General features: G+C 54.9%; 56 protein-coding genes and 2 pseudogenes (1 of these 58 only partly in view). 41 read left to right on the forward strand and 17 right to left on the reverse strand.

Translation table 11 applies throughout. The annotated features are described in order from the left end of the window. Positions 1 to 157: transposase (locus ACG0Z5_RS11750; RefSeq protein ID WP_394447734.1), on the reverse strand; the 157-nt coding region annotated here is incomplete at its 3' end. Between the two features lie 68 nt (positions 158 to 225). Here ACG0Z5_RS11750 and ACG0Z5_RS11755 point away from each other — a divergent pair. Further along, positions 226 to 2,412: pseudogene (locus ACG0Z5_RS11755) on the forward strand (autotransporter outer membrane beta-barrel domain-containing protein); the annotation flags it as partial. A gap of 74 nt (positions 2,413 to 2,486) precedes the next feature. Next, positions 2,487 to 3,104 carry a helix-turn-helix domain-containing protein gene (locus tag ACG0Z5_RS11760; protein WP_394447554.1) on the forward strand — a complete coding sequence of 206 codons (618 nt, stop codon included), beginning with the start codon at positions 2,487 to 2,489 and terminating at the stop codon, positions 3,102 to 3,104. Positions 3,105 to 3,107: 3 nt separating this feature from the next. Here the strand turns inward: ACG0Z5_RS11760 and ampH are convergent, their stop codons facing one another. After that, the gene (gene ampH / locus ACG0Z5_RS11765) at positions 3,108 to 4,265 is read right to left on the reverse strand and encodes a D-alanyl-D-alanine-carboxypeptidase/endopeptidase AmpH (RefSeq protein WP_394447556.1); all 1,158 of its coding nucleotides are present in this window, start codon (positions 4,263 to 4,265) and stop codon (positions 3,108 to 3,110) included. A 204-nt stretch (positions 4,266 to 4,469) separates the two neighbouring features. Here ampH and ACG0Z5_RS11770 point away from each other — a divergent pair, with 204 nt between their 5' ends. The 3 genes from ACG0Z5_RS11770 (at position 4,470) to ACG0Z5_RS11780 (ending at position 7,471) form a co-directional block, all read left to right on the forward strand. Beyond that, entirely contained in the window at positions 4,470 to 5,003 is a 534-nt protein-coding gene (locus tag ACG0Z5_RS11770) for an isochorismatase family protein (RefSeq protein ID WP_394447558.1), read from the forward strand. Between the two features lie 123 nt (positions 5,004 to 5,126). Continuing rightward, positions 5,127 to 6,347, forward strand: a complete 1,221-nt coding sequence (gene sbmA, locus ACG0Z5_RS11775; RefSeq protein WP_394447561.1) for a peptide antibiotic transporter SbmA — start codon at positions 5,127 to 5,129, stop codon at positions 6,345 to 6,347. A gap of 14 nt (positions 6,348 to 6,361) precedes the next feature. After that, complete coding sequence (locus tag ACG0Z5_RS11780) at positions 6,362 to 7,471, forward strand: DUF1615 domain-containing protein (RefSeq protein WP_394447562.1); 1,110 nt, start codon at positions 6,362 to 6,364, stop codon at positions 7,469 to 7,471. Here the strand turns inward: ACG0Z5_RS11780 and ACG0Z5_RS11785 are convergent. After that, complete coding sequence (locus ACG0Z5_RS11785; RefSeq protein WP_394447563.1) at positions 7,462 to 7,758, reverse strand: DUF2755 family protein; 297 nt, start codon at positions 7,756 to 7,758, stop codon at positions 7,462 to 7,464. The genes ACG0Z5_RS11780 and ACG0Z5_RS11785 overlap by 10 nt on opposite strands. Positions 7,759 to 8,036: 278 nt before the next feature. Between ACG0Z5_RS11785 and ACG0Z5_RS11790 the strand changes: the two genes are divergently transcribed. After that, positions 8,037 to 8,255, forward strand: coding sequence for a DUF2754 domain-containing protein (locus tag ACG0Z5_RS11790; protein WP_319626648.1), 219 nt, complete (start codon positions 8,037 to 8,039; stop codon positions 8,253 to 8,255). Between the two features lie 36 nt (positions 8,256 to 8,291). On the opposite strand, the gene ddlA is transcribed toward ACG0Z5_RS11790, so the two are convergent. After that, entirely contained in the window at positions 8,292 to 9,392 is a 1,101-nt protein-coding gene (ddlA, locus tag ACG0Z5_RS11795) for a D-alanine--D-alanine ligase (protein WP_394447565.1), read from the reverse strand. 96 nt (positions 9,393 to 9,488) lie between these two features. On the opposite strand from ddlA, the gene ACG0Z5_RS11800 reads away from it, so the two are divergent. From ACG0Z5_RS11800 to psiF, 4 genes are all read left to right on the forward strand, one after another. Continuing rightward, a complete protein-coding gene (locus tag ACG0Z5_RS11800; protein WP_394447566.1) occupies positions 9,489 to 10,175 on the forward strand; it encodes an extensin family protein in 687 nt (228 codons plus the stop codon). A 167-nt stretch (positions 10,176 to 10,342) separates the two neighbouring features. Further along, entirely contained in the window at positions 10,343 to 11,545 is a 1,203-nt protein-coding gene (locus ACG0Z5_RS11805; protein WP_394447568.1) for a multidrug efflux MFS transporter, read from the forward strand. A gap of 195 nt (positions 11,546 to 11,740) precedes the next feature. Then, the gene (iraP, locus tag ACG0Z5_RS11810) at positions 11,741 to 12,001 is read left to right on the forward strand and encodes an anti-adapter protein IraP (protein ID WP_319626652.1); all 261 of its coding nucleotides are present in this window, start codon (positions 11,741 to 11,743) and stop codon (positions 11,999 to 12,001) included. Positions 12,002 to 12,167: 166 nt separating this feature from the next. Next, positions 12,168 to 12,488, forward strand: coding sequence for a phosphate starvation-inducible protein PsiF (gene psiF / locus ACG0Z5_RS11815; protein ID WP_394447570.1), 321 nt, complete (start codon positions 12,168 to 12,170; stop codon positions 12,486 to 12,488). Between the two features lie 60 nt (positions 12,489 to 12,548). On the opposite strand, the gene proC is transcribed toward psiF, so the two are convergent. Further along, positions 12,549 to 13,358: a pyrroline-5-carboxylate reductase gene (gene proC, locus ACG0Z5_RS11820; protein WP_394447572.1), complete on the reverse strand. Its 810-nt coding sequence runs from the start codon at positions 13,356 to 13,358 to the stop codon at positions 12,549 to 12,551. 113 nt (positions 13,359 to 13,471) lie between these two features. Between proC and ACG0Z5_RS11825 the strand changes: the two genes are divergently transcribed. From ACG0Z5_RS11825 to ppnP, 5 genes are all read left to right on the forward strand, one after another. Beyond that, the gene (locus tag ACG0Z5_RS11825) at positions 13,472 to 13,930 is read left to right on the forward strand and encodes a YaiI/YqxD family protein (RefSeq protein WP_319626655.1); all 459 of its coding nucleotides are present in this window, start codon (positions 13,472 to 13,474) and stop codon (positions 13,928 to 13,930) included. 290 nt (positions 13,931 to 14,220) lie between these two features. Then, positions 14,221 to 14,775, forward strand: a complete 555-nt coding sequence (gene aroL, locus ACG0Z5_RS11830; protein WP_394447736.1) for a shikimate kinase AroL — start codon at positions 14,221 to 14,223, stop codon at positions 14,773 to 14,775. A gap of 42 nt (positions 14,776 to 14,817) precedes the next feature. After that, positions 14,818 to 15,009, forward strand: coding sequence for a protein YaiA (gene yaiA, locus ACG0Z5_RS11835; protein WP_394447575.1), 192 nt, complete (start codon positions 14,818 to 14,820; stop codon positions 15,007 to 15,009). Between the two features lie 251 nt (positions 15,010 to 15,260). Further along, a complete protein-coding gene (locus ACG0Z5_RS11840) occupies positions 15,261 to 15,938 on the forward strand; it encodes an AroM family protein (RefSeq protein ID WP_394447577.1) in 678 nt (225 codons plus the stop codon). An 82-nt stretch (positions 15,939 to 16,020) separates the two neighbouring features. After that, complete coding sequence (gene ppnP, locus ACG0Z5_RS11845; RefSeq protein ID WP_319626659.1) at positions 16,021 to 16,305, forward strand: pyrimidine/purine nucleoside phosphorylase; 285 nt, start codon at positions 16,021 to 16,023, stop codon at positions 16,303 to 16,305. Between the two features lie 36 nt (positions 16,306 to 16,341). Here the strand turns inward: ppnP and rdgC are convergent, their stop codons facing one another. Beyond that, a complete protein-coding gene (gene rdgC / locus ACG0Z5_RS11850; protein ID WP_319626660.1) occupies positions 16,342 to 17,253 on the reverse strand; it encodes a recombination-associated protein RdgC in 912 nt (303 codons plus the stop codon). 93 nt (positions 17,254 to 17,346) lie between these two features. On the opposite strand from rdgC, the gene mak reads away from it, so the two are divergent. Continuing rightward, on the forward strand, positions 17,347 to 18,252 hold the full coding sequence (gene mak, locus ACG0Z5_RS11855; protein WP_394447580.1) for a fructokinase: 906 nt from the start codon (positions 17,347 to 17,349) through the stop codon (positions 18,250 to 18,252). A 7-nt stretch (positions 18,253 to 18,259) separates the two neighbouring features. On the opposite strand, the gene araJ is transcribed toward mak, so the two are convergent. From araJ to sbcD, 3 genes are read right to left on the reverse strand one after another with little or no spacing between them, the layout of a single operon-like run. Continuing rightward, on the reverse strand, positions 18,260 to 19,429 hold the full coding sequence (araJ, locus tag ACG0Z5_RS11860) for an MFS transporter AraJ (protein WP_394447582.1): 1,170 nt from the start codon (positions 19,427 to 19,429) through the stop codon (positions 18,260 to 18,262). Further along, positions 19,426 to 22,575: an exonuclease subunit SbcC gene (gene sbcC / locus ACG0Z5_RS11865; RefSeq protein WP_394447584.1), complete on the reverse strand. Its 3,150-nt coding sequence runs from the start codon at positions 22,573 to 22,575 to the stop codon at positions 19,426 to 19,428. Before sbcC ends, araJ begins: the two co-directional genes overlap by 4 nt. Then, complete coding sequence (sbcD, locus tag ACG0Z5_RS11870; RefSeq protein ID WP_394447586.1) at positions 22,572 to 23,774, reverse strand: exonuclease subunit SbcD; 1,203 nt, start codon at positions 23,772 to 23,774, stop codon at positions 22,572 to 22,574. Before sbcD ends, sbcC begins: the two co-directional genes overlap by 4 nt. Positions 23,775 to 23,939: 165 nt before the next feature. On the opposite strand from sbcD, the gene phoB reads away from it, so the two are divergent. The 6 genes from phoB to ACG0Z5_RS11900 all read left to right on the forward strand — a co-directional run bounded on the left by phoB (position 23,940) and on the right by ACG0Z5_RS11900 (position 31,519). Next, positions 23,940 to 24,629, forward strand: a complete 690-nt coding sequence (gene phoB, locus ACG0Z5_RS11875) for a phosphate response regulator transcription factor PhoB (protein ID WP_319626665.1) — start codon at positions 23,940 to 23,942, stop codon at positions 24,627 to 24,629. A 21-nt stretch (positions 24,630 to 24,650) separates the two neighbouring features. Beyond that, complete coding sequence (phoR, locus tag ACG0Z5_RS11880) at positions 24,651 to 25,946, forward strand: phosphate regulon sensor histidine kinase PhoR (protein WP_394447589.1); 1,296 nt, start codon at positions 24,651 to 24,653, stop codon at positions 25,944 to 25,946. 418 nt (positions 25,947 to 26,364) lie between these two features. After that, complete coding sequence (brnQ, locus tag ACG0Z5_RS11885; protein ID WP_394447592.1) at positions 26,365 to 27,684, forward strand: branched-chain amino acid transporter carrier protein BrnQ; 1,320 nt, start codon at positions 26,365 to 26,367, stop codon at positions 27,682 to 27,684. 76 nt (positions 27,685 to 27,760) lie between these two features. Continuing rightward, positions 27,761 to 29,131, forward strand: a complete 1,371-nt coding sequence (gene proY / locus ACG0Z5_RS11890) for a proline-specific permease ProY (RefSeq protein ID WP_394447594.1) — start codon at positions 27,761 to 27,763, stop codon at positions 29,129 to 29,131. Positions 29,132 to 29,411: 280 nt separating this feature from the next. After that, positions 29,412 to 30,719: an MFS transporter gene (locus ACG0Z5_RS11895; protein WP_394447596.1), complete on the forward strand. Its 1,308-nt coding sequence runs from the start codon at positions 29,412 to 29,414 to the stop codon at positions 30,717 to 30,719. A gap of 11 nt (positions 30,720 to 30,730) precedes the next feature. After that, positions 30,731 to 31,519 (forward strand): substrate-binding domain-containing protein, encoded by a 789-nt coding sequence (locus tag ACG0Z5_RS11900; RefSeq protein ID WP_394447598.1) that lies wholly within the window; start codon positions 30,731 to 30,733, stop codon positions 31,517 to 31,519. Here ACG0Z5_RS11900 and ACG0Z5_RS11905 read toward each other — a convergent pair. Next, positions 31,497 to 32,390: a LysR family transcriptional regulator gene (locus ACG0Z5_RS11905; protein ID WP_394447600.1), complete on the reverse strand. Its 894-nt coding sequence runs from the start codon at positions 32,388 to 32,390 to the stop codon at positions 31,497 to 31,499. The two genes, ACG0Z5_RS11900 and ACG0Z5_RS11905, sit on opposite strands and share 23 nt — an antisense overlap. Positions 32,391 to 32,567: 177 nt before the next feature. Between ACG0Z5_RS11905 and malZ the strand changes: the two genes are divergently transcribed. The 4 genes from malZ (at position 32,568) to ACG0Z5_RS11925 (ending at position 37,714) form a co-directional block, all read left to right on the forward strand. Then, the gene (gene malZ / locus ACG0Z5_RS11910; RefSeq protein ID WP_394447602.1) at positions 32,568 to 34,385 is read left to right on the forward strand and encodes a maltodextrin glucosidase; all 1,818 of its coding nucleotides are present in this window, start codon (positions 32,568 to 32,570) and stop codon (positions 34,383 to 34,385) included. Positions 34,386 to 34,585: 200 nt separating this feature from the next. Continuing rightward, positions 34,586 to 35,227, forward strand: coding sequence for a hydrolase (locus ACG0Z5_RS11915; protein WP_394447604.1), 642 nt, complete (start codon positions 34,586 to 34,588; stop codon positions 35,225 to 35,227). A 52-nt stretch (positions 35,228 to 35,279) separates the two neighbouring features. Further along, positions 35,280 to 35,825 carry an antibiotic biosynthesis monooxygenase gene (locus ACG0Z5_RS11920; protein WP_394447605.1) on the forward strand — a complete coding sequence of 182 codons (546 nt, stop codon included), beginning with the start codon at positions 35,280 to 35,282 and terminating at the stop codon, positions 35,823 to 35,825. Between the two features lie 20 nt (positions 35,826 to 35,845). Then, the gene (locus ACG0Z5_RS11925; RefSeq protein WP_394447607.1) at positions 35,846 to 37,714 is read left to right on the forward strand and encodes an amidohydrolase; all 1,869 of its coding nucleotides are present in this window, start codon (positions 35,846 to 35,848) and stop codon (positions 37,712 to 37,714) included. Positions 37,715 to 37,776: 62 nt separating this feature from the next. On the opposite strand, the gene ACG0Z5_RS11930 is transcribed toward ACG0Z5_RS11925, so the two are convergent. Then, positions 37,777 to 38,379, reverse strand: a complete 603-nt coding sequence (locus ACG0Z5_RS11930; protein ID WP_319626676.1) for a peroxiredoxin C — start codon at positions 38,377 to 38,379, stop codon at positions 37,777 to 37,779. 168 nt (positions 38,380 to 38,547) lie between these two features. Further along, entirely contained in the window at positions 38,548 to 39,129 is a 582-nt protein-coding gene (gene acpH / locus ACG0Z5_RS11935; protein ID WP_394447608.1) for an ACP phosphodiesterase, read from the reverse strand. 94 nt (positions 39,130 to 39,223) lie between these two features. Between acpH and queA the strand changes: the two genes are divergently transcribed. The 9 genes and pseudogenes from queA (at position 39,224) to ACG0Z5_RS11980 (ending at position 46,975) form a co-directional block, all read left to right on the forward strand. Then, entirely contained in the window at positions 39,224 to 40,294 is a 1,071-nt protein-coding gene (gene queA / locus ACG0Z5_RS11940; RefSeq protein WP_319626971.1) for a tRNA preQ1(34) S-adenosylmethionine ribosyltransferase-isomerase QueA, read from the forward strand. A gap of 54 nt (positions 40,295 to 40,348) precedes the next feature. Then, the gene (tgt, locus tag ACG0Z5_RS11945; protein WP_319626678.1) at positions 40,349 to 41,476 is read left to right on the forward strand and encodes a tRNA guanosine(34) transglycosylase Tgt; all 1,128 of its coding nucleotides are present in this window, start codon (positions 40,349 to 40,351) and stop codon (positions 41,474 to 41,476) included. 22 nt (positions 41,477 to 41,498) lie between these two features. Next, the gene (yajC, locus tag ACG0Z5_RS11950; protein WP_097161468.1) at positions 41,499 to 41,831 is read left to right on the forward strand and encodes a preprotein translocase subunit YajC; all 333 of its coding nucleotides are present in this window, start codon (positions 41,499 to 41,501) and stop codon (positions 41,829 to 41,831) included. Positions 41,832 to 41,858: 27 nt separating this feature from the next. Continuing rightward, on the forward strand, positions 41,859 to 43,706 hold the full coding sequence (secD, locus tag ACG0Z5_RS11955) for a protein translocase subunit SecD (RefSeq protein ID WP_394447610.1): 1,848 nt from the start codon (positions 41,859 to 41,861) through the stop codon (positions 43,704 to 43,706). Between the two features lie 10 nt (positions 43,707 to 43,716). Beyond that, positions 43,717 to 44,688, forward strand: a complete 972-nt coding sequence (gene secF / locus ACG0Z5_RS11960) for a protein translocase subunit SecF (RefSeq protein WP_394447612.1) — start codon at positions 43,717 to 43,719, stop codon at positions 44,686 to 44,688. Positions 44,689 to 44,816: 128 nt separating this feature from the next. Further along, positions 44,817 to 45,182 (forward strand): VOC family protein, encoded by a 366-nt coding sequence (locus ACG0Z5_RS11965; RefSeq protein WP_394447614.1) that lies wholly within the window; start codon positions 44,817 to 44,819, stop codon positions 45,180 to 45,182. 15 nt (positions 45,183 to 45,197) lie between these two features. After that, positions 45,198 to 45,365: pseudogene (locus ACG0Z5_RS11970) on the forward strand (helix-turn-helix transcriptional regulator); the annotation flags it as partial. Next, the gene (locus ACG0Z5_RS11975) at positions 45,355 to 45,498 is read left to right on the forward strand and encodes a hypothetical protein (protein WP_394447742.1); all 144 of its coding nucleotides are present in this window, start codon (positions 45,355 to 45,357) and stop codon (positions 45,496 to 45,498) included. The pseudogene ACG0Z5_RS11970 and the gene ACG0Z5_RS11975, both read left to right, overlap by 11 nt. A gap of 85 nt (positions 45,499 to 45,583) precedes the next feature. Beyond that, positions 45,584 to 46,975, forward strand: coding sequence for a M24 family metallopeptidase (locus tag ACG0Z5_RS11980; protein WP_394447615.1), 1,392 nt, complete (start codon positions 45,584 to 45,586; stop codon positions 46,973 to 46,975). Positions 46,976 to 47,077: 102 nt separating this feature from the next. Here the strand turns inward: ACG0Z5_RS11980 and ACG0Z5_RS11985 are convergent, their stop codons facing one another. Both ACG0Z5_RS11985 and ACG0Z5_RS11990 read right to left on the reverse strand, forming a co-directional pair. Beyond that, entirely contained in the window at positions 47,078 to 47,974 is an 897-nt protein-coding gene (locus tag ACG0Z5_RS11985) for a nucleoside-specific channel-forming protein Tsx (protein WP_394447617.1), read from the reverse strand. A gap of 307 nt (positions 47,975 to 48,281) precedes the next feature. Further along, positions 48,282 to 48,824 (reverse strand): DUF3251 domain-containing protein, encoded by a 543-nt coding sequence (locus ACG0Z5_RS11990; RefSeq protein WP_394447618.1) that lies wholly within the window; start codon positions 48,822 to 48,824, stop codon positions 48,282 to 48,284. A 143-nt stretch (positions 48,825 to 48,967) separates the two neighbouring features. Between ACG0Z5_RS11990 and nrdR the strand changes: the two genes are divergently transcribed. From nrdR to pgpA, 6 genes are all read left to right on the forward strand, one after another. After that, a complete protein-coding gene (gene nrdR / locus ACG0Z5_RS11995) occupies positions 48,968 to 49,417 on the forward strand; it encodes a transcriptional regulator NrdR (protein WP_110511511.1) in 450 nt (149 codons plus the stop codon). A 3-nt stretch (positions 49,418 to 49,420) separates the two neighbouring features. After that, complete coding sequence (gene ribD, locus ACG0Z5_RS12000; protein ID WP_394447620.1) at positions 49,421 to 50,524, forward strand: bifunctional diaminohydroxyphosphoribosylaminopyrimidine deaminase/5-amino-6-(5-phosphoribosylamino)uracil reductase RibD; 1,104 nt, start codon at positions 49,421 to 49,423, stop codon at positions 50,522 to 50,524. Between the two features lie 86 nt (positions 50,525 to 50,610). Continuing rightward, the gene (gene ribE / locus ACG0Z5_RS12005) at positions 50,611 to 51,081 is read left to right on the forward strand and encodes a 6,7-dimethyl-8-ribityllumazine synthase (protein WP_110511509.1); all 471 of its coding nucleotides are present in this window, start codon (positions 50,611 to 50,613) and stop codon (positions 51,079 to 51,081) included. A gap of 20 nt (positions 51,082 to 51,101) precedes the next feature. After that, a complete protein-coding gene (gene nusB, locus ACG0Z5_RS12010; protein WP_110511508.1) occupies positions 51,102 to 51,521 on the forward strand; it encodes a transcription antitermination factor NusB in 420 nt (139 codons plus the stop codon). A gap of 69 nt (positions 51,522 to 51,590) precedes the next feature. After that, positions 51,591 to 52,565 (forward strand): thiamine-phosphate kinase, encoded by a 975-nt coding sequence (thiL, locus tag ACG0Z5_RS12015; RefSeq protein WP_394447622.1) that lies wholly within the window; start codon positions 51,591 to 51,593, stop codon positions 52,563 to 52,565. Further along, positions 52,555 to 53,058: a phosphatidylglycerophosphatase A gene (pgpA, locus tag ACG0Z5_RS12020; protein WP_394447624.1), complete on the forward strand. Its 504-nt coding sequence runs from the start codon at positions 52,555 to 52,557 to the stop codon at positions 53,056 to 53,058. The genes thiL and pgpA overlap by 11 nt, the downstream gene beginning before the upstream one ends. Positions 53,059 to 53,117: 59 nt before the next feature. On the opposite strand, the gene ACG0Z5_RS12025 is transcribed toward pgpA, so the two are convergent. The 3 genes from ACG0Z5_RS12025 to ispA form a co-directional block, all read right to left on the reverse strand. Continuing rightward, positions 53,118 to 54,092, reverse strand: coding sequence for an aldo/keto reductase (locus ACG0Z5_RS12025; protein WP_394447626.1), 975 nt, complete (start codon positions 54,090 to 54,092; stop codon positions 53,118 to 53,120). Between the two features lie 60 nt (positions 54,093 to 54,152). After that, entirely contained in the window at positions 54,153 to 56,015 is a 1,863-nt protein-coding gene (gene dxs, locus ACG0Z5_RS12030; protein WP_394447628.1) for a 1-deoxy-D-xylulose-5-phosphate synthase, read from the reverse strand. A gap of 61 nt (positions 56,016 to 56,076) precedes the next feature. Next, a protein-coding gene (gene ispA / locus ACG0Z5_RS12035) for a (2E,6E)-farnesyl diphosphate synthase (RefSeq protein WP_394447630.1) crosses the window boundary here: on the reverse strand, positions 56,077 to 56,697 show its 3' portion. 279 nt of this gene lie beyond the right edge of the window; 621 of the gene's 900 nt are visible here — the last part of the coding sequence; its start codon lies beyond the right edge, outside the window; its stop codon occupies positions 56,077 to 56,079.

The following is a 56,697-nucleotide window of genomic DNA, read 5'->3' on the forward strand; positions in this document are numbered from 1 at the left end:
TCATAGAGGCATCCATCCCGCCAAAGCGTGAACGCCACTTATAGAAACTGGCACTACTCATGCCATGCTCGCGGCACAACTCGGTGACTGGTGTTCCGGCCTCAGCTTGCTTAAGAATGGCCATGATCTGGCTGTCGGTAAAACGTGCTTTTTTCATAGAAATCTCCCCGATTCAGATTACGAGAAATTCTACTTATAAACACACCGTTTTTTCGGGGGGATTACCACACCACTGATTCCCATACCTGGGATAACAACATTGCTGTAACTGACTCGACTGTAACTTCTGGTTCATATACTGCGCTGGAAAATGACGGTTGGTATGGTAATTCAGAAGAGCCAAGTGATTACACCGGTAAGGGCGGCGCGAATGACGTTGCTCTCTCTTTCGCCGACAGTGCGGCATCTGATTATGCAATGAAAAACAACGTCAACTTCAGCAATTCTACGCTGATGGGTGATGTTGTGTTTAACAGCACCTTCAACGCTAATTTCTATCCGACTGGGCATGATTCGTCAGATGATGGCGTGCTGGATACCAATGGTGGCTGGACTGACGACAACCTGAACGTTGACGAGCTGAACATTACGCTGAATAACGGCAGCAAATGGGTCGGGGATGCAATTTTCAATTATGAATTTACTGTCCCGGTTAACATGTACGACGTTGCCGTCAATAGCCTTGAACCCAATTCAACTTATGATCATTGGGGCAATGTTGTCGACGATCAGACCTTCCAGAGCGGCGTGTTTAACGTTGCGCTGAACAACGGTTCAGAATGGGATACCGTTAATGGATCTCAGGTTGATACCCTGACCGCAAATAATGGTTCTTTGGTTAAAGTTGCCGATGGCTCCGGTCTGTTAGCGGATACCATTACCCTGACTAATGGTTCTGCAATGAACCTCAGCACTGACGGTACCGTTAAGACCGATCATTTGACCGTTGATACCTACAGTACTGTTGATCTGTCCGATGAAACCGCACAGTTGTATGCGAACACCATTACCGTTTCAAACGGTGGGGAATTCAGTATCGTTGGCGACGATTTTGATGCGCGCTCGCTGACTACTGATACAGTAGAACTGACCAATGGCGGCGTGTTTAATATCAATAGCAATGACTATGTATTAAACGCCGATCTGGTTAATGGCCATACCAACACCACCAACACGTCGGATGCGACCTACGGTTATGGCGTGATCGCCATGAACTCAGATGGTCACCTGACCGTTAATGGTAACGGCAACACCCATAATGCTGGTGAAGAGTTCAGCATTGATGATGCAGGCGACGGTGTGACTGCTGCAACCGGTAACTACAAAGTTCGCATTAACGATGCGACCGGTGCGGGTTCTGAGTCTCAGTACAAGAATAAAGAACTTATCTATATCAATGATAAGAACAGCAATGCGACGTTCTCCGCGGCCAACAAAGCTGACCTGGGTGCTTACACCTATCAGGCTCAGCAGATGGGCAACTCTGTCGTTCTGCAACAGCGTGAACTGACCGATTATGCCAACATGGCGCTGAGCATTCCGTCTGCAAACACCAATATCTGGAACCTGCAACAGGATACCCTGGGTACCCGTCTGACTAACGCGCGTCATGGTTTGATTGATGACGGCGGTGTTTGGGTGAGCTACTTTGGCGGTAACTTTAATGGCGATAACGGCACGATCAATTACGATCAGGACGTAAACGGCATTATGGTGGGTCTGGATACTCAGATTGAGGGTAACTATGCCAAATGGACCGTTGGTGCAGCAGCAGGCTTTGCCAAAGGTGATATGAGCGACGAGTCGGGTCAGGTTGATCAGGATAGCCAGTCTGCCTATATCTACTCTTCTGCGCGTTGGGCAAACAATGTGTTCCTCGACGGCAACATGAGCTACAGCCACTTCAACAACGACCTCACTGCCAACATGAGTAACGGTGAGTATGTTGATGGTGATACTGCCAATGATGCCTGGGGCTTTGGCCTGAAACTGGGTTATGACTGGAAATATAATGCTGCGGGCTATGTGACGCCTTACGGTGCAATTTCAGGTCTGTTCCAGTCTGGTGATGATTATCGCCTGAGCAACGAAATGCGCATGGACGGTCAGTCTTATGACAGCATGCGTTATGAACTGGGGATCGACACCGGTTATACCTTCACCTATAGCGATGATCAGGCGCTTACGCCTTACTTCAAACTTGCCTATGTCTATGATGATTCAGATAATAGTGCTAACGTGAACGGTGATGAAATCGACAACGGCGTTGAAGGCTCTGCGGTTCGTGTCGGTGCTGGTGCACAATTTAACTTTACCAAGAAATTTAGCGCATATACCGATGCTAACTACCTGGGCGGCGGCGACGTTGAGCAGGATTGGTCTGCAAATGTGGGCGTGAAATATACCTGGTAATTAATCTAAGCAGGGGACAATGTCCCCTGCTTTTTAACCCCTAACATGACATTGACACAGGATGTGACACTCGCATGTTATCTGTAAAACCTTTGTCTGCATTCCACGTACTTGATCAGCATTTCTTCCCCATGGCGTGTTCACTGACTCTGCATCCCCAAGATTCTCTTAGCCTGAAAAATGATGGCGCTGTCTTGACCGTTATACGTCAAGGAACGTTTAAACTTGAGCGAACACAGGAAGATATTCTGGTCGGTATCAGCCCTTCGCCAATGATCCTTGGATTGCCAGGTTTGTTTGATCCCCGAAGCGAGAGTTATCAGCTAACGGCTCTGACCGAGTGTGATGCTTATCAGCTGGAAGGATCGCTAAGCAAAGGGATACTGGATCGTAATCAACTCTGGCGGGAAGCGTTTCAGTGGGTGAGCTGGATTTCAAAGGCGCAGGAAGCTCGCGATGTCCAACTGATTGGCCAAAACTCTTACAGCCAGATCAGGGCTACATTGCAGGTCATGTCCAAATGGGATGAAGCACTGCGTGCTAGAATTGGCGTGATGAACTACATCCAACAACGCACCCATATTTCCCGTTCGGTAATAGCTGAAGTTCTGGCGGCGTTGAGAGCAGGGAATTATATCGAAATGAATAAGGGCAAGCTGACATCCGTCAAGCGCTTGCCCCTTGAGTATTAAGCATCAGGATGCTGGAACGACCAACGGGGTGTTGCCACTCAGTTCGGTGACCAAATCGTTAATGCCATCACTCATATTCACGAAGCGCGTTAACGGGGAACGTGTTACGACCACGAATGCCCCGACATTATGCTGCGGGATCATCGCCATATAGGTAATGAAGCCTCCGCCACCGCCCGTTTTCTGAATAATACCCGGACGACCGTTTTTCGGTGCCATGTATACCCAACCCATACCGAGCGCATCGGCTTTACCCGGCACGTCCATGCCAATAACGCGTGTTAACTGGCTACGCTGATAGATGAGTGTTTGCATTCGGTCAGCCTGCTGATTGCGAGTATAGAAATCAGAAGACAGGAACTGCTGCATCCAGCGCATCATATCGCCGGGAGTCGAGTAAACCCCGCCGCTACCAATCGCCGCCAGGGTGTTATCGCACGGACTCGCCCCTTTTTCAGCCACCATCAGGCGTTGGCACTGGTCCGGTGAAGGCGTAAAGGTGGTGTCTTTCATCCCCAATGGGCGCGTTATTTGCTCTTCAAAAAGTTGCGGATAGGGTTTACCCGCCGCGGTGCTCAGCGCATCGGCCAAAAGGTCAAATGCCAGATTTGAATACGCCGCTTGCGAGCCCGGGGCTGCTTTTAGCGTCGCGGTGCTCAGCCAGTTCCAGCGCTGATTATGCGTCGGCCAGACAAACACCGGACGATGTGCGGCGCCGCCTGGCTGTTCGCGAGGCAGGCTGCTGGTGTGCGTGGCGAGGTTTACCAGCGTAATCGGCTGGCCATGATAGCTCGGCACACTGGCACCCGGAGGCGCATATTTGCTCAGCGGATCGTTGAGTTTCACCACCCCCTGATCCAACAATTTCACCAGCATCTCGCTGGTCATCAACTTGCTGAGGGACGCTATGCGAATGACCGAATCGAGCTGTGGATGAACGTTGTTGCCCGGACGAGTTTCTCCGAAGCTGCGAAACACCCGCTGGTTGCCGTCAATAACGACCATTGCCATTCCCGTCGCACCGCTGCCGAAATAGATATGATTGGCGTATTTATCGACAATATTAGAAGCAAAAACCGGGTCCGGGGAGGTTTGTGCGGCCTGGGCAACAGGCAACGAAGCAGCAAAAAGCGCCGCAAGCAATAACAGACTACGTTTCAAGGAAAGCATCCATGAATTGAATTGGGAGGATAATGCGTATTTATACTATTAAATGCCCGCTTGCAAAGCGCCTTTATGCTGGATTTACGCAATAAAAACGTAACGACGGGTAAATATGAATATTTTTCCTGCACGCCTTTACGCGCTTTTGTGAACTCGCGCGTATGATACTCTCAATCTTCACAGACAGTTACGGAGCAAATGATGTCGGATAAACGTGTTGTGATGGTGGTGGATATGCAAAAAGGGGTCTTCGCCACTGCACGCTTGCGTGAGCCAGAATGTGTCGCCAGGGTGAACCGGCTTATTCAGGTCGCTGACCGCGTCATCTTTATCCAGCACATTGAAGAGGGCGGTCTGGAGGAAGGGAGTGAAGGCTTCGCCTTGTTGACGGAGCTCGAACAGCCGGCCGATGCACTCTACGTAACGAAAACGGCCTGCGACGCCTTTTATCAAACCGACCTGGAGCAGGTTCTTGCCAAAAATAGCATTACCGGATTTGTGATGTGCGGTTGCGCCACAGACTACTGCGTCGATACCACTCTCAAAGTGGGAGCCAGCAAAGGCTACCAGATTACGGTTGCTGAAGACGCCCACACCACCGCAAATCGCCCCGCGGCAGAGGCCTCCACGCTGATAGCCCACTACAACGAGGTCTGGCGCACGCTGACCGTTCCCGGCAACCCGGTCCACGTGAAACCGGTGGAAACAATTGTTGCGCAATGGCTTGCGAACTAAGCCCTTTGTCATCGGTCTGAATGACGGTTTATTTTATTACGCTTTGCAGCGGCGACTGCCGCAGCGGATTTTCCCTGAAACACAGCAACCTCAAAACGATAAGAAGTTAGCAGGAGAGCATGTATGTTTAAGTCGTTTTTCCCTAAGCCGGGACCCTTTTTCCTCTCGGCAGCCATTTGGGCGCTAATCGCCGTCATATTCTGGCAGGTCGACGGTGGCGATTGGCTGCTGCATCTGGCCGGTGCCAAAGGGGACGTACCCATCGGTGCGTCACGATTTGTGTCGATGAACTATCTGGTTTTTTATGCCTACTACTTTTTTGTCGTGGGCTCGTTTGCGCTGTTCTGGTATCTGTTCAGTCCGCACCGTTGGCAGCGCTGGTCGGTGCTCGGCACCGCACTCATTGTCTTCGTCACCTGGTTCCAGGTTGAGGTCGGCGTGGCGATCAATGCCTGGTATGCGCCGTTTTACAACCTGATTCAGGAAGCAATGGCATCGCCGCATAAGATCAAGATTGAACAGTTTTATCAAGAGCTGAGCGTCTTCTTATGTATCGCGCTGATCGCGGTGGTGGTTGGCGTTCTGAGCAACTTCTTTATCAGCCATTATGTGTTCCGCTGGCGCACCGCCATGAACGACCATTACATGGCGCACTGGTCGCGACTGCGCCACATTGAAGGTGCCGCCCAGCGTGTGCAGGAAGACACCATGCGTTTCTCATCCACGCTGGAAGATGTTGGGGTTGGGTTTATCAATGCCATCATGACCCTGATTGCCTTCTTACCGGTACTGGTGGCGCTGTCTCCGAACGTCAAAGACTTGCCTGTTGTGGGCTATATTCCTTATGGCCTCGTTTGGGCCGCCATTATTTGGTCAATTGTTGGCACCGGGCTGCTGGCCGTGGTGGGGATTAAGCTGCCAGGGCTTAACTTCAAGAATCAGCGGGTAGAAGCGGCGTACCGTAAAGAGCTGGTTTATGGTGAAGATCACGCCGATCGTGCGACACCGCCGACCGTTAAAGAGCTTTTTGCCGCCGTGCGTCATAACTATTTCCGGCTCTACTTCCATTACACCTATTTCAACATTGCGCGCATCCTGTACCTGCAGGCGGATAACGTATTCGGTCTGTTCCTGCTTTTCCCGTCGATAGTTGCAGGGACCATTACGTTAGGGTTAATGTCGCAAATTAATAATGCTTTCAGCCAGGTGCGCGGTTCGTTCCAGTATCTGATCAGTTCCTGGACCACGCTGGTGGAACTGATGTCTATCTACAAACGTCTGCGCAGTTTCGAGCGAGAGCTGGATGACCTGCCAGAGCAGGAAATCACTCAATCTTTTAGCTAAAACAGGGAAGCACGATGGCGATAGCCACCACACGCAAGGTTTCAACCTCACTGACCCTGCTCGCCGGAATCATTCTGGCGGGCTGTACCAGCCAAAAGCCGGTATTGAAAGAAGGCGAAAAGCCGGTGGATGTCGCCGCCGTGGTTCGGCAGAAAATGCCTGCTAGCGTAAAAGACCGCGAGGTCTGGGCACAAAGTATCGCCAAAGCGTTTGAAAGCCAGAAGCTTGCGCCGACGGAGGAAAATGTCTGTTCGGTACTGGCGGTGGCACAGCAGGAGTCAAACTATCAGGCCGATCCTGTCGTGCCGGGCTTGAGCAAAATCGCCTGGCAGGAAATTGACCGCCGGGCGGAAAAGGTGCATGTGCCTCTGTTCCTGGTGCATACGGCGCTGAAAATTACCTCGCCGAACGGCAAGAGCTACAGCGACCGCCTTGATACGGTGAAAACTGAAAAGCAACTGAGCGCTATTTTTGATGACTTCATTGGCATGGTGCCAATGGGGCAAACGCTGTTTGGTTCGCTCAATCCGGTACACACCGGCGGGCCGATGCAGGTCAGCATCGCGTTTGCGCAAGCGCATGAAAAGGGCTATCCGTGGAAAATGGACGGTACTGTGCGCCAGGAAGTGTTCACGCTGCGTGGCGGATTATGGTTTGGTACTTATCATTTGCTTAACTACCCGGCGAGCTATTCCGCACCGCTTTACCGCTTTGCTGATTTCAACGCGGGCTGGTATGCCAGTCGCAATGCGGCGTTCCAGAATGCGGTCAGTAAAGCCAGCGGTGTGAAGCTGGCGCTGGATGGCGATTTGATTCGCTACGACAGTGATGAACCGGGTAAAACCGAGCTGGCGGTACAAAAGCTGGCGGCGAAGCTGGGCATGAGTGACCGTGATATTCATCAGCAGTTGCAGAAAGGTGACAGTCAGGCGTTCGAGGACACCAGGCTTTATCAAGGCGTATATCAGCTCGCCGAAGCCAGGACCGGAAAAACGCTGGTGCGGGAAATGCTGCCGGGGATCCAACTGGAAAGCCCGAAAATCACCCGCAATCTTACAACTGCGTGGTTTGCAAAGCGCGTCGATGATCGTCGGGCCAGCTGCATGGCGAGGGGTCAGAAATAACGACGCCAGCGCATAATAAGGGCGACCACGCCAAGTAGGGCACAGCCCGCGAGGAACGGAACCAGTCCAAACAGCGTACCGACCGCCAGCCCGATTTCTATCCGTGGGCGACTGCTGTCCTGCGCCAGGTGCTCGAACACGCCGGGGGCATGAACCACAAGGTTTAACATCTGCGCGCCGACCCAGAAACAGAGCAGAACAAATAACGCGTAAGCGATATTACCCGGGGTGGAGGATTCCTTTTTTTTCCCGGCAATAATAGACCTGGAGAAAGTGAATTCAGTCATAACGACCTCCTGATACAACTCACGCACTGACGCTATCAGGCGTTTTATCTGCTGGCGACCGCCAGAATATATGAGTGTGAGTTTGACAGCAGAAGGCCATTGTCAATATCAGATTCGTGGTAATTTTGCGGCGATAAGGCACCTATTTTCATCTTTTACAGCCTGGTTCACAGAGTTTCTCCCTAAGTCAAACGGGTGAATGTTAAAAATTTGCTAAGCACCGCGCAGACGGCGTTGGCGCAATGTGCGACGATAGCGTTTTCTTTTGCGGAGTGGTTATGAAACTGCCTGATAAAATTCGCCGCGACTGGCACTATTATGCCTTTGCCATCGGTCTGATATTTATACTCAATGGCGTGGTCGGGCTGTTGGGCTTTGAAGCGAAGGGTTGGCAGACTTATGCCGTGGGCCTGGTGACCTGGGTCGTCAGTTTCTGGTTGGCGGGATTCGTGATTCGCCGTCGCCCGGTGGAAGAAAATGAGAGTCCGCAGGCATAAACCGGGCAGCGTTGCCACCGCCCGGTAACATCAATCTTAGGCGCTCATGGTGGTTTTCAGTGCCGCATTGGCCTGATGACGCTCCAGCGCCAGTTCAATCAGGCGGGTAATCAGGCTGGTGTAATCCAGACCGCTCGCCTGCCACAGCTTCGGATACATGCTGATATTAGTAAAGCCCGGCAGGGTGTTGATTTCATTGATCACCACCTCATTGTCCGGCGTCAGGAACACATCGACGCGCGCCATTCCGCTACAGCCCAGAGCCTGATATGCCTCAATCGCCGTCTGGCGAATCTTATCATTGACCGTCGGTTCAATTGCCGCAGGGACCACCACTTTGGCACCCTTATCATCGATGTATTTGGTGTCGTAGGCGTAGAACTCGCTGTTCAGTACAATTTCACCGCAGGTGCTGGCCTGAGGCTCATCATTGCCGAGGACCGCACACTCGATTTCACGCCCGTTGATACCGGTTTCCACTACCACTTTACTGTCGAACTCGAACGCCAGCGCCACGGCCTGCTGATACTGTTCTTCGGTCTTCACTTTGCTGACGCCAACAGAGGATCCCTGGTTGGCCGGTTTAACGAACAGCGGCAGACCGAGTTTTTCCTTCACCACGGCAAAGCTGAATTTTGCACGGTTGGTTCGGGTTAAGGTCACGAACGGCGCAATTGCCAGCCCGGCATCACGTAGCAGACGCTTGGTTACATCTTTGTCCATACAGGCCGCTGAGCTCAGGACATCGGAACCCACGAATGGCAAATTAGCCATCCGCAACATGCCCTGCAAGGAACCGTCTTCGCCCAACGTCCCATGGACAATCGGGAAGATAACGTCAATAGCGGGCAACGGTTGGCCGCTTTCGGCGTTGATTAACTGCTCAGAAGATTTACCCGGGATCTGGGCCAGCGTAATGTCGGAAGGGCGCAGGGCGATTTGGGCAGGATCGTGCGCGTTGAGCAGATAGCTGCTGGCATCATTAATGTGCCATTGACCCTGCTTATCAATACCCAGTAACACCACCTCAAAACGCGTCTTATCCATCGCCTCAACAATGTTCTTTGCCGACTGCAAAGAGACTTCATGTTCAGCCGATTTCCCGCCAAAGACGACCCCAACCCGCAACTTAGCCATTTCCACATCCATCCACAGAAAACACAAAGCCGATACCATATCACGTCATTCCGGGCGCTTCTGCCATAATCTTAGTTTTCAGTATCAGGAGAAATAATGAGAGGGAAAGGGGTCATCGGGCTGCTGGTCATGGTTGCCGTAGGCTATCTGGGGTACCGCTTTTTGCCGCCGCAATTCAATCCTTTTGCGCCGCTGACGCTGGACGATCCGCCTGGTCGGATAACACAATTTAAGCTGAAGCGCTTACCCGCGGAACGTTGTCCCATCTTACTGGAACAGGCTAACCAACGTGGCTGGATAAGCACCAAAAACCTAGCCAACAACAGCGATGGGCCGTGTCCGTTGCATCACGCGGTCAGCGTGGCGAATTTTGGCGACGTTCGGCTCAGTCAGCGTTTTGTGGCGAGCTGCCCGTTGGCACTCAGCAGCGCGCTGTTCGTGCAGCAGCAGGCGAAACCGCTCGCCCGACAATACCTCGGTAGTGGACTGCGTCAGATTGACCATCTCGGCAGTTTTGCCTGTCGGAATATTTATCATCGCCAGAATGCCCGCCTGAGCGAGCATGCGACCGCAGACGCACTGGATATCAGCGGATTTCGCCTGACCGACGGGCGAAATATTACGGTCCTTAAAGGTTGGAAAACCGCAGAGAGTGAGCCATTCTTGCGGGCGTTGCTCGCCGCCAGTTGCCAGTACTATGGCAATGGGCTCGGGCCGGATTATAACGCAGCCCATGCCAACCATTTTCATCTGGGGATGCGCGGGTATGGCCTCTGCCGTTGAGCATAACGCGCTGTAAAAAGGCTGATAATCGTGAGATGTGTCACACAATTTCATAATGGAAAAATAAAACACCAAACTCTCGTGGAGCGCATCTCGCGCCATACAAGCAGATGGCTTGCTTGCTATGCTGGAAAATACATATCGAAAACGAATGAAAACGCGTAGTTATGGAATCCTGGAAGGTTAATCTCATTTCCGTCTGGTTTGGCTGCTTCTTTACTGGCCTCGCCATCAGTCAAATCCTGCCTTTTTTGCCGCTGTACGTTTCCCAACTGGGGGTCACGTCGCATGAAGCTCTGTCGATGTGGTCCGGTCTGACCTTCAGCGTGACGTTTCTGGTATCAGCTATTGTTTCGCCGATGTGGGGCAGCTTAGCGGATCGTAAAGGTCGCAAGTTGATGCTGCTCCGCGCCTCGCTCGGAATGGCGATTGCTATCCTGCTTCAGGCTTTTGCCACCAACGTCTGGCAGCTGTTTATTCTGCGCGCCATTATGGGTCTGACCTCCGGATATATCCCGAACGCGATGGCACTGGTAGCCTCGCAGGTGCCGCGTGAGCGCAGCGGCTGGGCGCTAAGCACGTTGTCGACGGCACAGATCAGCGGCGTGATTGGCGGCCCACTTCTGGGCGGATTCCTGGCTGACCACGTTGGCCTGCGTGCCGTGTTCTTCATCACTGCTATTTTGTTGACGGTGAGTTTTCTGGTGACGCTATTCCTGATTAAAGAGGGCGCGCGTCCGCAGGTGAGTAAAGCCGATCGTCTCAGCGGAAAAGCGGTGTTCGCGTCTCTGACCTATCCGGGACTGGTGATCAGTCTGTTTTTCACCACCCTGGTTATCCAGCTGTGTAATGGTTCGATTGGTCCCATTCTGGCGTTGTTTATTAAATCGATGGAGCCGCAGAGTAATAACATCGCGTTTCTGGCCGGGATGATTGCCGCCGTGCCGGGAATTTCAGCGCTCATTTCCGCACCCAGATTGGGCAAGCTTGGCGACCGTATCGGCGCGCACCGTATTCTTTTGGCTACCCTGTTTTGCGCGGTGATAATGTTCTTCGCGATGTCGTTTGTCACTACGCCTTTCCAGCTTGGCGTGCTGCGTTTTTTGTTGGGCTTTGCCGATGGCGCAATGCTGCCGGCGGTACAAACTCTGCTGCTGAAATATTCCAGTGACCAGGTAACCGGACGCATCTTCGGATATAACCAGTCGTTTATGTATTTGGGCAACGTGGTGGGGCCGCTAATAGGAGCCTCGGTCTCTGCGATGGCAGGATTCCGCTGGGTGTTTGTCGCCACCGCGATTGTCGTGCTTATCAATCTGGTACAGCTCGCCATTATGCTGCGCCGACGCCAGCATAATTCCATCAATTAAACGGTTCACACTGAGGGGCTGGCGTGTTATTTCTTCGGCCCCCTGAATTTTGGTAGGGATAATCTTCGCGAGAGAAACGTTTCGCTATCCATTCAATTTGCATAATTCAAAAATTATAAAATAATTCTTATGGCAGCTAGGCATTATGGATCATCGGTGCTACCGTCTCAGGCATTCTCATAAGGAAGTCTCACCATGAAAAATCTGATTGCAGAACTGTTGGTTAAGCTTGCAGAAAAGGAAGAAGAATCAAAGGAGTTAGTGGTTCAGGTAGAGGCATTAGAAATTGTGGTAACCGCGTTGTTACGCCACATGCGACAGCCGGAACAGCAGGCACTGATAACAGATATTGAAGCAGCGCTTGATGAAGTTAAACCAGAGCTTAATGTTCCCGAGCACGATACCGAATTACTGCATCAGTATATAAAGAAGCTATTACGGCATCCGCGTAATTAAGGTGGATGCCGTAATCTAAGGCGGCGAGGGATCCCGTAATCGCCGCTCCTCTTCTATTATTCCACAAGCCATGCACTTTACTTATCGCTATTTTTTACATCGTAAGGTGGTTTTTTTCGTATGAGCGACCAGACTTACTGAGATCCCCTCAAAGAAGGATGGTGCAATGAAAATAACATTACTGGTGACTCTACTGTTCGGCATGGTATTTCTCACAACCGTGGGAGCCGCAGAAAAAACGCTGACCCCGCAACAACAGCGAATGACCACCTGCAACCAGCAGGCGACGGCCAAAACGCTGAAAGGTGATGCGCGGAAAACCTATATGAGCGACTGCCTGAAAAACGGCAGCTCAAAACCGGAAGAAAAAAGTCTGACCCCACAGCAGCAGAAAATGCGTGAGTGTAATGCCACCGCAACCCAGCAGTCGCTGAAGGGTGACGATCGTAATAAATTTATGAGTGCATGTCTGAAGAAAACCGGGTAATGCAAAGATAAAATAACGGGTGAGACGCAATGGCGGCCCACCCGTTGTTTTCAGTTATGATCAGGCTTTACTCAGTTTTTCTGACTTTTCCATACAGCTCACCATCGCTTCGATAACCGCCGAGCGGAAACCTTTTTCTTCCAGCACGCGAACCGCTTCAATGGTGGTGCCGCCAGGAGAGCAGACCATATCTTTGAGTTCGCCCGGATGAATGCCGGTCTCGAGCACCATTTTGGCTGAGCCCATCACCGCCTGTGCGGCAAACTTATAGGCCTGCGCGCGCGGCATTCCGCCCAGTACAGCGGCATCCGCCATCGCTTCGATAAACATAAACACATAGGCTGGCGCTGAACCGCTGACGCCCACCACCGGGTGGATCATCGGCTCGGCAATGACTTCGGCTTCACCAAAGCAGCGGAAAATAGTGACTACATCGGCAATGTCTTCACTGGTGACCAGTGCGTTAGGTGTGATGGAGGTCATCCCGGCATTGACCAGCGACGGGGTGTTTGGCATTGCGCGAACAATTTTACGGTCGTGCCCCAGCGCGCGGGCGAGCTGATCGAGGGTAACACCGGCGGCAATTGACACCACCAGCGTGTCTTTATTCAGGCTGGACGCCACATCGCTCAGCACTTTGGTCATGATGCCTGGCTTGACCGCACCAAAGACGATATCGGCCACTTGGGCGACATCCTGAGCTGACTCGGCGGCGTTAATGCCATACTGATCGTGCAGGGCAGCGACTTTTTCAGGCGATGGGGTATAAACCCAAATTTGGGCGGGCTGGACCTGGCCACTGGCAATCAGGCCACCGAGAATGGCTTTGCCCATATTACCGCAGCCGATGAAACCGATTTTCTTTTCCATTCTGTCTCTCCCTCAGCGTTTTTCTGATAATGCCTCTTAGCTTATCATTTTGTGGCTTTGCCGGAAGAAGAAAGCAGGCGACAATGCCCCGGTAATTTTATTCAGGAGTGAGTATGGTGATTTGGGTGGATGCGGATGCGTGTCCGAATGTGATTAAAGAAATCCTGTTCCGCGCGGCGGACAGAACACAAACGCCGGTTACGCTGGTTGCCAACCAGAACCTGCGCGTCCCGCCGTCACGTTTCATTCGTGCAATGCGTGTTCCTGCCGGTTTTGACGTCGCTGATAACGAAATTGTGCGTCAGTGCCAACCGGGTGATTTAGTGATAACTGCGGATATTCCGCTGGCGGCGGAAGTTATTGCCAAAGGCGGCGCGGCGCTCAATCCGCGCGGGGAGCGATACAGTGAGGCCACTATTCGCGAGCGTCTGACGATGCGAGATTTCATGGATACGCTGCGGGCCAGCGGCATTCAGACCGGTGGCCCGGACAGTTTGTCTCAGCGGGATCGCCAACAGTTTGCCGCAGAGCTCGACAAGTGGCTGCTGGCGGTTCAGCGCGGGCAGAATTAACCCAGCAGTCATACATTGCCAAAGTCAATCTGTGCATAAATGTGTTACCTTTTGCAGCCGGTCAGGGGTTGTCAAACCGTCGCGCTTTCATGTAAGGTTGCCGCAACACACAATGACACTATTTCTTTACACCCTCATTTCGCCCAATAGCCAATAATGACAAGGAACGATTGGGATTCTGGATTAAGGGTGTAATTTTTACTTTACACTTACTTGCGTACTAGTTTGCTGGTATTATTATCCGCTTACGTGTACGGCTCATCGCCGCAGTACCAGGGGGATTTTCAGTGATTACACAGCCCATTTTCCTTATCGGCTCCCGCGGGTGCGGTAAAACCACTGTCGGGCAGAAGCTCGCCGAAGCCTGTCATTTCGATTTCGTCGACACCGATATTTTCTTACAACAGCGTGCGCAACAGAGTATTGCCGATATCGTGGCAAAAGAGGGCTGGCCTGCTTTTCGTGCGCTGGAAACCAAAACCCTGCAAACCGTTACCGCGCCGCAAACGGTGATTGCCACCGGCGGCGGCATCATTCTGGCCCCGGTTAATCGTGACTTTCTGCGTAAGAGTGGGATTGTGATTTATCTCAAAGCGTCGGTCGCGGTACTGGCAGGCCGTCTTGAAGCCTTCCCGGAAGCCTCACAGCGTCCAACCCTGACCGGAAAGCCTATCAGCGAAGAAGTGCGGGAAGTGCTGTCCCAGCGTGATGCGCTATATCGCGAAACGGCCCACTTTACCGTGGACGCCGCCAGTGAACCGGATGAAGTGGTGGCGCAAGTGCTGGCGGCTATCGCAGCGACGAAAACTTCAACAATTCTGGTAAATTCAGCAAGCGCTGGCTAGCGCCTATACTTAAGGCTCTGAACCGAAAGAGGAAGAGCAACTATGCCGACAAAACCCCCGTATCCGCGCGAAGCCCGCGTTGTGGCCGTTGAAAAAGGTGAACCTGGTCAGACCGTCACCTGGTATGAACTGCGCGCCGACCATCCCAAACCTGACTCATTGATCAGCGAGCACCCCACGCAGGCTGAAGCTCTCGACGCCAAACGGCGTTATGAAGACCCCGATAAGTCTTAAATCCCCTTTATATTGCGCAACGCCTGCGCGATGCGGGCGTAAATCACACTTTTTAACTAAATTAAATGTTAAAGAAACGTTAAGTTCAAGATATTACTGGAGTGAATTGGAGTTACCTGGAATCTTTACAAACGCCCGTCGAGGGAAGCTGCTACGCTTCTGAACGGTTGTTTTTTTAGCCATCCAGGGGGCTGTTAGTGAGCCGTGAGCCTGTAACGAAGTTGTGAATGTCGTGATAAAAGGTACATAACATGAGTGCGACTTTGGCGATTCTTACCATCGGTGTCGTGCCGATGCGTGAGGTGATGCCGTTATTGACAGAGCACATCAGGGAAGATCAGATTACCCATGTCAGTCTGGTGGGAAAAATGACACGAGAAGCGGTCATGGAAGAGTACGCCGCAGAACCCGGTGAAGAGGTTCTCATTACTCTTCTGAATGATAATCAGCTGGCTGAAGTGTCCCGCAAGAAGATCGAACGCGATTTACAATCGGTTATAGAAGTGCTGGATAACCAGGACTTTGACGTCATTCTGTTCATGAGCACCGCGCCCATCAGCGGTCTGGTGGCACGAAACGCGATCCTTATCGAACCGCAGCGCATTATCCCGCCGCTGGTGAGCTCCATCGTCGATGGGCATCAGGTCGGCGTGATTGTGCCAATTCCGGAGTTAATGAAGTCTCAACGCATCAAATGGCAGGTGCTACAGAATCCGCCTCACTATGCGCTGGCAAACCCTATTCACGGCACCGAAGAAGAACTGGTCACCGCCGGAAAGAAGCTGATGACTGAAGGGGCGGACGTGCTGATGCTCGACTGCCTGGGGTTCAATCAGCGGCATCGTGATTTACTGCAGAAAGCGCTGGATGTTCCGGTCCTGTTATCGAATGTGCTGGTGGCGAGGCTGGTCGCGGAACTGTTGATCTAATTCTCAGTTAGTACGTGACAGTTCGCTGTCACGCCCCCTATATTGGTTTCATACACAACGACGAAACAATAAGGGTCTGTTTATGCTTCAAAGCAATGAGTACTTTTCCGGGAAAGTGAAGTCCATCGGTTTTACAAGCAGCAGCACTGGCCGCGCCAGCGTTGGCGTTATGGCCGAAGGGGAATATACCTTTGGGACGGCGCAGCCTGAAGAAATGACCGTCGTGAGCGGGGCGCTACACGTGCTGCTGCCGGGTGAAACGGAGTGGAAAACCTATACCGCCGGGCAGGTGTTTAACGTGCCAGGCCACAGTGAATTTCATCTGCAGGTCGCTGAGCCGACCTCGTATCTCTGCCGTTACCTGTAATAAAACGCCTTCCTGTCTGCACAGGAAGGCACCTGCTTAACGCTGAGCTTCGCCGCCCAGACCTTCAACCAGATTAGCCACCAGCGCAGCCAGTTCGCCGGTCATCAGGATAAAGTCGGCGTCGAAACGCTGATCGTAATTCTCACGCTCAATATCTTCATTCTGATCGCGCAGTTCGTCGCAGAACTTCAGACGTTTGATCGACGCATCGTCGCAAATCATAAACTGAATGCGCTGCTGCCAGTCCAGTGCCAGTTTGGTCACCACTTTTCCGGCTTCGATATGCACCGCGATCTCATCGCTGACCAGATCCTGTTTCTTGGCGCGGATCACGCCGCCGTCCTCAAGGATCGCTTTCAGTTCTGCTTCATCCAGCAGCTGGAAGCCCTGCGCCACGTTGCCGGAGCGAACCCACTCGGTCAGGGTCAGCTCAATCGGGTTTTCCAACGCCAGCGGAACCACCGGCAGTGAGCCGAGGGTTTTACGCAGCAGCGCCAGGGTGTCTTCGCCTTTCTTGGCGCTGGCACAATCGACCATGATCAGGCCGTTGACGGTATCAATCCATAACAGCGTCTGGCTGAAACGGCTGAAGGCACGTGGCAGCAGCGAGTGCAGCACTTCGTCTTTCAGGGAATCTTTTTCGGTCTTCTTAAGCTTACGGCCCTGTTCGGCTTCCAGCTTCAGGATCTTAGCTTCGAGCGCCTGTTTCACAACGGGGGAAGGGAGAATTTTCTCTTCCTTGCGGGCGCAGATCAGGATCTGACCGTTGGCCTCATGCGTGAAAGCATCACTGTGCGAACCCATCGGCGGGACCCAGCCGGTTTTTGCCATATCCTGGCTGCCGCAGGGAGTGAACGCCAGCGCGGCTAACTGTTTTTCCATCTCATCGGCGCGCAGAGAAATGTCGCGGCTAAGACGGTAAACCATTAAATTTTTGAACCACAGCATGATAATTTCCACGGCTTTGTCGTTAAATGCAGCGGGCATGATAGCGAATTGTCACTATGCTTGCATTGTTAATCAGGCACTGGGGAGGCTTCTGTGCGTATTGGAATAGATTTGGGTGGCACCAAAACAGAGGTCATCGCATTGAGTGACCAGGGTGAGCAGTTATTCCGCCATCGTTTGCCGACACCACGCGATGACTATCAGCAGACTATCGAGACCATTGCCACTCTGGTGGCGATGGCGGAGAAGGAAACCGGGCAGACCGGGAGTGTGGGGATGGGGATCCCGGGGTCAATCTCGCCCTATACCGGGGTGGTGAAAAATGCCAACTCCACCTGGCTGAATGGTCAGCCTTTTGACAAAGACTTGAGCAAACGTCTCAATCGCGAAGTGCGCCTGGCGAATGATGCCAACTGTCTGGCGGTCTCAGAATCTATTGACGGCGCGGCGGCAGGGGCACAAACCGTGTTCGCGGTGATCATCGGTACTGGCTGCGGTGCAGGCGTGGCGCTGGGCGGCAGGGCGCATATCGGCGGCAACGGCACGGCGGGCGAGTGGGGTCATAATCCCTTACCGTGGATGGATGAAGACGAGCTGCGTTATCGCGAAGAAGTACCGTGCTACTGCGGGAAGCAGGGTTGCCTCGAAACGTTTATCTCCGGCACCGGGTTTGCGACGGATTACCATCGCCTGAGCGGGAAGGCGTTAAAAGGCAGTGAAATTATACGTCTGGTCGACGAGCAGGATGCAGTTGCGGAACTGGCGCTGAGTCGGTACGAGCTGCGGCTGGCTAAATCACTGGCTCACGTGGTGAACATTCTCGATCCGGACGTCATTGTGATGGGCGGCGGGATGAGCAACGTCGAGCGCTTATACAAAACCGTGCCGGGACTGGTGAAGAATTTTGTCTTCGGCGGTGAATGTCAGACGCCAATCCGCAAAGCCGTGCATGGTGACTCGAGCGGCGTTCGCGGTGCGGCCTGGCTGTGGCCGCTGTAATCCGCGTTTAGGTCGACGAGAGCGCAGGTGCAGGCTTCTGTTTGCAGGAGGCATAAATCAGTAGCGATGACATCGCGAAAAATGACAGCAGGGCCGCGGGGAGCGCCACGTAGTTGTAGGCAAACCCCGCCGTCAGCATCATTCCCCCACAGTAAGCGCCGACGGCACTCCCCAGATTAAAGGCCATTTGTCCCCCGGCAGCCCCCAGCATTTCGCCACCTTTCGCATTTTGCAGCAGCAAAATTTGCAAGGGTGCAGAAAGGGCAAACAGGCCCATACAGCAGATGAATGTCAGACTGAGCGACGCGATTTTGTTGTCGCCAAACAAAAACAGCAGACCCAACGAAAGCGCAATAATCAAATCCGTCACAATGGCGATACTGAGCGGGGAGTATTTTCCGGATAAGCGGCCACTGAGAAGATTACCCGAGACCATACCCAGCCCGGCGAGCATCATGATCATCGTCATTTTCCCCTCGCTGAAACCAGCGACCGTCAGCATGAACGGCTTAATGTAGCTAAACCACGCGAAGACACCGGCATTGCCGAACAGGGTCGCGGCGAAGATAAGCCAGGGCGCGGGTGATTTCAGAAAGTGAAACTGCTCGCGCAGTTTGCTTTTGGCATTATCGGAAATATTGGGTACCCAAAATATCACTGCGGTCAGCACGGCAATATTAAAAATGGCGATCAATAAAAAGGTGTAGCGCCAGCTAAATTCCTGGCTCAGCCAGGTGCCAAGCGGCACGCCGAGCAGGTTGGCGAGGGTCATGCCGCTGACCATACCCGCGACGGCTGACGTTACCTTGCCGGGGCTGGCGAGCTTTGACAATATAATTGCGCCGACGCCAAAGAAGGCGCCGTGTGGAAAACCAGACACCATCCGGCCCGCTGCCAGCATCCAGTAAGACGACGACAGGGTGAACATCGCGTTCCCCACCAGGCACATCGCTACCAGAAAAATCAGAATATGTTTGAGGGAAAACCGATTGGAAAACAGGGCAATGACAGGCGCCCCAATCACCACCCCGAACGCATACCAGGAGATCATATGCCCGGCTGTGGGAATAGATATCCCCACATTGTGGGCAAGCTCGGTCAGCACCCCCATAATGCCAAATTCAGCCATGCCCAGGCCGAAGGTGCCTAACGCTAACGATAAAATGACTTTTTTCATTCAGGCCGCTCCACGGCAAAGTTTTTATCCAGCTTGCTGTATCCCAGCCCGTTAATTTTCTTCACTTTAATCTGCACCGGGATCCGCTCTTTCATCGCATCCACATGGCTGATAACACCAATCACTTTTCCGCTGGCGTTCAGCGCATCGAGCGCGTCCAGCGCGGTATCCAGCGTTTCGCTGTCGAGCGTGCCAAAGCCTTCATCAAGGAACAGCGAATCGATACGTGTTTTATGGCTGACCAAATCCGACAGCGCCAGGGCGAGGGCCAGGCTGACAAGGAAACTCTCCCCGCCGGACAGCGTGCGGGTATCGCGCACCGCATCGGCCTGCCAGGTGTCCATCACTTCCAGCTCCAGCGCTTCACTGGCTTTGCGTTTGAGCAGATAGCGCCCGTGCAGGCGGCTGAGTTGTTCGTTCGCCAGCCACACTAAATTATCCAGCGTCAGGCCCTGGGCGAATTTACGGAATTTGTCGCCCTCTTTGGAGCCAATCAGCGCATTCAGCCAGCTCCAGTCTTCCAGCGTCTGCGCCGCGGCGTCGATTTGAGCCATCAGTGTCTGCTGTTGGGCGCGGTTATCCGCGTCCTGTTTCAACTGCTGGCGAATTTCACCCTGCGCGGCGCTGTTGTCACGCAGACGCTGTGCCAGGTTGGCAAGCAGAATCTGTACCTGTTCGCGGGTTAGCGTGTCGGCTAAATCCTCCGGTCGCTGCTGCCGGTGGTGAATCTGTTCATGTTGCGCCTGGGATGCCAGGGCCTGTTGTTGCTGGAGCTGGTTTTCCAGCGTCTGTTTCAGCTCTTCAAGCTGACGGCGGGTTTCGTCATCGAGCAGCGCCGCCAGGAACGCCGCTTGGCTGGCAAACTGGCTGGCGCTGAGTGCGGAATCAAACTCTTTCTGCGCCAGGGTCAGACGCTCACGCTGCTGGTTTTCCTGCTGCTGTAACGTCTGCCACTGGCTGTGCAGCGACACGCAGTCGTGATGCACCTGTTGCCAGCCGTCGAGCGCCACCGGGGCGCGATCTTCATTTGCGGCCTCAGCCGGCAGGGTATCCAGCAGCGGTTGCAGTTGAGCCAGCTTCTGCTGAACAGATTGCTGCTGTTCGGTTTGCGTCTGCCACTGCTGGCTTTCCGCTTCACGCGCCGCCAGCCAGGCGGCCTCTTCACCGTTTGCGGGGAGCGTCAGGCCAAACCCGGCGAGAGTGTCACTCAGCGTTTGCTGGCGCTGCGCCATCTCCTGCTCTAGCGTGCTGCGCTGGTTTTTTAGCTCCAGCATCTGACGTTGCAGATTCAGACGCTGGCTGTGCTGATACAGCTGCTGTTCGTAGTTTTCCTGCTCGCTCAGCCAGGCCGCGATGTCATCTTCCGGCGTGAGGGCAATCTGCAAACCAGCCACCGTGGTTTGCCACTGGGAGGTGAGCGCTTGCTCCTGTTCGGCTACCGACTGCAGCTCGCTTTGTTCGGCCTGCTGCTGCTTAACCAGCGCGTCGAGCTGGCCTTTCAGGCTGGCCCCGGCTTCGCCAATCTGTTTGACCTCTTTTTCAAGCGCATCGCGGCGGGCTTCGTTTACGCCTGGCTTTAAGGCCTGATACTCGGCAATCGCCGGATGTTCAGCCGAACCGCAAAGTGGGCAAGGTGCGCCGGGTTGTAAACGGGCGCGTTCATCGGTGAGCTTCGCAATGATTTTCTCTTGCTCGCACAGCGTTCTGACGTCGTTGAACTGCTGCAGTTTTTCTTTGTATTGCTGGCGGCGGCTGGCCAGTTCGGCTTCGCCTTTTTCCCGTTCCTGCTGACGCTGGATTAACAGCGTTTGCAGCTGTTCGCGGCGCTTTTTCAGTGGCTGGAATTGGCTTTGCAGGACGTTCAACTGCTGTCGTAGCGGGCGGGCGGCGCTGTGCTGTTCCAGCGCGGTCGCCACGGCGGGCTCATCGAGGGTAAGCGTGGTCGGCGGTAGGGCGTTGAGCTGGCGCGTAACCTCGTTTTCGCGTTGGATAACGGTCTGTAATTGTGCCGTCTCGCGGGCCTGCTGACTAAAGGCCGCTCGCCAGCCGGTCAGCTCGCGCTGCCAGTGGCGATGATGTTCATGGGCGGTAAGCCAGTCGGTGAGGGTTTTCTGGCTGGCGGACAACTGCTGATGCTGCCGCTCGGCGCTGAGGCGCAAACGCCCACGTAGCGCCAGCTGGCTCTGTAAGCGAGTATTTACTTCTTCCGATTGCTGATGCGTTTGCGTCAGTGCGGTTTGGCTGTCCTGAAGACGGACCCATAGCGGGCGCAATCTGTCGGCGGGCTGGGCCTGTGCCAGCGTGGCGAGCTGCGGCTGGGCGGTGTTCAGCGCCGCCTGGGCTGCCGTCAGGGCCGACTGCGAGCGCGCCTGCGCTTCAGCTAACTCTGTTTCCCGGCTGAGCCACTGCTGCAAGAGTTGTGTGCGAAGCTGCTCGGTTTGCTGCTGCTTTTCTTCGTCAGTAAGTGCCTGCAAACGTTGCTGCAACGCCTGCTGTTGCTCGTCATTCAGCAAAATCATACCGGACGCCTGCGCCTGTAATTTTTCCAGCGCGATTTTGGCTTCCTTATGCTTCTCAAACACCCTGGCCGAAATCTGACCGTAAATTTCGGTGCCGGTCAGCTCTTCCAGTAGCTCGGCGCGCTCTTTCGGTTTGGCGTTGAGGAAGGCGGCAAACTGCCCCTGAGACAGCATCATCGAGCGGGTGAAACGGCCATAGTCTAGCCCGGTCAGCGAGGCGGTGAGATCCAGTTTGTCCTTCACTTTTTCAGCGAGGATCTTGCCATCGTCACAGCGCGCCAGCTCCACGCGCGGGGCCTGCAGGTTACCGTCCGGCTGGTTACGGGCGCGGTTCTGGCTCCAGAAGGCGCGATACGCCACGCCTTTGACTTCAAACTCCACTTCCGCCAGGCATTCGGCGGTATCGCGGGTCATCAGATCGTTTTGCGATTGCGACAGGGTGCTCAGGCGCGGCGTTTCGTGATACAGCGCCAAACAGATGGCATCGAGCAGGGTGGTTTTTCCCGCCCCGGTTGGCCCGGTAATGGCAAACAAACCGTTGCTGGCAAACGGCTCAGCGGTGAAATCAATTTTCCACTCGCCCTTTAATGAGTTGAGGTTCTTCAGACGCAGGCTCAAAATTTTCATGGCTGTTCCTCCCCGGAAAGCGCGCCCAGCGTTTCGTTAAACAGCTGATACAGGCGCTGTTGCTGCGGCTCTTCCAGCGTTTCCAGCGCCAGACGACGCGCAAAAACGTCTTCTACTTTTAGCTCGCTCAGGGTTTCGAGGTGTTCGTTGGCCAGAATACGCTCGCGCTGTTCGCGGCTGCGGCGCACCAGCAGCACCTCGACCGGAAGTTCATCGGTCAGGGCCTGAATTTTACGTTGGATGTCATGCAGATATTCGTCGCTGGTGATTTCGATATCCAGCCACACCGGGGCTCGGGTATCGCCGTCGCGCCACTGTTCCAGTTGGGCGCTGATGCTGGCGAAATCGCCTTTCAGCACCGCCAGTTGTTGCGTGACCGGCACCTCAAGCGGTGTCACCTCGGCCAGTTTACCGGCGCTGAAACTCACCAGGTTGACGGTTTTGGCTTTCCCGGTTTCATCAAAGCTCAGGGAAATTGGCGAACCGCAGTAGCGAATGTGCTCGCTGCCGCCAATTTTCTGCGCCCGGTGAATATGACCGAGGGCGATGTAATCCACCGGCGGGAAATTTTGCGCCGGGAAGGCATCGAGTGTGCCGATATAGATGTCACGTACCGCGTCACTTTTACTGGCCCCGACGGTGGTCAGATGGCCGCTGGCGATAATCGGCAGCTCACGCTCGCCGCGTATTTCACAGGCCTGCTGATACTGCTGCTGATAGTAATCGGTAATTGCCTGTAATAAATGCTGCTGCTTTTCGCCTGCCGTTGACCCGGCCTGGCTGACAATCACATCCCGCGGACGTAAAAAAGGCACCGGGCAGAAAATCGCCCCCGGCGTGCCGTCCCGGCGTTTGAGTACGCATGGCGACATACCGCTGCCCGCCACCACGGTGGTGTTGAGAAACGCCAGGATATCGCGGGATTCGTTCAGCGTTGCCACCGAGTCATGGTTCCCTGCCAGCACCACCAGATGGCAGCCGGTTTGCTGCAGTTTCACCACGAAGCGGTTGTACAGTTCGCGGGCGTAGCTTGGCGGCGACCCGGTATCGAAAATATCGCCCGCCACGATAATCGCATCCACCTGTTGTGCCTGTGCCGTTTCCAGCAGCCAGTCGAGAAAAGCCTGATGCTCTGCAGCGCGGCTTTTGCTGTAAAAATTCTGGCCAAGGTGCCAGTCGGAGGTGTGAAGGATGCGCATAATAAACCCGTGGCGGAAAAGCGTGGGCGTCAGTATATAGATAACAGGGCAATGACAGCAGTTTTTCAGTGTCATAATGTTAAAACCCACTATCATAAATCTGTCATAAATCTGACGCATAATGACGCCGAATAATACGCATATGATTAATAAACAGGATAAATAATGGCGAGACGTATTCTGGTCGTTGAAGATGAAGCTCCAATTCGCGAAATGGTGTGCTTCGTCCTGGAGCAAAATGGCTTTCAGCCGGTTGAAGCGGAAGATTATGATAGTGCGGTTAATCAACTGAACGAGCCGTGGCCTGATTTGGTCCTGCTCGACTGGATGCTACCGGGGGGATCGGGCATTCAGTTTATTAAGCATTTGAAGCGCGAGTCGATGACGCGCGATATCCCGGTGGTGATGCTGACCGCGCGCGGCGAAGAAGAAGACCGGGTGCGTGGCCTGGAAACCGGGGCTGACGATTACATTACCAAGCCTTTCTCGCCGAAAGAGCTGGTGGCGCGTATTAAAGCTGTGATGCGTCGTATCTCACCAATGGCGGTGGAAGAGGTGATTGAAATGCAGGGTCTGAGCCTCGACCCATCTTCCCATCGGGTCATGACCGGTGAAAACCCGCTGGACATGGGGCCGACCGAGTTTAAACTGCTGCACTTCTTCATGACCCATCCGGAACGCGTGTACAGCCGCGAACAGCTGCTGAACAACGTCTGGGGCACCAACGTGTATGTAGAAGACAGAACGGTGGATGTGCATATCCGTCGCCTGCGTAAAGCGCTGGAACACAGCGGTCACGACCGGATGGTGCAAACCGTTCGCGGCACGGGTTATCGTTTTTCAGCCCGTTTCTGATAATTGACTGGAGTGTGACCCGTGCTTGAACGGCTGTCATGGAAAAGGCTGGTTTTTGAGCTGATCCTCTGTTGTATTCCGGCCCTGATCCTCGGGGCAATTTTCGGGTATCTGCCGTGGTTTTTACTGGCGGCTGTGACCGGACTGTTGGTCTGGCATTTCTGGAACTTACTGCGTCTGTCGTGGTGGTTATGGGTCGACCGCAGCATGACCCCTCCGCCGGGCAGTGGCAGTTGGGAACCGTTGCTGTACGGCCTGCACCAGATGCAGATGCGTAATAAAAAGCGTCGTCGCGAGCTGGGTAGTCTGATCAAACGCTTTCGTAGCGGGGCGGAATCGCTGCCCGATGCGGTGGTTCTGACCACCGAGGAAGGAGCAATATTCTGGTGTAACGGCCTGGCTCAGCAGATGCTGAATCTGCGCTGGCCGGACGATAACGGACAAAATATCCTCAACCTGCTGCGCTATCCTGAATTTTCCCGCTATCTCAAATCCCGCGATTTCAGCAAACCGCTCAATCTGGTGCTCAACACCGGACGGCATCTGGAAATCCGCGTGATGCCCTACAGCGAACAACAGCTCCTTTTAGTGGCGCGCGACGTGACCCAAATGCACCAGTTAGAAGGTGCCCGGCGGAACTTTTTTGCCAACGTCAGCCATGAGTTGCGCACGCCGCTAACGGTGTTGCAGGGCTATCTGGAGATGATGCAGGAGCAGACGCTGGAAGGTGCGCCGCGTGAAAAAGCGCTGCACACTATGCGCGAACAAACCCAGCGCATGGAAGGCCTGGTGCGTCAGCTACTCACCTTATCGCGTATTGAAGCCGCTCCGCTGGCGGCGCTAAACGAAAAGATAGATGTGCCGATGATGCTACGGGTCGTGGAGCGCGAGGCGCAAACGCTCAGCCAGCAGAAGCATACTCTGCATTTCGATGTTGAAGACGACTTGCAGGTGCTGGGGAGCGAGGAGCAACTGCGCAGCGCCATCTCCAACCTGGTGTATAACGCGGTAAACCATACCCCGGAAGGCACGGAAATTAGTGTGCGCTGGCAACGCGCGCCGCACGGGGCGCTGTTCAGCGTGGAAGATAACGGGCCGGGTATCGGGCCGGAACACATTCCACGCCTGACGGAGCGCTTCTACCGCGTCGATAAAGCCCGTTCCCGGCAAACCGGCGGCAGTGGCTTAGGGCTGGCTATCGTCAAACATGCGGTCAATCATCACGAAAGTCGCCTCGATATCGAAAGCATCCCCGGCAAAATGACCCGCTTTAGCTTCCTGTTGCCGGAACGTTTAATTGCCAAAAAAAGCGATTGATGGCAGGGATGTCAGGAAAAATTGACAAAGACCGTCGCAAGCCGGTTTTTTAACTTTCCAGTTAACCAGACGGCGAACAATTAACGAACGTCTGTTGCTTTTTTGTTCGCATGATTGGCCAGAGGTTTTTCGTAAATCCGGTTAATCATGCTGAGAGTAAATTCGATCTTGCTATAATCCTCTGGTTTCACGATCCCTTATTGCTTTAAAACGTTATAAGCGTTTAAATTGCCCCCCATGCAGTCGCAGTCTGACTGCCTTTGCGCGATAAACCCAATAACTATTCTTTGCGCGCGAACGTTGGGAGTGTTTCCCACTGCATTATTCGCCATAGTTGTTCTTTTCCGCATCGGTTCCGCAAGGATTAGCGCGACGATTTTTTTCTTTCAACACCACATCCACAGGCAGTAAAGAGTTTATGACCCATCAGTTAAAATCACGCGATATCATCGCGTTGGGCTTTATGACCTTTGCGTTGTTCGTTGGCGCGGGCAACATTATCTTCCCTCCAATGGTCGGTTTGCAGGCAGGCGAGCACGTCTGGACTGCGGCTTTAGGCTTCCTGATTACGGGCGTTGGCCTGCCGGTTCTGACCATCGTTGCGCTGGCAAAAGTCGGTGGCGGGGTCGATAGCCTCAGCACGCCAATCGGCAAAGTGGCGGGCATTCTGCTGGCGGTGGTGTGCTATCTGGCGGTAGGGCCGCTGTTTGCGACCCCCCGCACCGCGACCGTTTCGTTTGAAGTCGGTATCGCGCCGCTGACCGGTGACGGCGCACTGCCGCTGCTTATCTACAGCGTTATCTATTTCGCACTGGTTATCCTGGTGTCACTCTATCCGGGCAAACTGCTCGATACCGTAGGCAACTTCCTGGCACCGTTGAAAATTGTCGCCCTGGTGGTGCTTTCTGTTGCCGCGTTGATGTGGCCTGCAGGCTCTATCAGCCATGCGCTGGATGCCTACCAGACCGCACCGTTCTCTAACGGCTTCGTGAATGGCTACCTGACCATGGACACCCTCGGCGCGATGGTGTTCGGCATCGTTATCGTTAACGCCGCGCGTTCTCGCGGTGTGACCGAAGCGCGTCTGCTGACCCGTTATACCGTGTGGGCTGGCCTGATGGCGGGTGTGGGTTTGACCCTGCTGTATCTGGCCCTGTTCCGTCTGGGTTCCGACAGTGCGACCCTGGTTGACCAAAACGCTAACGGCGCGGCGATTCTTCATGCGTATGTGCAGCACACCTTTGGTGGCGCGGGCAGCTTCCTGCTGGCAGCATTGATTTTCATCGCCTGCATGGTTACCGCGGTTGGCCTGACCACCGCCTGTGCGGAGTTCTTCTCCCAATACCTGCCGCTGTCCTACCGTTCACTGGTGTTTATCCTGGGTCTGTTCTCGATGGTAGTGTCCAATTTGGGCCTCAGCCACTTGATTCAGATTTCAATTCCGGTGCTGACGGCGATTTATCCGCCCTGTATCGCACTGGTAGTATTAAGTTTTACCCGCGGTTGGTGGCATAATTCGTCCCGCGTGATTGCCCCGGCGATGTTTATCAGCCTGGTGTTCGGTCTGCTGGACGGTGTGAAAGCCTCTGCATTCGCCGACATTCTGCCAGCCTGGACCGCGCATCTGCCGCTGGCCGAGCAAGGTCTGGCATGGCTGATGCCAACTATCGTCGCCGCCGTATTGGCGATGGGATGGGATCGCGCAGCAGGCCGTCAGGTGACCTCCAGCGCGCATTAATTAGCGGACGAGGATTGAAATTAACCACGGGGCCATCGGCTCCGTGGTTTTGTTTTTTGTACAGGCAGTGGAATTTATGGAAACCAATAACAAGCTAAAGCGTGGGCTTACCGCCCGTCACATTCGCTTTATGGCGCTCGGATCGGCAATCGGTACCGGTCTTTTTTATGGCTCGGCAGACGCCATTAAAATGGCCGGTCCCAGCGTGCTGCTGGCGTACCTCATTGGCGGCGTTGCCGCTTACATCATCATGCGTGCGCTCGGCGAAATGTCAGTGCACAACCCGTCTGCCAGCTCGTTCTCGCGCTATGCTCAGGACAACTTAGGCCCGTTGGCAGGGTATATCACTGGCTGGACCTACTGTTTCGAAATCCTGATCGTGGCCATCGCCGATGTGACCGCGTTCGGTATTTACATGGGCGTCTGGTTCCCGACGGTGCCGCACTGGATTTGGGTGCTGAGCGTGGTGCTGCTCATCTGCTCCATCAACCTGATGAGCGTTAAGGTGTTCGGTGAACTGGAATTCTGGTTCTCGTTCTTCAAAGTCGCCACCATCATCGTGATGATCGTCGCCGGTTTCGGCATCATCATCTGGGGGATTGGCAACGGTGGACAGCCGACCGGCATCCATAATTTGTGGAGCAACGGCGGCTTCTTTAGCAACGGCTGGCTTGGGATGGTGATGTCGCTACAAATGGTGATGTTTGCCTACGGCGGGATTGAAATCATCGGCATCACCGCCGGTGAAGCCAAAGATCCGGAGAAGTCGATTCCGCGCGCGATTAACTCGGTGCCGATGCGTATCCTGGTGTTTTACGTCGGGACGCTGTTCGTGATCATGTCGATTTATCCGTGGAATCAGGTCGGCACCAACGGCAGCCCGTTCGTAATGACCTTCCAGCATATGGGCATCACCTTTGCCGCAAGCATCCTCAACTTCGTGGTACTGACCGCCTCACTGTCGGCGATTAACTCCGATGTGTTTGGCGTAGGCCGTATGCTGCACGGTATGGCGGAGCAGGGCAGTGCGCCTAAGGTCTTCGCCAAAACCTCACGTCGCGGCGTGCCGTGGGTGACCGTGGCGGTGATGACCGTGGCGCTGCTGCTGGCGGTGTATCTGAACTACATCATGCCGGAGAACGTGTTCCTGGTGATCGCATCGCTGGCGACCTTTGCCACCGTTTGGGTGTGGATCATGATCCTGCTGTCACAGATTGCGTTCCGTCGCCGTCTGTCGCCGGAAGAAGTGAAAGATCTGAAGTTTAAGGTGCCGGGCGGGGTGTTCACCACCCTCGTCGGCCTGCTGTTCCTGGTGTTTATCATCGTGCTGATTGGCTGGCATCCGGACACCCGTATTTCACTGTACGTCGGCTTCGCGTGGATTGTGCTGCTGCTGATTGGCTGGCAGTTTAAAGTGCGTCGCGACCGTCGGCGGGCCCTCGCTTAGTCATCTTTCCTCCCGGCGGCAATCTGTCGCCGGGATGTTTACCGCCTCACCTCTCCCCCCTGAAACGTGTCTTCAATCACAAATAGCGATCCGCCCCGATCGGTTGTTTTTCACTCATTCGCACAGTAATTCCTCGCTTAAGCGCTTTTTTGACCGCTATTGATGCGTCCTGCACATGAATAGATGCGGGAAATGCACTTATGCGCGGGCAGCAGATAGCGCACTCTCATGGTTGATTAAAAGTTAAATATGTTAATTTTTATTGATTACGGAGGGCGAGATGCCTGTAACTGCTGATACTTCACTGTTCCGTGCGAAGGCCCTGGCGATTTTGCGCGTCACCTCGGGAAACTTCCTCGAGCAGTTCGATTTCTTCCTGTTCGGTTTTTATGCCACCTACATCGCCCACACCTTTTTTCCGGCGGAGAGTGAGTTCGCCTCGCTGATGCTGACCTTTGCCGTATTCGGCGCGGGATTCTTAATGCGTCCGATTGGCGCGGTGGTGCTGGGGGCGTGGATCGATAAAGTCGGGCGCCGTCGCGGGCTCATTGTGACGCTGTCGATTATGGCGGCGGGCACTTTTATGATTGTGCTGATCCCCGGCTATGAAACGATTGGCCTGTGGGCACCGTTCCTGGTGCTGTGCGGACGGCTGTTGCAGGGCTTCTCCGCCGGGGCGGAATTGGGTGGGGTGTCGGTGTATCTGGCGGAAATTGCCACCCCGGGCCGCAAAGGGTTCTACACCAGTTGGCAGTCCGGCAGCCAGCAAGTGTCGATTGTGGTTGCGGCTTCGCTTGGTTATTTACTCAACGAATTTATGGGGGCCGAGGCGCTACAGGCCTGGGGATGGCGGATCCCGTTCGTGGTTGGCTGCCTGATCGTGCCGTTTATTTTTGTTCTGCGTCGTCAACTGACGGAAACGGAAGCCTTTGCCACCCGCAAGGAGCATCTGCCCCTGAACCAGGCGCTGAAAACCCTGTGGGCCAACTGGCGCGTGGTGGTGGCCGGTATGCTGATGGTGGCAATGACCACCACGGCGTTCTATCTGATAACCGTTTACGCGCCAACGTTTGGCAAAAAAGTGCTGCTGTTAAGTGCCTCCGATAGCCTGCTGGTCACGCTGCTGGTCGCCATTTCAAACTTCATTTGGTTGCCGATTGGCGGCGCTATCTCAGACCACTTTGGCCGTAAACCGGTGCTGGTGGCGATGACGCTGCTGGCTATTTTCACCAGTTGGCCCGCGCTTACCGTGCTCGCCCATGCGCCGAGTTTCGGCATGATGCTGGCGGTTCTGCTGTGGCTGTCGTTTATCTATGGCTTGTATAACGGGGCGATGATCCCGGCGCTGACTGAAATTATGCCTGCCGAAGTGCGGGTGGCCGGATTTTCACTGGCATACAGCCTGGCGACCGCCATTTTTGGTGGCTTCACGCCTGCGATATCCACCGCCCTGATACAGTTTACCGGCGATAAAGCGGCCCCCGGCTACTGGATGAGCTTCGCGGCAATCTGCGCCCTGCTTGCCACGCTGTATCTCTATCACCGTGCATCCAGCCATAGCTGGAACACCCAAAAATCATTCAATTAAGGCACCGCATCATGAATAGACTGACGCTATGGATCGCGGTTGCGCTGGCGGGAAACGCCAGCCTGACGGTGAATGCTACAGAGATTACGGTGATGATTTCTGGTGGTTTTTCGGCGGCGCTGGATAAACTGGCCCCGCAGTACGAAGCCGCAACCGGCGATACGGTACGTATCATTCATGGCCCGTCGATGGGGAACTCCCCGGAAGCGATTCCTCGTCGACTGGCGGAGGGGCAAACGGCGGATGCGGTGATCATGGTGGGCTATGCGCTGGATAAGCTCCAGCAAACAGGAAAAATAGCGCCGGGGAGCCGGGAAGAATTGGCGGATTCGCGCATTGGCATGGTGGTCCGCGAAGGCGCGGTAAAACCGGATATCAGCACCGTCGAGGCCCTGAAAGCGACATTGCTTCACGCCAGGTCGATCGCTTATTCCGACAGCGCCAGTGGGCGCTACGTCCAGACGGAATTGTTTAGTCAGTTAGGCATTGCCGATTTGGTACAGCAGAAGGCCAAAATGATCGAAAAAATCCCCGTCGCCTCGGTGGTGGCGAAAGGTGATTATGCCCTGGGGTTTCAGCAGGTGAGTGAACTGCTCCCGGTCAAGGGGGTCGAGTTTGCGGGACGCATTCCTGAATCGGTGCAGTATGTCACCCGCTTTGCCGGGGCTGCCGTGGCCGGGTCCGCTCATCAGGCTGACGCCCGGCAGCTGTTGCGCTATCTGGCCTCGCCGCAGGTGCAGGCCACGATCCGTGAGACCGGTCTGGATACCTTAACCGCTACGGCAGAAACAGCCCGGTAATGATCGTCTCCAGCTCGCTTGCCAGCGGCGAGAGGGTCACACCCGCTTTTTTGATCAATCCGACCTGACGTTTAATCATCGGGTCGGTCAACGGCTTGAGCACCAGCGAAGAATGCCCGCCCTCAGGGAACGCCATGGATGGCACGGCGGCAACCCCCAGCCCAGCTTCAACCATCCCAATCATCGTGGTCACGTGGCGCGTTTCGCACACCGCCGGGCGTCGGACGGGGATATCGACCAGTGCCTGATCGAGCAAATGCCGGTTGCCAGAAGATTTATTGAGCCAGATATAGTCGGCGTTAAAAAAGTCCTGCCAGCTCAGCGAGGGAAGCTGCGCGAAAGGGTGGTCCTGGTGACAGACCAGTTGATAGGTTTCGTCCACCAGCGGCATAAACGTCAGGTCTGATTCCGCGCTGGAGAGAAAGCTGAGGCCAAAATCGGCTTGTCGGTTATGCACGGCGGAATAGACGTTCCCGGCGCTGGTATCCACCAGTTTGATGCGTGCTTTGGCAAACCGACGGCGAAACTGCGCGATCACTTTAGGCATAAAGTAATAGGCGGCGGAAGGGATGCAGGCCACGGTCACAATGCCGCTGCCATAAAACATCGGGTCGCTGATGCCGCTTAGCGCATCGTCAAAATCATTCAGTAGCTGCTGGGCTCGCGGGGCAAAGGTCCGGCCTACCTGGGTCAGCGTCACGCTGCGGGTGGTGCGGTCGAACAGGCGCACGCCCAGCGCCGACTCCAGTTTTTCAATACGGCGACTGAGCGCCGACTGCGAAATGCAAATCGCCTCCGCCGCGAAGCGAAAGCTGCCGTGTTCGCATAACGCCGTAAAGGCGTAGAGGTCCTGTAAATCGAAATTAGGCACTGCGCATCTCTTCTGTCGCAACGGATATAACAACTGAGTAACAACAGTGTATCGTAAATTTGTGTCAATCTGGAGTGCTCATCCCCCGACATCCTCCCCGAATTAACGTCATAATGATGAGTCGAACGCAGCCTGACTGTGGCATGGTGACCGCATTTTGAACAAAGGGGAATGACGATGTTGAAGGCATGGCATCTTCCTGTTGCACCGTTCCTGAAACAGCAGCAGGACCGACTGGCGATTACGCTGTGGCTGAGCGGTGAAACGCCGCCGCTGCGGGTAACGCTGCGGGCGGAAGAAGATAATGAGGAAATTACGCTGCCGATGCATCGTCTGCGCAGCGAACCCTCCCCGGGCATCACCGCCTGGCGGGCGGAAATCGATTTAAGCAGCGGTCAGGCACGCCGCCGTTATAGCTTCAAATTGCTCTGGGAAAATCGCCAGAGCTGGTTTACCCCGCAGGGATTTAGCCGTTTTCCCCCCGCGCGTCTGGAGCAGTTTGCGGTCGACGTACCCGATGACGGCCCGCAGTGGGTTGCCGATCAGGTGTTTTACCAGATTTTCCCTGACCGCTTTGCCCGTACCGAACCGCGCAGCGCCGAACAGGATAATGTGTATTATCACCACGCCGCCGGGCGCGACATCGTGCTGCGTGACTGGGATGAACCGCTTACCGCCGAAGCGGGCGGGTCGACATTCTACGGTGGCGACCTCGATGGGATCAGTGAAAAGCTGCCGTACCTGAAAAAGCTCGGCGTGACCGCGCTGTATCTCAACCCGGTGTTTGTCGCTCCCAGCGTGCATAAATACGACACTGAAGATTATCGTCACGTCGATCCGCAGTTTGGCGGCGATCAGGCCTTGCTGCGGCTGCGCCATAATACGCGGCGGGAAGGGATGCGGCTGGTGCTCGACGGCGTGTTCAACCACAGCGGTGATTCGCACGCCTGGTTTGACCGACACAATCGCGGCACCGATGGCGCGTGTCACAATCCGTCCTCGCACTGGCGGGACTGGTACAGTTTCTCCGAAGAAGGGCAGGCGCTGGACTGGCTCGGCTATGCCAGCCTGCCGAAGCTGGATTTCAGTTCGGAAACGCTGATTAATGAAGTGTATCGCGGCGAAGACAGCATCGTGCGCCACTGGCTGAAAGCGCCGTGGGGCATGGATGGCTGGCGGCTCGACGTGGTGCATATGCTCGGGGAAGCAGGCGGGGCGCGCAATAACCTGCAGCACATTACCGGCATCACCAAAGCGGCAAAAGAGACGCAGCCGGAAGCCTATATTCTGGGCGAGCATTTCGGTGATGCGCGCCAGTGGCTACAGGCCGATGCGGAAGACGCGGCGATGAACTATCGCGGTTTCACCTTCCCGCTGTGGGGCTTCCTCGCCAATACCGATATTTCCTACGATCCACAGATGATCGACGCCCAAACCTGCATGGCGTGGATGGATAACTACCGCGCCAGCCTGTCGCATCAGCAGCAGCTGCGGATGTTCAATCAGCTCGACAGTCACGATACCGCTCGCTTTAAATCGCTGCTGGGCAAAGACGTGGCACGCCTGCCGCTGGCGGTCGTCTGGCTGTTTACCTGGCCCGGCGTACCGTGCATTTATTACGGTGACGAAGTGGGGTTGGATGGCAATAACGATCCGTTCTGCCGCAAGCCGTTCCCGTGGAACAAAGCGCAGCAGGATCTGGATTTGCTGGCGCTGTATCAGCGGATGACCAAACTGCGCCACCGGACGCAGGCCTTGCGCCGCGGCGGCTGTCAGGTGATTTATGCCGAAGATAACGTGGTGGTGTTTGTCCGGGGGCTGAAACAGCAGCGGGTACTGGTGGCGATTAATCGGGGCGAAGCGTGCGAAGTGGTACTCGATGCGTCTCCGCTGTTGGCGGTTAAAGAGTGGCAGCTTAAAGAAGGTAAAGGCACGTTGCAGGATGATGTGCTGACGCTACCCGCCATTTCTGCCAGCGTGTGGTTCGGCAATTAATTCTGATTTGCGGCGGGCCGTTAACGCCTGCCGCAAAATAAAAACCGTGTCGTTCGGTTAATTTCAATAGAGCGAACAAATATCTTTAATATCCCTGTCGTCAATCCTCGCTATACTCAATTTGCTTTATCAATTCGGGCCCGATCGCATATAGCACGCAAAGAAATATCCCTTTAACACATTGATTGTAAGGTGTATTCATGTCTATTCGTGAACTGATTGACCCTCAAAATTCTACGCTTATTTTTATCGATCATCAGCCGCAGATGTCTTTCGGCGTGGCGAATATTGACCGCCAGACGCTGAAAAATAATACCGTGGCGCTCGCCAAAGCCGGGAAGATATTTAATGTACCGGTGATTTATACCTCGGTAGAAACTAAAAGTTTTAGCGGATATATCTGGCCCGAACTGCTGGCGGTGCATCCGGATGTCAAACCGATTGAACGTACCTCAATGAACTCCTGGGAAGATGAAGCCTTCGTGAAGGCGGTGAAAGCCACCGGGCGAAAAAAACTCATCATTTCTGCCCTGTGGACTGAAGTCTGTCTGACGTTCCCGGCGTTAATGGCGCTGGACGAAGGTTTTGAGGTCTATGTGGTGACCGACACGTCCGGTGGGACGTCAGTCGATGCCCACGAACGTGCGATCGACCGAATGGTGCAGGCAGGTGCGGTCCCGGTCACCTGGCAGCAGGTGCTGCTTGAGTACCAGCGCGACTGGTCACGCAAAGGCACCTACGACGCGGTGATGGGCCTGGTACGCGAACACAGCGGCGCGTACGGCATGGGGGTCGATTATGCCTACACGCTGGTACACGGTGCGCCTGAACGTAAAGCGTAACGCTGGCGGCGGGCGCTCGCCCGCCTGTTTGCACTTGCAGGAACCTTTCACCATGACGCAACAAAAACATGTGACGTTGGTTATCACCCATGCACTGCGGCCTGAAGACGGCGCGGCCTATGAAGCGTGGCTCGGCAAAATAATGCCCGTGGCCGCGGAGTATCCGGGCCATCTCGGCGCGAATGTGATTCGCCCCGTCGACGGGCAAGGAATGTGGAATATCGTCATCCGCTTCGACACCCTCGAACACCTTTACGGTTGGACCCAGTCGGAAACCCGCCAGCGATTAGTGGATGAGATTACGCCGCTCCTGGCTGAGGGCGATCGTACCGAAGTGCGTACCGAGGCCGCGTTTTGGTTCACCCCGCCAGCCCCCCACATACGTCAGCCCAAGCGCTGGAAGCAGTTTCTGATAACCCTGCTGGTGATATTCCCGAGTACGAACCTGGTGCCTCACATCACCGGAGCACTGCTTCCGAGCCTGAAAGGTTCTTTGCTTCTGCATCTGATCAATGATGCCTGCGTAGTGGCGTTGGTCGTCTGGTTCTGGATGCCCATCGTTACCCGAATTTTCGCTGGCTGGCTTAAAAAAGCCTGAGCCAGTTTGAGGAGTTCTCTATGTCTCAACATGCCACACTGATCCTGACCCACGGTGATATTCATACGCTCGATCGGCACAACCCCCTGGCGGAAGCAGTGGCGATCGCCGAGGGTAAGATCCTCGCGACCGGCAGCCACGAACAGATCATGTGTTATGCCGCAGACGGCACGCAGATTGTCGATCTCAAAGGGCATACGGCGATCCCTGGCCTTAACGATTCGCATCTGCACCTGATTCGCGGCGGTCTGAACTACAACCTGGAACTGCGCTGGGAAGGTGTGCCTTCGGTTGCCGATGCGCTGCGAATGCTGAAGGAGCAGGCCGACAGGACGCCGTCCCCGCAGTGGGTTCGCGTCGTTGGCGGCTGGAGTGAGTTTCAGTTTGCCGAGCGGCGAATGCCGACCCTTGAAGAGCTGAACGATGCCGCGCCGGATACGCCGGTATTTGTGCTGCATCTGTACGATCGCGCCCTGTTAAACCGCGCGGCGTTGAAGGCGGTGGGGTACACCAAAGACACACCCGATCCGGCCGGGGGCGAAATTGTGCGTGATAAAAACGGTAATCCAACCGGGATGCTGGTGGCGAAGCCGAATGCGATGATCCTCTATTCAACGTTGGCGAAGGGGCCGAAGCTACCGCTGGAGATGCAGATCAATTCGACCCGTCAGTTTATGCGTGAGTTGAATCGGCTTGGCCTGACCAGCGCCATTGACGCCGGGGGCGGTTTCCAGAACTACCCGGAAGATTATCAGGTGATTGATGAGCTACACGCCAAAGGCCAAATGACGGTGCGCATTGCCTATAACCTGTTTACCCAGCGCCCGAAACAGGAACTCGACGACTTCGAACGCTGGACCGACATGCTCAAGCCGGGGCAGGGTACCGATTTTTATCGTGCCAACGGTGCCGGGGAAATGCTGGTATTTTCGGCGGCGGATTTCGAGGATTTCCTCCAGCCTCGTCCGGACCTGCCGGAGGGAATGGAAGATGAACTTGAACGGGTGGTGCGCCATCTGGCGGAACATCGCTGGCCGTTTCGCCTGCATGCCACCTATGACGAGTCCATCAGTCGGATGCTCGACGTGTTTGAGAAGGTGAACCGCGAGATCCCGTTCAACGGCCTGCACTGGTTCTTCGATCATGCGGAAACCATCACCGAGCGTAATATCGAACGGGTGAAAGCCTTGGGCGGCGGGATCGCGGTCCAGCACCGAATGGCGTTTCAGGGGGAATATTTTGTTGACCGCTATGGCAAAGATGCGGTGAAGCACACCCCGCCAGTGGCAAAAATGCTCGAGATGGAGGTGCCGGTAGGATTGGGAACCGATGCCACTCGCGTGGCGAGCTATAACCCGTGGACCGCGCTGTACTGGCTGGTCTCCGGACGCACCGTGGGCGGCATGGCGATGTACGACGACGATAATCGCTTACCGCGCGATGTAGCGCTGGAGCTGTGGACGGCGGGCAGCGCGTGGTTCTCCAGTGAACAGGGCAAAAAAGGGCGTATTGAGGCGGGGCAGCTGGCGGATATCGCGGTGTTATCGAAAGATTATTTCCGCGTACCGGAAGAGGAGATCAAAGGCATTGAATCGGTGCTGACGGTCGTTGACGGCAAGGTGGTGTACGCCGCCGGGCATTTCAGTCCGCTGGCGCCGCCGACTATCCCGATTGTGCCAGACTGGTCGCCGGTAGTGAACGTGCCGGGGCATTACCGTTCCGCTCCACCTGTGGCGGCAAAAGTTGGCGCTGTGGTGCAGATGCATCAGTGCGGCGGTAGCTGCGGGGTACACGGTCATCAGCATGATGTTGCGCGCAGGTCGGCGATTCCGGTTTCAGACGACCAGGCGTTTTGGGGCGTGCTGGGCTGTTCGTGTTTTGCGTTTTAAGCGCGAGAGAAAAACAAAAAAGGCTCGCGATGCGAGCCTTTTTACCAAATAACGTCTGCTGATTACAGCTTGGTGACGTTTTCGGTCAGGTATTTAGCCACGCCCGCAGGAGATGCGTTCATGCCTTCTTTCCCTTTTTCCCACTGAGCCGGGCACACTTCGCCGTGCTCTTCGTGGAACTGCAGCGCGTCAACCATGCGCAGCATTTCGTCGATGTTACGACCCAGCGGCAGATCGTTAACGACCTGGTGACGAACGATGCCGTTAGCGTCGATCAGGAAAGAGCCACGCAGAGCAACACCAGCGTCTGGATGTTCGATGCCGTAAGCCTGTTGGATTTCACGTTTGATGTCCGCAACCATCGCGTATTTCACTTCACCGATGCCGCCTTTGTCGACAGGGGTGTTACGCCATGCGTTATGAACAAACTCAGAGTCAAAAGAAACGCCAACGACTTCAACGCCACGTTTCTGGAATTCTTCGTAACGCTTGTCGAACGCGATCAGTTCAGACGGGCATACGAAGGTGAAGTCCATCGGCCAGAAGAACAGAACGGTTGGTTTGCCGTTGGTGTGCTGTTTGAAGTTGAAGTTATCAACGATTTCGCCGTTACCCAGAACAGCTGCAGCGGTAAAATCAGGAGCAGGACGAGTTACCAGAACCATGAGGTTCTCCTCTAATTATATAAGGTTAATGGAACGCAACGCGGGCCAGTATAGGGAGAGGAAGCAGGTGACTCAATGAGAAGCTGACAATCGCTGAGACAGGTTTTACCTATCAATTCTTATGTTCCAACGGTTTCAGCATAATCAATTTGTGATAAAGCGCAAGTTTTACAGCTCCCCGGCCTTCGCCTGAGCCATCATACGCGGGTAGAAGGCCCAGAACGAGTTTTCCAGTTTTTCATAATGTGTATCGAGATCCTGCCAGGAGTCTCGCAGTGCGTCGAGGCGCGGGCGGCGATTGGCCATGCCGTTTAATACGTTCTGAATGAAATCCATCTCGCGGTAGCGTTCGAGCCAGCGCTCAGACCACAAATAGTCATTGAGATTGACGAAGCGCGGCGGCGAGTCGGGCAAAATCACCGTCACCTGAGCCTGCGCGTAACGTACGAATTCCGGTAGGGACATCTCCGGAGACAGCTTTTCCCAGTGCCGGGAGAGAAAATGATCCCACATCACGTCGAGAGTGATCGGCGCGACGCGGCGCGTTTGTGGGCGAAACCACGCCTTTGCCACCTTCACTTCCGGCAGGTTATCGGTTAGCACATCGACCCGACGGTGCATGTGGATCCCGCTGACAACCTCAGGGGTATAATCGTCTTCCGGGTTACCACGCACAAAATCGGCCAGTAAATTGCCGGACAGCGAGCTGTTGGCGAGGTGTGCGAGATGCAGGTGAGCGAGAAAATTCATGATTTGCTTTATCCGTAATTAAGGCTTACCGGTTGCAGGCAAAGCGGCCTGCCACTAGACTACCCGCCTCTTTATTATGTCTCGAGTTACCGTCATGCGCGTCGCCGATTTTTCTTTTGAACTGCCTGAATCCCTGATTGCCCACTATCCACAGCCGGAGCGCAGTGGTTGCCGCTTACTGTCACTGGATGGGCCAACGGGTGCGCTGACGCACGGTACTTTCACCGATCTGCTCGACAAGCTCAACCCTGGCGATCTGCTGGTCTTTAACAATACCCGCGTGATCCCGGCGCGCCTGTTTGGCCGCAAAGCCAGCGGCGGCAAGATTGAAGTGCTGGTTGAGCGTATGCTCGATGATAAACGTATTCTGGCACATATTCGCGCGTCTAAAGCGCCGAAGCCGGGCGCAGAGCTGCTGCTCGGCGACGATGAAAGCATCAATGCCACCATGGTGGCGCGACACGATGCGCTGTTTGAAGTGCAGTTTAACGACGCGCGTCCGGTGCTGGATATTCTGAACGCCATCGGACACATGCCTCTGCCGCCGTACATCGACCGTCCGGACGAAGATGCCGACCGCGAATTGTATCAGACCGTCTACAGCCAGAAGCCGGGTGCGGTCGCCGCCCCGACGGCAGGTCTGCATTTCGACGAACCGCTGCTGGCGAAGTTGCGTGAGAAGGGCATTGAAATGGCGTTCGTGACGCTGCACGTGGGCGCGGGCACCTTCCAGCCGGTGCGTGTCGATACTATCGAAGATCACATCATGCACTCCGAATATGCTGAAGTGCCGCAGGATGTGGTTGATGCGGTGTTAGCGGCGAAAGCCCGTGGAAGCAAAGTGGTTGCGGTCGGCACTACCTCGGTCCGTTCACTGGAAAGCGCGGCCCAGGCGGCGAAAACCGACCTGATTGAGCCGTTCTTCGGGGATACGCAAATATTCATTTACCCAGGTTATCAATACAAAGTGATTGATGCGCTGGTGACCAACTTCCATCTGCCGGAGTCGACGCTGATCATGCTGGTGTCCGCTTTTGCCGGTTATCGGAACACTATGAACGCTTATAAGTCTGCGGTAGAACAAAAATATCGCTTTTTTAGCTACGGCGATGCCATGTTCATCACGTACAATCCGTCGGCGATTCAAGAACGCGTTGGGGAATAAGCTCCGCGGCGCAGGGTTTACACGTCAGACTGTCTTTCTGACGCAGGAGTAATAATGAAATTTGAACTGGATACAACCGACGGACGCGCACGCCGTGGCCGCCTGGTCTTCGATCGTGGCGTTGTAGAAACGCCTGCCTTTATGCCTGTGGGTACCTACGGCACCGTGAAGGGCATGACGCCGGAAGAAGTTGAAGCGACCGGCGCACAGATTATCCTCGGCAACACCTTCCACCTGTGGCTGCGCCCGGGTCAGGAAATCATGAAGCTGCACGGCGATCTCCACGATTTTATGCAGTGGAAAGGGCCGATCCTCACCGATTCCGGCGGTTTCCAGGTGTTCAGCCTCGGTGACATTCGTAAAATCACCGAAGCAGGCGTTCACTTCCGCAACCCGATCAACGGCGATCCGATTTTCCTCGATCCAGAAAAATCGATGGAAATTCAGTACGATCTCGGATCGGATATCGTGATGATCTTTGATGAGTGTACGCCGTACCCGGCGGACTGGGATTACGCTAAGCGCTCGATGGAAATGTCTCTGCGCTGGGCGAAACGCAGCCGCGATCGTTTTGATTCTCTGAATAATAAGAACGCGTTGTTCGGCATTATTCAGGGTAGCGTTTACGAAGATTTACGTGATATCTCGGTCAAAGGTCTGGTAGAGATTGGCTTTGATGGCTACGCTGTCGGCGGCCTGGCTGTAGGTGAACCGAAGGAAGACATGCACCGAATTCTGGAGCATGTGTGTCCGCAGATCCCTGCAGACAAACCACGATACCTGATGGGCGTGGGTAAACCAGAAGACCTGGTGGAAGGCGTGCGTCGCGGTATCGACATGTTCGATTGTGTGATGCCAACGCGTAACGCCCGTAACGGTCACCTGTTCGTGACTGACGGCGTGGTAAAAATCCGTAACGCGAAGCATAAGAGCGACACCAGCACACTCGACGCCGAGTGTGATTGCTACACCTGTCGTCACTATTCACGCGCTTATTTGCATCATCTCGATCGTTGCAATGAAATTTTGGGCGCGCGTCTCAATACCATCCATAATCTTCGCTACTATCAGCGCTTAATGGCGGGTTTACGCAAGGCTATCGAAGAGGGTAAATTAGAGAGCTTTGTGACGGAGTTTTACCAACGTCAGGGTCGATCTGTTCCACCGTTGAACGTTGATTAATTTTAATAATGAGGGAAATTCAATGAGCTTTTTTATTTCTGATGCGGTAGCCGCTACGGGTGCACCGGGACAAAGCAGCCCGATGTCTCTGATCCTGATGCTGGTGGTGTTCGGTCTGATTTTCTATTTCATGATCCTGCGCCCACAGCAGAAGCGCACCAAAGAGCATAAAAAGCTGATGGACTCCATCGCTAAAGGTGATGAAGTGCTGACTAACGGTGGCCTGGTGGGTCGCGTAACCAAAGTAGCTGAAGCTGGCTACATTGCTATCGCACTGAACGACACCACCGAAGTGGTCATTAAACGTGACTTCGTAGCTGCCGTTCTGCCGAAAGGCACGATGAAGGCGCTGTAATCTACTGTTTTCCCAAAGGGAACTGCCGTGTTAAACCGTTATCCTTTGTGGAAGTACATTATGCTGGTCGTCGTGATTCTCGTCGGCCTGCTTTACGCACTTCCCAACCTGTATGGTGAGGATCCGGCTGTTCAAATCACTGGCGCGCGCGGCGTCGCCGCCAGTGAGCAAACGCTGATCCAGGTCCAGAACACCTTAAAAGAAGAAAAAATTACCGCTAAGTCTGTGGCACTGGAAGAGGGCGCAATTCTTGCTCGCTTCGACTCCACTGACATCCAGCTGCGCGCGCGTGAAGCGTTAATGAGCGTGCTGGGTGACAAGTTTGTCGTGGCGTTAAACCTTGCTCCGGCAACCCCGCGCTGGTTATCCGCTATTTCCGCAGAGCCGATGAAACTCGGTCTTGACCTGCGTGGCGGCGTACACTTCCTGATGGAAGTGGATATGGACACCGCGCTCGGTAAATTGCAGGAACAGAATATTGATGGCCTGCGCAGCGATCTGCGTGAGAAAGGCATCGCCTACACTACCGTCCGTAAAGAAGATAACTATGGTCTGAGCATTACGTTCCGCGACGATGCGGCCCGTAATCAGGCGATTGATTATCTGACTCCGCGCCATCGCGACCTGGTTATCTCTAAGCAGGGCAGCAACCAGCTGCGTGCGGTGATGACCGATGCGCGTCTGAACGAAGCGCGTGAGTATGCCGTACAGCAGAACATCAACATCCTGCGTAACCGTGTTAACCAACTTGGCGTGGCAGAACCTCTGGTTCAGCGTCAGGGTGCCGACCGCATCGTGGTTGAGCTGCCGGGTATTCAGGACACCGCACGTGCGAAAGAGATTCTGGGCGCGACCGCAACCCTGGAATTCCGTCTGGTGAACACCACCGTCGATCAGTCCGCTGCCGCTTCTGGTCGCGTTCCGGGCGATTCCGAAGTGAAAGATACCCGTGAAGGTCAGCCGGTTGTGCTGTACAAGCGCGTTATCCTGACCGGCGACCATATCACCGACTCCACCTCGAGCCAGGACGAATACAACCAGCCGCAGGTTAACATCTCGCTTGATAGCGCGGGTGGCAACATCATGTCTAACTTCACCAAGGACAACATCGGTAAACCGATGGCGACCCTGTTCGTGGAGTACAAAGACAGCGGTAAGAAAGATGCGAAAGGCCGTTCCATCCTGGTGAAAGAGGAAGAGGTGATTAACATCGCCAACATCCAGTCTCGCCTGGGTAACAGCTTCCGTATCACCGGTATCAGTAACCCGAACGAAGCGCGTCAGCTGTCGCTGCTGCTGCGTGCCGGTGCGCTGATTGCCCCGATTCAGATTGTTGAAGAACGTACTATCGGCCCAACCCTGGGTATGCAGAATATTCAGCAGGGTCTGGAAGCGTGTCTGGCCGGTCTGGCTATCTCCATCATCTTCATGATCTTCTTCTATAAGAAGTTTGGTCTGATCGCGACCTCTGCGCTGGTGGCGAACCTGGTACTGATCGTCGGTATCATGTCGCTGCTGCCGGGGGCCACGCTGACCATGCCGGGGATTGCGGGGATCGTGTTAACCCTTGCGGTTGCGGTTGACGCCAACGTACTGATTAACGAGCGTATTAAGGAAGAAATCAGTAACGGACGTACCATTCAGCAGGCGATTGACGAAGGTTATCGCGGCGCGTTCAGCTCGATTTTCGATGCGAACGTTACCACGCTGATTAAAGTTATCATCCTGTACGCGGTCGGTACTGGCGCTATTAAAGGCTTCGCCATCACTACCGGTATCGGTGTGGCGACTTCCATGTTTACCGCGATCGTCGGCACCCGTGCCATCGTAAACCTGTTGTACGGCGGCAAACGCATCAACAAGCTGTCTATCTGAGGAGTGCGTTGTGGCACAGGAATATACTGTTGAACAATTAAACCACGGCCGTAAAGTCCATGACTTTATGCGCTGGGACTACTGGGCCTTTGGCATTTCAGGCCTGCTGTTGGTGGCATCCATCATCATCATCGGCGTCCGTGGTTTTAACTGGGGCCTGGATTTCACCGGCGGTACCGTCATTGAAATCAGCCTCGAAAAACCGGCCGACATGGACCAGATGCGTGACGCACTGGAAAAAGCAGGCTTCGCCGATCCGCTGTTGCAGAACTTCGGTAGCAGCCGCGACATCATGGTGCGTATGCCACCGGCCAAAGGGGAAACCGGCGGTCAGGAACTGGGCAGCAAGGTGCTGAGCGTCATCAACGAGACCACCAACCAGCACGCTGCGGTTAAGCGTATTGAGTTTGTCGGTCCGAGCGTGGGTGCAGACCTGGCGACCAATGGCGCAATGGCGCTGCTGGTGGCGCTGATTTCGATCCTCGTGTACGTCGGTTTCCGCTTCGAATGGCGACTGGCGGCGGGTGTGGTTATCTCGCTGGCGCACGACGTGGTGATTACCATGGGCATTCTGTCGCTGTTCCAGATTGAGGTTGACCTGACTATCGTTGCGTCGCTGATGTCGGTTATTGGTTACTCGCTGAACGACAGCATCGTGGTCTCGGACCGTATTCGTGAAAACTTCCGCAAAATTCGTCGCGGTACGCCTTACGAAATCTTTAACGTCTCCCTGACCCAGACGCTGCACCGTACGTTGATCACCTCAGGCACCACTTTGATGGTTATCCTGATGCTGTTCCTGTTCGGTGGCGCGATGCTGAAAGGCTTCTCGCTGACGATGCTGATCGGTGTTTCCATCGGTACCGCCTCGTCCATCTACGTAGCGTCCGCGCTGGCGCTGAAGCTTGGGATGAAACGCGAACACCTGATCCAGCAGAAAGTTGAGAAAGAGGGCGCCGACCAGCCTTCGATTCTGCCGTAAGACGTTTAGCGTCATAAAGACCGCAGCCCTGGTGCTGCGGTTTTTTTTTGCGTTTATTACTGACAGCACGTTGTCAGTAGCCCTGATCTAAGATCTCCGTGAACTCAATCATGAGCACTGGAGGTTTTATGAATATCATTAACTGGTTTGAAATTCCTGTCTCTGACCTGACCCGCGCCACCGCATTTTATGAATCGGTGATGCAGGTATCGCTGCGCCATGAAAAAATGGAAGGCGCTGAAATGGCAATTTTCCCTCACCAAGAAACGGCGACCGGCGGGGCGCTGGTGAAATTTGACCATTTTTCACCCTCTGCAGAAGGTTGTATTATTTACCTCAATACGCTGGACTTAACGGCGACGCTGGCGCGTGTGACAGCGGCGGGCGGAGAATGTGTATTTGGTCCGCTGTTGCTGCCGAAGGGGATTGGCACCATCGCGTTATTTACTGACAGTGAAGGCAATCGTATTGGGCTGCATCAGCCTGAGGCGTAAGCTAACGGAGTGACTATGTCCCGGCGGGCCGATCGTTTATTTCAGATAGTGCAAATCCTGCGTGGCAGGCGGTTAACGACGGCGGCGCTATTGGCCGAGCGGCTAGGCGTTTCGCCGAGGACTATTTATCGAGACATTCAGGATTTGTCGTTGTCCGGTGTGCCGGTGGAAGGTGAGGCGGGAAGATTACCGTAGCTTTCGTCTCGACCGCTGCCTGACGGTGACGCTTGTCGGGCGACGGTTCAGCGAACGCGCCGATCGTTCTCTTAATGATTTTCTGCGTAAAGTGCGCTGCGAGACCAGAGGTGAGCGTTAAGCGCACATTCCCGGGATTTTGTTCTGCCAAATTCCCGCATTTCCGGTAGGGTGAACGGACACTCTGTTTAAAGGACACTACAGAAATGACAACCCCGCAAGCCGTCTCACTCAAAACGATGCCCCCACCGCCGTGCTGGACGGATATTCCTTCGGTCACGCTGACTGATGCCACGCTTGTCGCGCGCGAAGCGCGGGTGCTGGAACGGATGCGCCAGCAGGGTATCGACACCCTGATTGTGTATGCCGATAAAGAGCATGGCGGGAATTTCGAGTATCTGACCGGGTTTATTCCCCGCTTTGAAGAAGCGCTGCTGGTGTTGCATCACGACGGCGAGGCGGGACTGGTGCTCGGCAATGAAAACCTCAAACTGGCGCCGCATGCGCGACTGAAAAACCGGGTGCTGCACGCGCCGTGGTTCTCGTTACCCAATCAGCCAATGGATAACACCCAATCACTGCCCGAAATCTTGCAGGCGGCTGGCATCACGGGCGGAAAAACCCTCGGCCTGGCGGGCTGGAAGCTGTTTACCGGCGTGAACGACAACCCCCGGCAGATGTTCGACATCCCGTCGTTTATCGTCGACGCTATCCGTGATGCGGCCCCGGGGGCCGAGTTGCGCAATGCGACTGGGGTGTTTATCTCTCCGGCTTCTGGCGCACGCGTTATCAATAATGCCAATGAACTGGCGCATTATGAATACGGGGCCAATCTGGCGTCGACGGCTATTCTCCGCGCACTGAATGCCGTTGCGCCGGGCAAAACGGAAAAGCAGATTGCCAGCCTGCTGGCGGCCGACGGTCAGCCGAATAACGTGGTGATGATTGCCGCCACCGGGGAGCGTTTCGCCCATGCGAATCTTTACCCCGGAGATAAAACGGTGCAGCTGGGGGATAAATTTTCACTGACCACCAGTTATAAAGGTGGGCTGAGCAGCCGGGGCGCTTACGTGGTTGAATCTGCGGCACAGTTACCCGACGCGGTCAGCGATTATCTTGAGATAGTGGCTATTCCCTATTTTCGAGCGGTGGTGGCGTGGCTGGAAAACATTCGCCCGGGAATGACCGGCGGCGAGCTGTATCAGCTAATCGAAAATGTGTTACCGAAGGTGGACTATCACTGGCATCTGAATCCGGGGCATCTGGTGGCGGATGAAGAGTGGCTGTGCTCCCCGGTGTCAGCCGATTCCGCTATCCCACTTGCCAGCGGGATGCTGCTGCAAATTGATATCATTCCTTCCCGACCCGGCTACGGTGGAGCGAGCATCGAAGATACGGTAGCGCTGGCGGATGAGGCGTTGCGAGCACAACTTGCTGCTGATTATCCGCAACTGTGGGCACGAGTTCAGGCGAGAAGGGCGTTTATTGAACGTGAAGTGGGCATTCGCTTGCCGGAATGCGTGCTGCCGTTTTCCAATACCGTGGGATATCTGCGGCCTTGGCTGCTGGACCCCACTCGGGCGCTCAGCTGTATGTAACGCCCGGTGGCGCTAACGGCTTACCGGGTCTACAACGGGGCCTATGGCAGAGCATAAACTCGAACGTAGGCCCGGCAAGCAAGCGCTGCCGGGCTTTCAGCATCAGAAGTTGTAACCCACAACCAGATAACCACCCCAGCCAGTAGAACGAACGCTGAAGTCGCCGTCGCCGAAGTTCAGGCTTGCGTCGTCATTCCACTGGCCACCGTTGTGCCAGTAACGTGCGACTACCGAGTAGTGCCAGTGATCGTAGTTCAGCGCCAGGATGTGGCTGGACGCGATGGAGTTATTGGTACGCGCTTTCTTACCATTCAGGTCGCGGAAATCTTCGTTGCCGAGATCTGAACCCCAGTCAAAGTTGGTGAAGCCGATATAGCTCAGCTGGCCGCCCCACAGTTGGGTGATCGGCACAAAGTATTTCACCTTGAAGCGGTAACCGTCCCACTCGTTTTCGTTCGCAGCACCGTAGTTCTGCCACTGGTATTTGGCATACACGTTCAGAGACAGACTCATCGGCAGACCGGTATCAATATCGGTACCCAGACCCATGTACCAGGTGCTTTGCTTGCTGGCATCGTTGCCGTGCGCGCCCATGTCATAGATGTAGTTGTTCGCGAAGTACCACTCTTTGAACGGACCGAAGGCCAGGCTGGTGCCGGTCAGCTTATCAATGGAAAAACGTGGCTCAATTTCCATAAACATGCGTGAACCGTCATCCCAGATACCGGTGTCGTTACCATTACCCGCACCGAAGGTTTTTGGGATATCGATATAGCCGTAGAAGTCGAACCAATCTTTCTTGGCAAACGCTTCATATTCCAGGTAAACGTCATTATTGATTTTCGGTCCAAAACGGGTGTGGTAGCTGCCTACCACGTTGACGCTCTGGTGCCACCAGTCAGAGACATACTCTGGTTTGCTGTTGTTTTCAGCTGCACCTGCCGTGAAAGACGTGGAAAGCGCGAGCACTGCACCGGCTGCAAGTAATGTTTTTTTCATAATAATGCCACTTTTTGAAATCCCTTTCGGGGAGTGAAAAAAAACGCTGGGGCGTTTCTAAATGTAACTGTTTTCTGCGAGGCCTATTATAAGAATCATTGCTCACAAAAATATGTGGTGTTTCACAATTCTCTCAAGTACGTAATCGATTGCGTTCACGTTTGCGTACTTTGACGGCGGGAATTGTACGGATTATCGCGGATGTTTCCAGGGTTTTCTGAAAAACAGAAAGGATTGCTGCCGGTGTCGAAGGGTGAGTAAAGAAGAAGAAAGAACCGGATAACAGACGCTATCCGGCCACAATGGGTTACGGCGTATTCACAGGCTGAATGTCATGGACGCGAACAAAGACCGGTTGTTTCGGATCGCTGCCGCTCAACTGAAGCGGAATATCCACATCGCTCGGGGCAAGAAGGCTGGCCGGGGCATTAATCAGCTGATTTTTGACGTTCACTTCCTGATAGCTGTCGGTAGTGCCCTGAATCAGACCCCATTCTACGGTGCCACTAAACGCCGGGAGCGGATCGTTCGATTCGCCTTGAATACGCAGCGTAGCACGCATGCCGTCAGCATTTTGCGCGATATTCATCAGCGACATCCGCAGGGTGCCAATCTGGCTTTCCAGTCGCGCCGGAGTATTGGAGCCCGGTAACAGGTAAACGCCGCTGGCCGATTTGGCATTCAGTGCGTTTTGCTGGGTAATTTTTACCGTTTCCTGATTAAGCTTGGTCATATCCTGATTCAGCGCGCTGACGCTCTGCTGCATCTGGTGAACTTCTCGCTGCTGTGCACAGGCGCTCAGGGTAAACAGGCTTCCCAGCGCCAGAAGTCGAAGTAAACGTCGTGTCATCGTTAGGGTTCCTTACGGTATTCTGTCGAGAGTAATGGTAGCAGTATCGTTCGGGTTGCCATCGGGGCTTTGTCTCAAAATGACGCAGCCGGGTGGCTCGTGGTAAAATAGGAAAATGTGATTATTCATCGTCAGGACGCGCCATGCATTGCCCATTTTGTTTAGCCGTAGATACCAAAGTGATCGACTCCCGTCTGGTCGGGGAAGGCTCCTCTGTACGCCGCCGCCGTCAGTGCCTGGTGTGTAACGAACGTTTTACCACTTTTGAAGTGGCAGAACTGGTGATGCCGCGGGTGGTGAAAAGCAACGATGTCCGCGAACCTTTTAATGAAGACAAATTGCGCAGCGGTTTACAGAAAGCGCTGGAAAAGCGCCCGGTCAGTTCTGATGACGTCGAAATGGCGGTGAATCATATTAAATCGCAGCTGCGCGCTACCGGCGAACGCGAAGTGCCGAGCAAACAAATTGGCAACCTGGTGATGGAGCAGCTCAAAAAACTCGATAAAGTGGCCTATATCCGCTTTGCTTCCGTCTATCGCAGCTTCGAAGACATTAAAGAGTTTGGCGAAGAAATCGCCCGCTTACAGGACTGATCGATGCACGACGAAATGTACATGGCGCGCGCGCTAAAACTGGCGGCTGAGGGGCGGTTTACCACCCATCCGAATCCGCGCGTCGGCTGCGTGATTGTGAAAGACGGCGAAATCGTCGGGGAAGGCGCCCATTACCGCGCCGGGGAACCGCACGCCGAAGTCCACGCCTTGCGCATGGCGGGCGAGAAAGCCAAAGGGGCGACCGCCTATGTCACCCTCGAACCCTGCAGCCATCATGGGCGCACTCCGCCGTGCTGCGAAGCGCTGATTACTGCAGGCATCAGCCGGGTGGTCGCTGCCATGCAGGACCCGAATCCGCAGGTGGCGGGGCGCGGGCTGTATCGTCTGCAACAGGAAGGCATCGAGGTCAGCCACGGGCTGATGATGAGTGAAGCGGAAGCCCTGAATAAAGGCTTCCTCAAGCGGATGCGCACTGGTTTTCCTTATATTCAGCTTAAACTGGGTGCATCGCTGGATGGCCGCACGGCAATGGCCAGTGGTGAAAGCCAGTGGATTACTTCCCCGCAGGCACGCCGCGATGTGCAGCGTTTACGTGCGGAAAGCCACGCAATTTTGACCACCGACGCGACGGTGCTGGCTGATAATCCGGCCCTGACGGTGCGTTGGGACGAACTCAATGCCGAGGTGCAGACGCGCTATCCGCAGGAAAATCTGCGCCAGCCGATCCGCATCGTTATCGACCGGCAAAACCGCGTCACCCCTGAGCACCGCATCGTGCAGCAGCCGGGTGAAACCTGGTTTGCGCGCTGCGAAGAAGACGCCCGTGCATGGCCGGAAAACGTCCGCAGTCTGCAAATTCCCGCGCATAACGGTCATCTCGATTTAGTCCTGCTGATGATGCAGTTGGGCAAACAGCAGATTAACAGCCTGTGGGTGGAGGCCGGTCCAACGTTGGCTGGGGCGCTGATGCAGGCGGGGCTGGTCGATGAGCTGATTGTTTACGTTGCGCCTAAACTGTTAGGCAGCGATGCCCGGGAGTTATGTGTCCTGCCAGGGCTTGAGAAACTGGCCGATGCGCCCCAATTTAGTTTCAGCGAGATACGTCCGGTCGGGCCGGATCTCTGTTTGCATTTAATCCCGGCGTAAGGCAGCCTGAAATAGGGAAGCCGCGCGTGAATTATTATGATAAAATCCGCCCCCCTCGGGGTAAGTCGAATCCCAAAAGGAAAAGTATGAACATTATCGAAGCTAACGTTGCTGCCCCGGACGCTCGCGTCGCCATCACCATCGCGCGTTTCAACAACTTCATCAATGACAGCCTGCTGGAAGGGGCGATTGACGCTATGAAGCGTATCGGTCAGATGAAAGATGAAAACATTACCGTGGTTTGGGTTCCAGGTGCGTATGAACTGCCTCTGGCAGCTGCCGCTCTGGCGAAAACCGGTAAATACGATGCGGTTGTGGCACTCGGCACCGTTATCCGTGGCGGTACTGCTCACTTTGAATACGTGGCCGGTGGAGCAAGCAATGGTCTGGCGCAGGTTGCGCACGACAGCGAAATCCCGGTCGCTTTTGGGGTTCTGACCACCGAAAGCATCGAACAAGCCATCGAACGTGCTGGCACCAAGGCCGGTAACAAAGGTGCAGAAGCTGCACTGACCGCGCTTGAAATGATCAATGTATTGAAAGCCATCAAGGCCTGATTTTTTGTAAGGGGAAATCCGTGAAACCTGCTGCTCGTCGCCGCGCCCGTGAGTGTGCTGTCCAGGCGCTTTACTCCTGGCAGTTATCCAAAAACGACATCTCTGATGTTGAATATCAGTTCCTGGCGGAACAGGACGTGAAAGACGTCGACGTCGTGTACTTCCGTGAACTGCTGACCGGAGTGGCGACCAACAGCGCGTATCTCGACGGCCTGATGAAACCGTACTTGTCCCGTCTGCTGGAAGAACTGGGTCAGGTAGAGAAAGCCGTGCTGCGTATTGCCCTGTTCGAACTGGCTAAGCGTGACGATGTGCCGTACAAAGTGGCCATCAACGAAGCTATCGAACTGGCGAAAACCTTCGGTGCCGAAGACAGCCATAAGTTTGTTAACGGCGTGCTGGATAAAGCAGCTCCGGCGATCCGTCCCCGCAAAAAGTAATCTGCAGGCCGGAGAGTGCGGTTTCCCCGCGTTCTCCGGCCTTCTCTTTTCTCTGCTGAGGCATGACGTATGGCATGCGGCGAATTTTCCCTGATAGCCCGTTATTTTGACCGGGTTCGAAGCTCCCGTCTTGATGTTGAAACCGGTATCGGTGACGACTGCGCACTGCTCAATATCCCTGAAAAACAGACCCTGGCGATCAGCACCGATACGCTGGTATCCGGCATTCATTTTCTCCCGGATATCGATCCCGCTGATTTAGCCCGTAAGGCGCTGGCGGTGAATTTAAGCGATTTGGCTGCAATGGGCGCAGATCCGGCGTGGTTGACGTTGGCGTTAACGTTGCCTTCGGTCGATGAAAGCTGGCTGGCCGCTTTTAGCGACAGCCTGTTTGAACAGCTGAATTATTACGATATGCAGCTGATTGGTGGTGATACCACCAAAGGGCCGCTGTCGATGACGCTGGGTATTCATGGCCTGGTGCCGGAAGGCCGGGCGCTGAAACGCTCGGGCGCAAAACCCGGCGACTGGATTTACGTCACTGGCACGCCGGGTGACAGCGCGGCGGGGCTGGCGATTTTGCAGGACCGCTTGCAGGTCGATAATCAGCCCGATGCCAGCTATCTGGTCAAGCGTCATCTGAATCCGACCCCGCGTATTCTCGCCGGACAGGCCCTGCGTAATCTGGCGCATTCGGCTATCGACCTGTCCGACGGTCTTATCTCCGACCTGGGCCACATTCTGAACGCCAGCGAATGCGGGGCCAGAATTGACCTCGATTCACTGCCATTCTCAGACGCCATGAAACGTCACGTTGAGCCCGAAAAGGCGCTGCGCTGGGCGTTGTCCGGCGGTGAAGATTACGAACTCTGTTTCACCGTACCGGAACTTAATCGCGGCGCGCTGGATGTGGCGCTGGGGAATTTCGGCATGGGTTACACCTGCATCGGCCAAATCAGCGCCGACGTGGAAGGCCTGCATTTTCAGCGTGACGGTAAGCCGGTTACGCTCGACTGGAAGGGGTACGACCATTTTGCGCAGTAGAGACGTAGCAAAAAGCCGCCTGAATATGCTCAACCCGTGGCATCTGCTGGCGACTGGATTTGGCAGTGGGCTCAGCCCGATTGTGCCTGGCACCATGGGCTCGCTGGCGGCGATCCCATTCTGGTATCTGATGACCCTGCTGCCGTGGCAGCTTTACTCGCTGGTGGTGATGTTCTCCATTTGTATCGGGGTGTACATCTGCCACCGAACGGCGAAAGATATGGGCACCCACGATCACGGCAGCATTGTCTGGGATGAGTTTGTCGGGATGTGGATTACCCTGATGGCGTTACCCACCAACGACTGGCAGTGGGTCGCCGCCGGATTTGTGATTTTCCGTATTTTCGATATGTGGAAGCCGTGGCCAATCCGCTGGTTCGACCGCAACGTGCACGGCGGGATGGGCATTATGGTTGACGATATCGTCGCGGGGATTATTTCTGCCGGGTTGCTATATGTGATTGGCCATCACTGGCCGATGGGCATTATTTGATAAAACCCTCACCCCTTTGGGGTGAGGGTAAATGTGCCTATTGAGTGCCTGTTTAGTGCCTATTTAAACCCCACCACAGGATGCGGTTGATAAGGGGTTTCCAGCTCGGCAATCTGCTCAGGCTTGAGCGTAATATCCACCGCGTTCAGTAACTCGTCCAGCTGTTCTTCTCGCGATGTGCCAATGATTGGCGCGGCCACGCCGGGTTTACTTAATAGCCACGCCAGCGCCACCTGCGCCCGCGTCACATCCAGTTCTTCTGCAATATTCGCCAGCCGCTCGGCAATCTGCGCATCATTTTCGTCGGTGGTGCTGTAGAGCGTTTTACCGACTTCATCAGACACCACGCGAGCGGTGGTTTCGCCCCACGGGCGGGTCAGACGACCACGTGCCAATGGACTCCACGGGATAACCGCCACGCCTTCCTGATAACACAGCGGCAGCATCTCGCGCTCTTCTTCGCGATAAATCAGATTGTAGTGATCCTGCATGGTGACAAAGCGCGCCCAGCCGTGCTGTTTCTGTAAATCCAGCGCCTGCGCAAACTGTGAGGCATGCATCGAGGATGCGCCGATGTAACGCGCTTTCCCGGCTTTCACCACGTCATTCAACGCTTCCAGCGTTTCTTCAATCGGCGTGTCGTAATCCCAACGGTGGATTTGCAGCAGGTCGACATATTCCATGCCCAGTCGTGTCAGGCTGTCATCGATGGAACGCAGAATCTGCGCTCGCGATAGCCCCTGGGTTAAATCACCTGATGGATAGTAAACCTTAGTGGCAACCACAATCTCGTCCCGGCGGGCGAAATCACGCAATGCCCGGCCAACAATTTCTTCGCTACTGCCGTCGGAATAGCTGTTGGCGGTATCAAAGAAGTTAATCCCGCCTTCCAGCGCGCGTTGAATAATAGGGCGACTGCTCTCTTCCGGAAGCGTCCAGGCGTGATTTCCGCGATCGGGCTCGCCAAAGGTCATGCACCCGAGGCATAGCCGGGAAACGTTGAGGTCGGTCGTCCCTAATTTATTGTATTGCATGGTTCCACTCCTGCGATGAACATAATAATAAGCATAGCAGGAGCGGAAAGGGGGGAGGGATCAGGCCAGCCAGGCGCTAATTTTGGCTTCGATTCCGGCTGCGTCGAGGCCGATGTCAGCTCGCGCTTCTTCCTGCGTACCCTGCGGAATAAAGAAGTCCGGCAGGCCAATATTCAGCACTGGCACCGGTTTACGGTGCGCCATCAGCACTTCATTCACGCCGCCGCCCGCGCCACCCATGATGGCGTTTTCTTCCAGCGTGACCAACACCTCATGGCGTGCGGCCATCTCCAGAATCAACGATTCATCCAGCGGTTTCACAAAGCGCATATCGACCAGCGTGGCGTTGAGTTTATCTGCCACGATGGCGGCATCTGCCAGCAGGGTGCCGAAGTTGAGAATGGCAATTTTCTCACCCTGACGTTTGACGATACCTTTGCCTAACGGCAGTTTTTCCAGCGGAGCCAGCTCAACGCCGGTGCCGGTGCCGCGCGGATAGCGCACCGCACTTGGGCCGTCGGTGTGGTGATAGCCGGTGAACAGCATCTGGCGACACTCGTTTTCATCGCTTGGGGTCATGATGACCATATCCGGGATGCAACGCAGATAAGAGAGGTCGAATGCGCCCTGGTGCGTTTGCCCGTCGGCACCAACGATACCCGCCCGGTCAATGGCGAACAACACCGGCAGTTTCTGGATGGCAACGTCGTGGATAACCTGATCGTAGGCACGTTGCAGGAAGGTCGAATAAATCGCCACTACCGGCTTATAACCGCCAATCGCCAGACCCGCCGCGAAGGTGACCGCGTGCTGTTCGGCAATCGCGACATCGAAATACTGGTCGGGGAATTTCTTCGAAAACTCGACCATGCCGGAGCCTTCACGCATCGCCGGAGTGACCGCCATCAGCTTGTTGTCTTTGGCTGCGGTTTCGCACAGCCAGTCGCCGAAGATTTTCGAATAGCCCGGCAGGCCACCGCTGCTTTTTGGCAGCACGCCGCTGGTGTGGTCGAATTTCGGCACCGCGTGGAAGGTGATCGGATCTTTTTCCGCTGGCTCATAGCCACGACCTTTTTTGGTCATGATGTGCAGGAACTGCGGGCCTTTCAGGTCGCGCATGTTCTTCAGCGTCGTGACCAGGCCCAATACGTCGTGCCCGTCAACCGGGCCAATGTAGTTAAAGCCGAGTTCCTCGAACAGCGTGCCGGGCACGACCATGCCTTTAATGTGTTCTTCGGTGCGTTTGAGCAGCTCTTTAATTGGCGGAACGCCAGAGAACACTTTCTTGCCGCCTTCGCGCAGCGAAGAGTAAAGCTTGCCGGACAGCAACTGCGCCAGATGGTTATTCAGCGCGCCGACGTTTTCGGAGATAGACATTTCGTTATCGTTCAGGATAACCAGCATGTCGGGCTTGATATCACCCGCGTGGTTCATCGCCTCAAAGGCCATACCGGCGGTGATCGCGCCATCGCCAATGACGCAAACCGTGCGACGCTGTTTGGCTTCTTTTTCCGCCGCCACCGCAATGCCGATCCCGGCAGAGATAGAGGTCGATGAGTGGCCGACGCTCAGCACATCAAATTCGCTCTCACCGCGCCACGGGAACGGATGCAGTCCGCCTTTCTGGCGAATGGTGCCAATTCTGTCGCGACGACCGGTCAAAATTTTGTGGGGATATGCCTGATGACCCACGTCCCAGATCAGCTGATCGAACGGGGTGTTATAGACGTAATGCAGCGCCACGGTGAGTTCCACCGTGCCAAGCCCGGAGGCAAAGTGTCCGCTGGAGCGGCTCACGCTGTCGAGCAGGTAGCGACGCAGTTCGTCGCAGAGCTTCGGCAGGCTCTCTTTTGGCAACAGACGCAATTCCTGAGTGGATTCCACCAGTGCCAGCGTCGGGTATTTGGCAATATCAAAACTCATCGGAGACTCATCGTTTTCCTCGTCATACTTCAGGTTGCCCGAATGACTCAGAGGAGATTGCTTATTTATCGCGCTGAATAATGTAATTCGCTAGCGCTTCCAGTGCCGTGGTGTCCAGAGACTGCGCGGCCAGTACGGTTAAGGACCGGTGGGCGTCATCAATCAGATCACGGGCTTTACGTTGGGCTTGCTCAAGGCCCAGTAGGGCAGGATAGGTGCTTTTGCCTAGTTGCTGATCGGCACCCTGGCGCTTGCCAAGGGTTGCAGTATCCCCTACCACATCCAGAATGTCATCCTGCACCTGGAATGCGAGACCGATGCTCTCGGCGTATTTATCTAACACCGGCAGCGCGGCCATGCCTTTTTCACCGGCGCTCAAAGCACCCAGGCGCACGGCGGAACGAATCAGCGCCCCGGTTTTATGGCGATGAATGCGCTCAAGGGCGGCTAAATCAACCTGCTTGCCTTCGGCCTCTAAATCTAAAGCCTGACCGCCGCACATCCCCGCCACGCCGCTGGCCTGCGCCAGTTCGGATACCATCGCCAGACGGAAACGATCGGCCACTTCCGGCATCGGTGCATCACTGAGTATAGAAAATGCCAGCGTTTGTAACGCATCACCGGCCAGAATCGCATTGGCTTCGCCGTATTTAATATGGCAGGTCGGCTGACCACGACGCAG

Origin of the sequence: Scandinavium sp. M-37 (assembly GCF_043558715.1) — a bacterium.
In the GTDB taxonomy this organism is placed as follows: domain Bacteria; phylum Pseudomonadota; class Gammaproteobacteria; order Enterobacterales; family Enterobacteriaceae; genus Scandinavium; species Scandinavium vulneris_A.

Bases quoted from the DNA above. Each gene is read 5' to 3' on its own strand.
- ACG0Z5_RS11840 (WP_394447577.1), top strand. From the start codon at position 15,261: ATGAGTGCGACTTTGGCGATTCTTACCATCGGTGTCGTGCCGATGCGT.
- nrdR (WP_110511511.1), top strand. From the start codon at position 48,968: ATGCATTGCCCATTTTGTTTAGCCGTAGATACCAAAGTGATCGACTCC.
- proY (WP_394447594.1), top strand. From the start codon at position 27,761: ATGGAAACCAATAACAAGCTAAAGCGTGGGCTTACCGCCCGTCACATT.
- phoB (WP_319626665.1), top strand. From the start codon at position 23,940: ATGGCGAGACGTATTCTGGTCGTTGAAGATGAAGCTCCAATTCGCGAA.
- ACG0Z5_RS11780 (WP_394447562.1), top strand. From the start codon at position 6,362: ATGGCGATAGCCACCACACGCAAGGTTTCAACCTCACTGACCCTGCTC.
- iraP (WP_319626652.1), top strand. From the start codon at position 11,741: ATGAAAAATCTGATTGCAGAACTGTTGGTTAAGCTTGCAGAAAAGGAA.
- psiF (WP_394447570.1), top strand. From the start codon at position 12,168: ATGAAAATAACATTACTGGTGACTCTACTGTTCGGCATGGTATTTCTC.
- ACG0Z5_RS11990 (WP_394447618.1), bottom strand. From the start codon at position 48,824: ATGACACGACGTTTACTTCGACTTCTGGCGCTGGGAAGCCTGTTTACC.
- sbcD (WP_394447586.1), bottom strand. From the start codon at position 23,774: ATGCGCATCCTTCACACCTCCGACTGGCACCTTGGCCAGAATTTTTAC.
- sbcC (WP_394447584.1), bottom strand. From the start codon at position 22,575: ATGAAAATTTTGAGCCTGCGTCTGAAGAACCTCAACTCATTAAAGGGC.
- ACG0Z5_RS11825 (WP_319626655.1), top strand. From the start codon at position 13,472: ATGGTGATTTGGGTGGATGCGGATGCGTGTCCGAATGTGATTAAAGAA.
- sbmA (WP_394447561.1), top strand. From the start codon at position 5,127: ATGTTTAAGTCGTTTTTCCCTAAGCCGGGACCCTTTTTCCTCTCGGCA.
- ACG0Z5_RS11930 (WP_319626676.1), bottom strand. From the start codon at position 38,379: ATGGTTCTGGTAACTCGTCCTGCTCCTGATTTTACCGCTGCAGCTGTT.
- rdgC (WP_319626660.1), bottom strand. From the start codon at position 17,253: ATGCTGTGGTTCAAAAATTTAATGGTTTACCGTCTTAGCCGCGACATT.
- ACG0Z5_RS11985 (WP_394447617.1), bottom strand. From the start codon at position 47,974: ATGAAAAAAACATTACTTGCAGCCGGTGCAGTGCTCGCGCTTTCCACG.
- queA (WP_319626971.1), top strand. From the start codon at position 39,224: ATGCGCGTCGCCGATTTTTCTTTTGAACTGCCTGAATCCCTGATTGCC.
- ppnP (WP_319626659.1), top strand. From the start codon at position 16,021: ATGCTTCAAAGCAATGAGTACTTTTCCGGGAAAGTGAAGTCCATCGGT.
- ACG0Z5_RS11980 (WP_394447615.1), top strand. From the start codon at position 45,584: ATGACAACCCCGCAAGCCGTCTCACTCAAAACGATGCCCCCACCGCCG.
- yaiA (WP_394447575.1), top strand. From the start codon at position 14,818: ATGCCGACAAAACCCCCGTATCCGCGCGAAGCCCGCGTTGTGGCCGTT.
- ACG0Z5_RS11805 (WP_394447568.1), top strand. From the start codon at position 10,343: ATGGAATCCTGGAAGGTTAATCTCATTTCCGTCTGGTTTGGCTGCTTC.
- ACG0Z5_RS11790 (WP_319626648.1), top strand. From the start codon at position 8,037: ATGAAACTGCCTGATAAAATTCGCCGCGACTGGCACTATTATGCCTTT.
- brnQ (WP_394447592.1), top strand. From the start codon at position 26,365: ATGACCCATCAGTTAAAATCACGCGATATCATCGCGTTGGGCTTTATG.
- ACG0Z5_RS11800 (WP_394447566.1), top strand. From the start codon at position 9,489: ATGAGAGGGAAAGGGGTCATCGGGCTGCTGGTCATGGTTGCCGTAGGC.
- ACG0Z5_RS11925 (WP_394447607.1), top strand. From the start codon at position 35,846: ATGTCTCAACATGCCACACTGATCCTGACCCACGGTGATATTCATACG.
- ACG0Z5_RS11760 (WP_394447554.1), top strand. From the start codon at position 2,487: ATGTTATCTGTAAAACCTTTGTCTGCATTCCACGTACTTGATCAGCAT.
- dxs (WP_394447628.1), bottom strand. From the start codon at position 56,015: ATGAGTTTTGATATTGCCAAATACCCGACGCTGGCACTGGTGGAATCC.
- araJ (WP_394447582.1), bottom strand. From the start codon at position 19,429: ATGAAAAAAGTCATTTTATCGTTAGCGTTAGGCACCTTCGGCCTGGGC.
- ACG0Z5_RS11895 (WP_394447596.1), top strand. From the start codon at position 29,412: ATGCCTGTAACTGCTGATACTTCACTGTTCCGTGCGAAGGCCCTGGCG.
- ribD (WP_394447620.1), top strand. From the start codon at position 49,421: ATGCACGACGAAATGTACATGGCGCGCGCGCTAAAACTGGCGGCTGAG.
- ACG0Z5_RS11965 (WP_394447614.1), top strand. From the start codon at position 44,817: ATGAATATCATTAACTGGTTTGAAATTCCTGTCTCTGACCTGACCCGC.
- ACG0Z5_RS11770 (WP_394447558.1), top strand. From the start codon at position 4,470: ATGTCGGATAAACGTGTTGTGATGGTGGTGGATATGCAAAAAGGGGTC.
- tgt (WP_319626678.1), top strand. From the start codon at position 40,349: ATGAAATTTGAACTGGATACAACCGACGGACGCGCACGCCGTGGCCGC.
- ACG0Z5_RS11785 (WP_394447563.1), bottom strand. From the start codon at position 7,758: ATGACTGAATTCACTTTCTCCAGGTCTATTATTGCCGGGAAAAAAAAG.
- ddlA (WP_394447565.1), bottom strand. From the start codon at position 9,392: ATGGCTAAGTTGCGGGTTGGGGTCGTCTTTGGCGGGAAATCGGCTGAA.
- ACG0Z5_RS11900 (WP_394447598.1), top strand. From the start codon at position 30,731: ATGAATAGACTGACGCTATGGATCGCGGTTGCGCTGGCGGGAAACGCC.
- ribE (WP_110511509.1), top strand. From the start codon at position 50,611: ATGAACATTATCGAAGCTAACGTTGCTGCCCCGGACGCTCGCGTCGCC.
- thiL (WP_394447622.1), top strand. From the start codon at position 51,591: ATGGCATGCGGCGAATTTTCCCTGATAGCCCGTTATTTTGACCGGGTT.
- ACG0Z5_RS12025 (WP_394447626.1), bottom strand. From the start codon at position 54,092: ATGCAATACAATAAATTAGGGACGACCGACCTCAACGTTTCCCGGCTA.
- ACG0Z5_RS11915 (WP_394447604.1), top strand. From the start codon at position 34,586: ATGTCTATTCGTGAACTGATTGACCCTCAAAATTCTACGCTTATTTTT.
- yajC (WP_097161468.1), top strand. From the start codon at position 41,499: ATGAGCTTTTTTATTTCTGATGCGGTAGCCGCTACGGGTGCACCGGGA.
- malZ (WP_394447602.1), top strand. From the start codon at position 32,568: ATGTTGAAGGCATGGCATCTTCCTGTTGCACCGTTCCTGAAACAGCAG.
- acpH (WP_394447608.1), bottom strand. From the start codon at position 39,129: ATGAATTTTCTCGCTCACCTGCATCTCGCACACCTCGCCAACAGCTCG.
- proC (WP_394447572.1), bottom strand. From the start codon at position 13,358: ATGGAAAAGAAAATCGGTTTCATCGGCTGCGGTAATATGGGCAAAGCC.
- ACG0Z5_RS11920 (WP_394447605.1), top strand. From the start codon at position 35,280: ATGACGCAACAAAAACATGTGACGTTGGTTATCACCCATGCACTGCGG.